Below are 57671 nucleotides of genomic sequence, written 5' to 3' on the forward strand. Positions count from 1 at the left end.
ATGCACATCTACATTTGTTATGATTTTCTTTTCGTATAACTTATAATCAAGAACTTCAACTGCTTCTTTTATAATTTCTGCAACATTTAATTTTTCAAGAGGCATTTCATTTTCATCTAGATCTTCAAGGCTGGATAACTTAAGTATTTCTTCTACCATTGTATCCATCCTTATGGCTTCTCTTTTTATTGTCGTGCTGTATTCAATTATCTTATCTTTATCATTTATAAGCCCGGAAGAAATAAGCTCTGCAAATCCTCTTATTGAAGTAATGGGAGTTTTAAGCTCATGAGAGGCATTTGCAAAAAATTCTTTTTTATATATATCAACGGCACTTCCAAAAGGTTTTATGGAGTCGTTCGCAAACTTCCTCGCTGCAACCCAAGATATAATAAAAGAAATTACTATAGCTAAAATAAATATAATAATTTTTGTAGCCAAATTACTGTAAATTGTACCCATAGAAACCATGACTCTCAAAATGTTACCATTCTTTAACACAATAGCCCCATACATAACTTTTTTATCAAGAGTTGAAGAACTTCTTATGGAATAACCTTCTCCTTCTTTAAGTGCCTGTTTAACTTCTTCTCTATTTTTATGATTTTCGGTAAGTTCTTTGTGTGTTGAATCAGCCAAAACAGTGCCATTAGGAGAAATAATTGTTACTCTGTAATTATCGGTTGAAATTGCTTCTAAATATTCTGCGTCTTTTTCATAATCAGTACTAAATTCGTAGGTTTCTTTAACGGTATGAAGGAAAGATTCTATTGTAGTATGATAGCCATTATCTTGATTTTTGGATAATACGAAAAAGAAGGACAAACTAAGTATTAAAGTACAAATAAGACCTACAAGAAAACTTCTTACAAATACGAATTTTCTCATTATCCTAATTTATAACCTATTCCTCTAACGGTTTTTATATACTTATACTTATCGTCTTCGCTTCCGATTTTATTTCTTAAAGTTTTCATATGCATATCAAGAGTACGACTTTCACCTTCAAAATCATATCCCCATACTTCGTTCAAAAGTTCTTCTCTGGTTACTACCCTTCCTTCGTTTTCAAACATATAAAGAAGTATTTTATATTCTTTCTTCGTAAGAACCACTTCTTCTCCGGAATGTGTAACCAAATAATTTTCTTTATCTATGGTTATGTCTTTATAACTCAATATATTATTTTCCTCTTTATAACTTCTTCTAAGCACGCTTTTAATTCTTGAAGAAAGCTCTAAAACAGAGAAAGGTTTAGTAACATAATCGTCGGCACCAAGCTCTAAAGCATTTACTTTGTCTATTTCACTGCTTTTTGCACTTAGAATAATTATGGGAATTTCTTTATATTTTTTACTGTTTTTAAGTAGTTTTAATGCATCTATGCCGCTCATTCCTGGAAGCATAATATCAAGAAGCATTAATTTAGGTTTTTCCTCTTTTAATGCAACCATCATGTCTTCACAATTTTCGTATACTTTTACGTAAAAATTAAATGCTTCCAATGAACATTTCAATAATTCGCTTATATTGTTATCATCCTCAACTACATAAATATAATTTCCCATAATTTTCACTATCCTTTATTACAATAATTTTTTGTTTTTATGTTCTCCCGTCAAATAGAAGATTACCCATTCACAAATATTTGTCGCATGGTCTCCTATTCTTTCAAGATACTTAATAAGCATTAACGTATCCATTGCAAGTCCCGGAGAGATTTCATCATTTTTAAGCCCTTTTATTATATCATCTCTGACTTCATAAAACAACTCGTCAACTTCGGCATCCGTTTTAATGGTAGTTTTTGCAAGTTCCAAATTGTCGTTGACAAAAGCAGAAATGCTCGAAGCAACCATTTCCAAATCTATGTTTGACATTTGTATAATCTTTTCATCTACAATTTTAAATTTTTCTTGATTTTTTTCTCTTTCGTCAGGTATGCAGATTGATGCTATATCAGCAGCATGGTCACCTATTCTTTCCATATCGGTAATCATCTTCATAGCCGTTGATATAAGTCTTAAATCGGAAGCAACGGGCTGTTGTCTTAAAATTAATTTAAGGCATCTTGCTTCGATTTTTCTTTCCATTTCATTTATTGCTTTATCATTTTCAATAATATCTCTTGCAATATCTTCATCATCACTTTCAATTGCTTCAAATGAAGACTTTATTGCCTTTTCAATCATAGAACCCATTTCAATAAGCTCATTATGTAATAAACCAAGTTCTTCATCAAATCTTCTTCTTGCACTCATTTATATATTTCTCCTTCCTGTTTGATAAGTTATAGTTAAGTATCAACCAAATCTTCCTGTTATGTATTCTTCTGTTTTTGGATGCTTTGGATTAGCAAACAAAGAAGAAGTTTTATTGTATTCAATTAATTCTCCAAGCAAGAAAAATGCTGTTTTATCAGAAATTCTTGCAGCCTGTTGCATATTATGAGTTACAATTACAACAGTATATTTCTTTTTAAGGTCAAATACCAATTCCTCTATCTTCATTGTAGAAATAGGGTCTAAAGCTGAAGTCGGTTCATCCATAAGAAGAATTTCAGGTTCAACTGCCAATGCTCTGGCAATACAAAGTCTTTGTTGTTGACCACCTGATAAACCAAAAGCAGATTTTTTAAGTCTGTCTTTTACTTCATCAAATAAAGCAGCACCTCTTAAACTTCTTTCTACAATTTCATCAAGTTCGCTTTTATTTTTTATTCCGTGAACTCTCGGACCATAAGCAATGTTATCATATATGCTCATTGGGAATGGGTTTGGTTTTTGGAATACCATACCTACTTTTTTTCTAAGCAATGTTACATCAATATCATTATCATATATATTTTCATTATCAATTAATATTTCCCCGGTAATTTTTACTCCATCTACCAAATCATTCATTCTATTTAAACTTTTTAAATATGTAGACTTACCGCATCCACTTGGACCTATTAATGATACTACTTCATTTTCTAAAATATCCATGTTTATATTTTTTAAAGCATGGTTTTCTGAATAATAAAGATTCATATCTTTAGTAATAATCTTTTTTCTCTTTTCCATTTTTCCTCCTACTTAGCCTCCAATTTCTTTGAAAGCAATCTCGCTGATACATTTATTATTAAAACAATAACTATAAGTATACTTGCAAGGGCAAAACATACTGATAAGTTTTCTCCACGTGATGCATATAAATAAAGTTGAACGGTAAGTGTTGCACCGCTTTTAAATATATGACTTATTACTCCGTCTGTTAACATATATCCCATACCTGATGTAAATATCAAAGCTGCACTTTCTCCTACGACTTTACCTATACTTAAAATTACAGCTGTTACGATACCAGGCATTGAACATGGAAGTAAAATAGTTCTTATTAAATGAATTTTTCTTGCTCCCATACCAAGAGCACCTTCTCTGTACATATCAGGCACACTGCTTAAAGCTTCTTGTGTAGTTCTTATTAAAGTAGGAAGAACCATAATCGCAAGAGTTAAAGCTCCTGATAAAATTGAAACACCAAAACCACAGAATATAGAAAAGAACATATATCCAAACAAACCGTAAATAATTGAAGGTATACCCGCAAGAGTTTGTGTTGTGAATTCAACAAGTCTTACGATTTTGCTGTCTTTCTTTGCATATTCATTAAGGTATATTGCACTTCCGATTCCTATTGGAACAGATACGATAAGTGTAAGTACTATCATATAAAGAGTATTTACAATCATTGGAAGAACCCCGACTGTTCCTTTAAGTTCGCTCGGAGATGTTGTAAGCATTTCCCAGTTTATGCTGCCTACGCCTTTAAATAAAACATATAGAACCAAAGACAAGGCAAGTAATGCTGTAAATCCTGCACATAAAATAACTAAGAGTCTTAGTATAGTATCACTAATTCTTAACTTTTTATTTTTCATATTACCCTCCTGTCCTTAATCGTATTTTTTATCTGCTTTATTTAAAATCATATTTAAAACAAAGTTTATTATCATAATGAAAATGAACAATACAAGACCTATTGCAAATAATGCATCTCTATGAGTTCCAACGGCATATGACATTTCAGATACGATACCGCTTGTCATCAGTCTAACTGAACCGAATAATTTTGGTAAGTTAACGCTGTTTCCCGTTACCATGATTACTGCCATTGTTTCCCCGATCGCTCTACCAATACCTAGAACAACCCCTGTTGTAATACCGCTTCTTGCAGCAGGAATTAATATTTTAAAAATTGTTTGCATTTTTGTTGCGCCAAGACCTAAAGAAGCTTCTTTATATTCATTTGGAAGAGCTCTTAAACTATCTTCACTTATTGTTACAATTGTAGGAAGTATCATTATCGCAAGTACAAGCATACCTGTAAACAAACATGCTCCGTATGATAAATTAAATACATTAGCAATAAAAGGTACAACCAATATTAATCCTACAAACCCGTAAATTACAGAAGGTATACCAGCAAGAATTTCAATAAATGGTCTTATAATATTAGCAACTTTTTTGTTTGCTACTTCACTTAAGAATACTGCTGTTAATACTCCCACGGGAACTCCTATTATTATTGCACCAAGAGTAGCACATATACTTGAAAGTATCATCGGTAAAATACCAAAGCTTGGGTTACTTCCTGTTGGATTCCATTCTGTCCCAAACAAGAAATGAAAAAGCCCTACATCTTTTATTGCAGGGAATCCTGAAATAATCATGTATAAACTTATTACTACTACACTAATAATAGAAACTACTGCGCAAACAAAAAATATTTTTTCAAATATACTTGATATTTTATCTTGTTTATATGTATTTTTTAGTTTCATTTATTTTCCTCTTCAATAAGCATTAATGCACCATATGGTGCATTAATGTTTTAATTATTTAATTTATGTAATTTATTATTTTACTTTTACAAAGTGGCTGCTTTCAACGATAGCTTGACCTTCTTCACTTAACATATATTCAACATATGCTTTTACTTCTTCAGAAGCATCTGTTTTTGTTACTACGATGAATGGTCTTTGAACCTTGTAGCTTCCGTCTGATACTGTTGCTTCTGTTGGAGCAACACCGTCAACTTTTACAGCTTTAACTTCATCATCAACATATCCTAAAGACATATATCCGATAGCGCCTTTTGTTGAAGCAACTGTTGATTTAACTTGACCTGTTTCGTTAAGTTCAGCTTTGTATTTACATTTTTCTTCAACACCAAGAATGCTTTCAAAACCATCTCTTGTACCACTACCAGCTTCTCTACCAACAACTACGATTTCTTCGTCAGCTCCGCCAACTTCTTTCCAGTTTGTGATTTTTCCTGTGTAAATATCAGCAATTTGAGCAGATGTTAAATCTTCAACACCATTTTCAGGATTTACTACGATTGCAATACCATCGATTGCTACTTGAGTAATTTGTAAATCATCTGATTTTTCTTCATCTTTAACATCTCTACTTAACATACCAACTTGAGCGCTTCCATCAACAACACTTGTTACACCTGCTGATGAACCTCCGCCTTGAACTGAGATTGTTACTCCGTTTTTAGCAAGGTAATCTTCACCCCATGCTTTTGCTACGCTTTCCATTGATGTAGAACCTGCCATTGTTATTGATCCAGTTCCTTCAGAGTTTGAACCGCATCCGGCAAATCCCATTAAGCATAATGCTGCTAAACCTACAGCTAATAATTTCTTTTTCATATTCTTCATTTCCTCTCTTTATTTAATATGGTGCTATGATATACCAATATTTAAACTTTGGAAATCATACTTAAGTAAAAGGAATGTAAAATAAAAGTAAAGCTGTAAATTTTTTATATATAAAAAAACACTTAAACTCTATATAAAGTTTAAGTGTTTTTTACTAATCAGGTATGACTTCATTTAAACAATTAAAGGCATTTAACGTTCTTGGAAAGCCTATATATGGCAGACACTGGGTTATAACCGCAATAAGTATTTCTTTTGTATTTCCTACATTAATATTTCCTTGAATATGAGATTTAACTTGACTTTCACATCCTCCAAGAGATATTAAACAACTTAAAGTAATTATTTCTCTTTGTTTCAAATCCAGGCATTTTCTTGTATAAAAGTCTCCAAAGCACATCGCAGATAAATAATTTTGTATATGTTTTTGATTTTTTGGTGCATTTTCATGTAACTGATCGATAACTTCTCCAAAAATTTCTTTTTGAACTTCCAACCCTTTTTCAAATCTATTATCTTCACTTGTTGTACTTTGGCTTTTTACAGAATACTCAATATTGTTTTCTTTAAAAACTTCTTTCATAACCTTCATAGCTTCATTAGTTTTGATAAATCCAACATAAGGAGAACATTGCAATATTGTTTCATTTATTTCTACACTGCTTATATTTAAATTTAGGGCATATTCAATATGTTCTTTAAGAGATGAAAATAAACCGCTTGCGGTTAAAACGCTTATTGTAATAAGCTCCCTAAATTTCTTATCTATTAAATCACTACTTTCAAATACTTCACCATAAATAAAATAATTCATTATTTGATTAAATTCTGAATCTAATATATTTTCAACATTTCCGTTTGAAACAAGGTTTCTTAAATTTTCTTTTGCTAAATTAATTCTGTCATCTTTCATTTTTATTCACCTCTGAGTTCCTTTTCTTTTTTAAGACATTTTTCATATCTTTCAATTTTTTTATTTAATCTTTCAAGAGTTTCCTGCATTGAATTAATTCTTTCAATTAACTTTTCTCTTTCTTCAAATAATATATCTTTTCTTGCTCTCGCAGTTTTGTCACCTTCTTCAAATAATTTTACATACTCTATTAAACTTTCAATTGAAAGCCCTGCTCCTCTCATACATTTAATAAATTCTACCCATCCAATATCTTTTTCAGTATAATCTCTTATCCCTGAAGAATTTCTTTTTACCGGCGGAATAAGTCCAATACGCTCATAATATCTAAGTGTATCTTGAGATAAATTCATTTTTTTACTAACTTCGGCTATTTTCATTTTTCTTACCTCTATATTTTAAATATATAATTTATAGCTATTTTTATTTTCTATATATAATTTACACCTTGGAGTTAACTCTAAGTCAATACTTTTATAAAAAAAGAACTGACAAAGCAGTTCTTTTTATTTTTTAATTATAGATTTATAAGTTTTAATCTTATTGTTTTCTTTTAAATCAGCCATAAACATATTAAATGGCTCATCTATTTCTGTTCTTAAAATATCATATTTATGTTCTTTTTTAATTTCTTCATCTAACTTAGAAGCAGCTTCTGCCTTTCTGTCGGCATCAAGTGCAACTAGAATTTGATCCATAGAATCTTCAAACTTAGGTTCTACGATATTTTTATCATAAACATAAACTACATGATAACCATATTCTGTTTTAACAGGTCCTATAACTTCACCTTTTTCAGCATCAAATACAGCTTCAGAAAACTCTTCAACCATATCTGAATACTTAAAAGCGCCAAGATCAGATGCCTGTTCAACACTTTCATCATTTTGATATTTGCTCATTAAATCATCAAAATTTGCCCCTTCTTTTTTTGCTTGTTCATAAATTTCTTTTGCCAAATCTTTATCTTGTGTCAAAATATGTTTTGCGCTTACTGTTGAAGTATCATATTGTTTTGTATTTTTTTCAAATTCTTTCTTTGCATCATCTTCTGTAGGTTTTTCATATGAAACTTCATCATGAAGTTTATTTTTGTAAGCATCGGCAGTTGCTACCCATGTAGCAGCTTCATCATATTGTTTTTTAGTTATTCCATATGCATTATATACAGATTCCATTGTTTCTGAACCATACATTGAATCATATGTTGAATTTTGTTTCTTTATATTATTTATTGTTTCATCTGTAACTTCAAGTTTCTTTGCTGTTCCTTCGGCATAAAAAGCAGCTTTTTCTTTTATTGTTTCTTCTGTGTCTTCTTTTATTTCTTCAGGAGTTTTCGATTCCGTAGTTGAAGAATCCCCGCTTGAATAATAAGAATTCATATAGCTGTTATATTCTTCTTCTATTGTTTTTTGAATATATATATAATAATAAACATATGCTGGAACTTCGATATCATCTACAGTCATATATGTTGAAGTCGCATAACCTTTACCCTGAACTTCATTTCTGAATTTATCCATGAAACCATTAGTATAAGTCATTGCTTCTGAATATGTCGTTGCAGCTTCTTTAAAGCTTTTTTCATCTTTAAAACCATATTTTTGTAAAACTTCCAAATAATCATCACCTGACATATACTGACTTTCTTCAATTCCGGCAAGTAAATTGTCTACTCCGTCTTCAACTTCTTTTTCATTAACTTTATAATCGTATTTATCAGCTACTGTTTTAAGAAGTTCTCTTTCAACCATATCATTAACAATATCTTCTTTCATAGTTTTAAAAGAGTCTTCATCTTCAGTTATATCTTGTCCTGTTGTAGCATAATAATATACAGCTGTAAAATTAACAATTTCATCCATTTGTGATTTTAAAATTTCCGTATCATTAACTTTTGCAACAGCACTTGAAGCAAGTTTTTCTTCATTTACTGTACATCCGCATACAGATAATACAAAAAGTAGTGATACAGCAATACCAACAACTTTATTTATAATAATTTTCATAACATTTCCTTTCTGTTACATAAACTTTTATATTAATAATGATTAATCTTATAAATTATACACAATATATCATAGATTATCAATTATTTTATCTATAAGCTTCATGATATTTACATGAACATTTCTGGTCTTTTTATAAGGGAAACATATTCTAATAAATTTTGTATTCTTTATAAATTTACCCTTAAACATTTCATATAGTTTATTCACTATATCTATATTAATTTCAATGTCTTTATCAAAATCAAAATATATTTCTCTATTTTGTTCATTTACGTTAATGCTTAATACATCTTTCATAGATGCCTTATTTCTAAGAAGGGATATATTAATTAGGTTCATTGTTGCAGACGGAATATCTCCATATACATCTATTAAATGATCTATAAGGTCTTCTTTGTCAGATTCTGTTTCAACACCCGCTATTTCTTTATAAGTAAGGATTCTTTGCATTTCATCTTCAATATAATTCTTTCCTATATAAGCATCTACTTTCATGTTTATACTTGTTTCTACTTCTTTTTTTAGCTTTTCTCCTTTGCTTTCTTTTAAAGCCTCTGAAAGCATTTTTGTATAAAGTTCATATCCAACCGAAGAAAAATGCCCGCTTTGATTTGCTCCTAAAAGATTACCTGCACCTCTTATCTGCAAATCTCTTATGGCAATTTGAAATCCCGAACCAAATTTTGTAAATTCATTTATTGCTTTAAGTCTTTTTACGGCAGTTTCGTTTAAAGCTCTGTTTTTTTCATAGGTTATATAGCAATAAGCATTTTTATTGCTTCTTCCAACTCTTCCTCTAAGCTGGTATAACTGAGAAAGTCCAAGATTATTACCGTCTTTTATTATCATGGTATTTGCATTTAATATGTTAAGCCCATTTTCAACTATCGCCGTACATACAAGCACATCAAATTCCTTATTTAAAAAGCTAAACATTGTTTTTTCAAGCTCTCTTTCAGGCATCTGCCCATTTGCAAATTCAACTTTTAACCCCGGAATTAATTTTCTTAAATATGAACATGTATTTTCTGCATTTTTTACTGAATTGTAAACAAAAAATACTTGTCCATCTCTTCTAAGCTCTCTGTTTATAGCTTCCTTAATTATATAATCATCGTACTCAAGTACATATGTTTCTGTTTCTTCTCTTTCTTTTGGAGGTTTTTCTATTGTGGATAAATCCCTTATACCTATTAAAGACATATTTAAAGTCCTTGGAATAGGTGTTGCCGATAAAGTAAGAGTATCTACATTTTCTTTTAAAAGTTTAAGCTTATCCTTATGCGCAACTCCAAACCTCTGTTCTTCGTCTACAACAAGAAGTCCTAAATCTTTAAACTGAATACTATCGGAAAGCAGTTTATGCGTTCCTATTACAATATCCACTTTTCCTCTTTTTAATTTATCTATTATCTTATCTTGCTCTTTTTTCGTCTTGAATCTGGATAGCATTTCTATACTTACGGGAAAATCTTTAAACCTTTCAACGAAAGTATCGTAATGCTGCATAGCAAGAATTGTCGTTGGTACCAAAACTGCACATTGCTTTGAATCCATACAGGCTTTAAATACAGCTCGCATGGCAACTTCTGTTTTCCCAAAACCTACATCCCCACATACAAGCCTGTCCATAGGATAAGGTTTTTCCATGTCTTCCTTTACTTCTCTTACACATCTTTCCTGATCCTCAGTAAGCTCATATCCAAAACTATCTTCAAATTCTTTTTGCCAAGGAGTATCGGAAGAGAAAGCATATCCTTTTATTTCTCTTCTTTTTGCATAAAGGGTTATATATTCTTTGGCAAGCTCTTTTACAGCCTTTTTTGTTCTGGCTTTTGTATTTTCCCAAACCTGAGAACCTAACTTGTTAAGCTTTGGAGGTGCATCATCACTTCCTATATATTTACTTACAAGATGCATCTTATTTGCAATTACATAAAGTTTGTCACTTCCCGCAAACTCTATCTCCAAATAGTCGTTATATAATCCTCCGGCTTCCATGTTTACCATACCAAGATATCTACCTATACCATATGTTTCATGAACTACATAGTCCCCTTTTGATATCTCGCTGAAAAATGCTTTCTCTTTCTTTTTATCAGATTTTTTTACTGTTTTTTTTGTTTCTTTCTTCTTTAAAATATCATTATAAGAAAGAATAAACATTTTTTCACTTAATATATTTACACCGTACTTTATATTTTCCTTTACAAAAGCAATTCTTCCTTTTGCAATATTTTCGCTGTAAGTTAATTTGTAATTATCCAAAAACTCGCTTAAGTTCTTTTTTTCTTTTTCATTTCTATATGTTATTAAAACTTTATAATCATCTTTTAGAAAAGAAACTATACTGTCTATTAAAAAATGAATATTTTTTACATAATTGATATTGTCTGCGGATTTTATTTCTATTATATCTTTGCAGAAAAGATTATTTGAGGTCATAGACAAATCAAAATAAATCATGGAATTATTCCTTATAAATATTTCCTCTACATGTGAAAAAGTAAAATGATTGTTTACCTGATTATTAAGAATTTTTCCATGTTCATAAAGGTCTTTTAATTCTTCTTTGTTTTTTTTGTAAAAAGAATTGTAGCTTTTCTTTAATAGACTATAATCATCAAAAATAATTATAGGATCTGTAAATAAATCTAAAACAGACTTTAATTCTTTTAATGCATAGAAAACATATTTGGTTGTAGAATTTGTATTATCTTTTATTTTTTCATAAAGTTCTCTGTAATTTTTGTCTATTTCTTCGTCCGTATTCTTTGCAATATTTTTTTCTAATTTTCCTCTTGCTTTTTTATTAAGTTCCTTTAATTTCTCAAAATTTAAAATACTTGTTTTTGCGGGAACTAAAGTAAAACTTTCAAGCATATCAATACTTTTACCTGTTACAGTATCAAATGTTCTTATTGAATCTATTTCATCATCAAAAAACTCTATTCTTACAGGTTTTTCTTCCCCCATAACGAATACATCGACAATCCCGCCTTTTACGCTGTATACACCTTGCCCACTTACTTCATATTCTCTTTCATAGCCGAAGTACTCAAGAGTTTTTATAAAATCATCTATATCCCATATATCTTCTACTTTTTTTGTAATAATATCTTCTTTAGTAAAAAATACACCCTTTTCACATATTGCATTTATAGATGTTACAATAATCTTTTTCTCATCCATTAATGCATTTTTTATTACACTTACTCTTTTATTTGTAAGCTCCATTGAATGTGCATCTATAAACTCATGAGTTATAGGCTTTTGTGGATAATATAAAATATCGTCTTCACCTTTAATATCTATAAGTTCTTTATATACTTCCTTTGCCGCCAAATCATCTTTTAAAATATATATTATAGGATTGTTTTCTTTTTCATAAGTATACAAACTAAGCATATTTTTTAAATTCGCACTTACGCCATGAACAAATATGCTTCCTTTTTTATCATCAAATTTTATTCTTTCACCTAATTTTGTTTCGTTAAATATCCTACCAAACATAAATACCCTCTTAATGTTTTATTAAACGCATAAATTATATATTATTATAACATAATTAAAAAATTGCATTTTAAAATATATCATATTTCCAAATAATAAACATATCAAATTAATTGTATTTTTTAAATATTTTTATTCTTTTTTAACTTACTTCTCATACATATTAAAAAAAACTTTATATCATTATTATTTATAAAACCAAAGCATTATAGTATTATAATACAAAGGATGGTAAAAAAATGAGAAAATTTAACACAAAAGAAATATATGATAATATTGACTACCTAAATTTGTTTTCTAAACAGTATCAAAACCCTTCTCATGTAAGAGCAAGAATAATAGAGCTAAACTCTTCTCTTAATCTTCCAAAGGGAACGGAACACTTCATTACCGATATACACGGAGAAAACGAAGCATTTGAACATGTACTTAGGAACTGTTCAGGAAGTATAAAAAGAAAAGTTAAAGAAACCATAGGAAGTATAGCCAGCGAAGATGAAATAAGAACAATTACAACTCTTATTTATTACCCGCATAAAAAATTAAAACTTCTTCACGAAGAAAACAAGACCCATAAAATCTGGTATAAACAAACTTTAAAATATCTTATTGAAATTCTTTCTACCGTATCGGCAAAAGCAACAAAAGAACAAATAAGAAATGTTTTAGATAAAAATTATGTAAATATCATAGAAGAACTTTTGTATGTAAACAATAAAGACGAAAAGAGAACATTATACTTTGAAAATATTTTAGACACAATAATAGATACAAAAGCAAGCGATGACTTCATAATAAAAATATGCAGAGCCATAAGAAAAATAAACCTTGACCATCTTCATATTATAGGAGATATATATGACAGAGGTAAAGGTGCACATAAGGCGATGGATATTATAACAAATCACCACAGCGTTGATATTCAGTGGGGCAACCATGATATAGTATGGATGGGTGCAAATTACGGAGATGAAGCCTGCATAGCAAACGTAATAAGAATATGTTTAAGATACGGAAACATCGAAACCTTAAGGGATGGTTATGGAATAGGCATTTTAATGTTATCTCTATTCGCTCAAGAAACTTATAAAAACTCAACAAAAGAAGATTTAAAAAACTTTCTTCCAAGGCTAAGCGATGAAAATCCCGATATAGATGAAATAATTCTTGCAAAAATGCAAAAGGCAATAGCCGTTATACAATTCAAACTCGAAAGCCAAGTAATAAAAAATCACCCTGAATATAATATGGATAACAGGGATTTACTTTCAAAATGTGATTTTGAAAAAGGAACAATCCTAATAGACGAAAAGGAATATGAACTTAACACAAAAGATTTTCCTACAATAGATAAAAATAACCCTGCAAAACTTACGGAAGAAGAAGAAAAAATAATAAAATCTTTAAAACAAAGTTTTATATCAAGTGAAAAACTAAGTGAACATGTAGATACTTTATTTACAAAGGGAAGCATTTATCTTGTTTATAATAATAATCTTCTTTTCCACGGATGCATACCTCTAAACGAAGACGGAACTTTTAAAGAAGTAAAAGTTTGTGAAGAATATTATAAAGGAAAAGAACTGTTAGATAAAATGGAACTTCATTTAAGAAGTATTGCAAATAGCGAGCAAAGCGACAAATCATACTTCTGGTATTTATGGTGCTCTCCAAACTCTCCTCTTTTTGGGAAAAGCAAAATGGCAACCTTTGAAAGGTATTTTATAGATGATAAGGAAACTCACAAAGAAAAATATCTTGCATATTTTACAAAAGCAGCAAATAAAGAAGTTGCAAGAGAAATACTTGCAGAGTTTTCCCTTAATGATGAAAATGCAAAAATAATAAACGGTCATGTTCCTATTAAATTAAAAGATGGTCAAAGCCCTATAAAAGCAGACGGGAAACTTCTTTTAATTGATGGAGGATACTCAAAAGCATATAGAAGCGTAACGGGTATTGCAGGTTTTACATTAACTTACAATTCATACGGAATGAATTTAATAGCCCATCACCCTTTTGAAAATATTGATTATGCGGTAAAAAATGAAATAGATATAAAAAGTGAACAAAGGTTTTTATATGACAACAATAAAAGAATTCTTGTAAAAGATACGGATAAAGCAAAGGAAATAAACAAAGAAATATATTATCTTGAAATGCTTCTAAGTGCATATTTAAAGGGTATAATAAAATCACAATAAAACAGTTGTTTTTACAACTGTTTTATTTATTATGAGCAAAATCATTGTTATAAAAATATTTTACTACTCCAAGAGCTATATAATTAGAAAGCTGCTTTTGATATTCTTCATCATTAAGAAGCTTTTCTTCGTTTGCTTCACTCATAAATCCACATTCTATAAGTACACTTGGTATATTATCGTTTTTTAATATATATAAATCATCATGAGGCTCTATATTTCTTTCTTTTGAATATTTTGATGTATTATCCAATTGTTCTTTTATTCTTTTTGCAAGAAGTTCACTTTTTTCATGGTCTTTTAAGTATAAAACTCCCGCACCTCTGCTGTTATCAGTATGAGAGTTCATATGTATGCTTATTAATATATCGCAGTTTGATTCTTTTATTATTTCTCTTCTTATTTTCATATCATCTTTTTTTCTCCAAACAAGACTTCCGTCTTCATAAAGCCCGTTTTCACTATCTCTGGTTAAAACAACATTTGCTCCCATACTCATAAGAATATCTTTTAATTTTAAAGTTACGTCAAGATTAAGGTCATCTTCATTTTTTATATTTCCCACTTTCCCCGGGTCTTTTCCCCCATGCCCTGCATCTATACAAATGGTTTTACCTTCCAATATATAAAGTGAATTATCAACATAAGAAGCCGTAACAAGAAGGTAGCAGCATATTCCAAACATAAAAGCTATTAATATAACAGCAAAAAGAGCAATATATACATATTTTTTCATAAACTTCCTCCTTAGTCATATATATTTATTCTTTATTTTTAATATGAATACATAAATAATTTTTGTTCAAAATAATTTTTTAGTTTAATAAAAAAATTCTTTTAATTTTATAATAAAAATATTTTATTTTGTTGACAGCAAAAAAAGGCTATGATATACTAAATAAGCATGTATCCGCACTGAAAAAGGTAAAAAGAAGTTGATTTTCACACCTTAGACGGCGAGACAGGATAGTGGAGGTAGAAAGATATGTATGCAATTATTAAAACTGGCGGTAAACAATACCGTGTTCAAAAAGGTGACGTTATAAACGTTGAAAAAATTGTTCCAAAAAGAAAAAATCAAAAGAAAGTAACTTTTGATGAAGTATTAATGGTAAATGAAGATTCAAATATTCTTGTTGGAACTCCTGTAGTAGAAGGCTACAAAGTAGAAGGAAAAATCCTTGAACAAGGAAAAAGCGAAAAAGTTATTGTATATAAATACAAAGCTAAAAAAGACTACAGAAGAAAACAAGGACATCGTCAACCATACACAAAAGTTGAAATTACAGGTTTAGTAAAAGCTGAAGAAAAAGCTGAATAATGATTAATATCGACATTAATATTAAATCGAATTTTATAAAACAAATTGAACTTAAGGGACATGCAGGAAGCGGTGAAAAAGGTTATGACTTGATTTGTTGCAGTGTATCAACCTTGTTAATAGCTTTAATAAACGGATTAAGCGAATATATAAAAGCTGATATTGATGTTAAAGTTAAAGAAGGTTATTCTCTTGTTAAAATAAATGAAACAAATCAAGAAAAGAAAATAAAAACTGATGTTTTGACAAAGACATTTTTACTATCTGTAGAAAGTCTTAGCGAAGAAAACCCTGAGTTTGTAAAAGTAAATATCATGGAGGAATAAAATGATTAAATTTAATTTAGATAACTTACAACTATTCGCTCACAAAAAAGGGATGGGTAGTACAAAGAATGGTAGAGATAGTGAATCAAAAAGACTTGGAACAAAAAAAGGCGACGGCCAATATGTATTAGCAGGTAACATTTTAGTAAGACAAAGAGGAACTAGAATTTATCCTGGAGTAAACGTTGGAATCGGCGGAGACGATACATTATTTGCTAAAGCTGACGGAGTTGTTAAATTCGAAAGAAAAGGCAAAACAAGAAAACAAGTTAGTGTTTATCCAAAAGCTCAATAGAATAATTTAATTAATAAACTCCATACTAAAAGGTGTGGAGTTTAATTTTTTTATAGAGGAATAAATTATGTTTGTAGATAAAGTAAAAATTAATGTTAAAAGCGGAAAAGGCGGAGACGGTGCTGTAGCTTTCAGAAGAGAAAAATACGTTCCAAACGGCGGTCCTTCAGGCGGAGACGGAGGAAAAGGCGGAGACGTTATTTTTGTTGCTAATAATGCCTTAAATACACTTGAAGCATTTAGATACAAAAGAAAGTTCGCAGCTCAAGCAGGTGAAAACGGAAGCAGAAGCAACATGAGCGGTAAAGACGGCAGCGACATTAGAATTGAAGTTCCCGTAGGTACAGTTATTTTTGACAGTGAAACCGGTCAGCTTATTTGTGATATGGTAGAAAACCACCAAGAAGTTACGGTTTTAAAAGGAGGCAGAGGAGGAAGAGGTAATCAGCATTTTGCAACTTCAACCAGACAATCTCCTAAATTTGCAAAACCGGGAGACGAAGCAGAAGAAAAAGAGCTTATATTAGAGCTTAAAACAATTGCCGATGTTGGTTTAATAGGTTTCCCTAATGTAGGAAAATCTACAATACTTTCAATGGTAACAAATGCAACTCCCAAAATTGCAAATTATCACTTTACAACTCTTTCACCAAATCTTGGAATAGTAAAATATAAAAACAGCGAAGAATTCGTTCTTGCTGATATTCCGGGACTTATCGAAGGAGCAAGTGATGGACAAGGACTTGGTCACCAATTCTTAAGACACGTTGAAAGAACAAGACTTCTTGTTCATGTTCTTGACGCATCATCAATAGAAGGAAGAGACCCTAAAAAAGATTTTGATATAATTAACAACGAACTTTCCCTATACTCTGAGAAATTAAAGGAAAGACCTCAAATTGTAGTTCTTAACAAAACAGATTTAATTAATCCTGACGAAAAAGAAGAAAAAATAAATGAACTTACAAAATACTTTGAAGATAAAGGATATAAGGTATTTAATTCCAGTGCGGCAATGAATGACGGTCTTGATAAAATAATGGATTGTATAGTTGAATTACTGCCTGAAACACCAAAAACACCTTTATTCTTTACAACCGAAGAAAAAGTAATCTACGCACCAAAAGCAGAAAAAGAATACGAAATTGAAGTTGAAGATAACGTATATTATGTTGAAGGAAAAATGATGAGACGTCTTATAAAATCCGTAAACCTTGAAGATTATGAATCAAGTATGTATTTCCAAAGAGTTCTTAAAAACAAAGGAATCTTTGAAGAAATGGAAAAAATGGGTATTAAAGACGGCGATATAGTAAACATAGAAGGTTTTGAATTTGAATATTATAAATAGGAAGTAAAAAATGAACAGCAAAGAAAGAAGTTATTTAAGAAAAGAAGCCAGTAAAATGCAGCCTATAATTCACATAGGCAAAGACGGAATGAGCGACAATATAGTAACTCAAGTAAAAGACGCATTAAAAGCCAGAGAACTTATAAAGGGAAAAATCCAACAAAATTCACTTGAAGATGTAAGAGAAGTAGCTAATTATTTAGCAGATAAAACAAACAGTCAAGTTGTTACAACAATAGGAAATACTTTTATACTTTATAAAAGAAATCCTGACAAAAATAAATATGAGGTATTATAATTAATGAAAGTCGGGTTTTTAGGAGGAAGCTTTAACCCGATACATAACGGGCATATAAAGCTCGCTCTATCGGCAAAGAAAGAATTTTCTCTTGATAAAGTATTATTTATACCAACAAACATCAATCCAATAAAAGAAAATAAAAGCAAAGTTTCAACAATGCAAAGACTTAAAATGGTTGAACTTGCAATAGAAGAATACCCTTTTTTTGAAATAGATACTTATGAAATAGACAAAAAAGGGGTAAGTTACACAATTGATACGGTATCTTATTTAAAAGATAAATACAATGACTTATTTTTTATAGGCGGAGCTGATTTAGTGTTTGAAATACACAAATGGAAAGATTATGAAACTCTTTTAAAAGAAGTAAATTTCATAATAGCCAACAGACCACCTTATAAAAAAGAAGAGCTTAAAGAAAAAACAGATCTTTTAAATAAAGAATACAATGCAAAAATAACCCTTTTAGAAAACTTTAACCTTATAGATTTATCTTCCAGTGAAATAAGAAAGAATATTTTAAAAAATAACTCTTTAAAAATTCCTAAAAAAGTGGCACAATATATAATAGAGAATAATTTATATTATAACGATTAGAGGAAGAGTAACATGAAAGAATACACAAACATCAAACACGAATTAAAGAAAATGCTAAAAGAAGACAGATATATTCACACCCTTGCAACACAAAGAGAAGCAGTAAAACTTGCTAAAAACTATGGATATGATACAGAAAAGGCTTCCCTTGCGGCTCTTCTTCATGACTGTGCGAAAAATATGGATCCTGATGCAATGATTGATATCTTAAAAAAACAATATTTTAAAATAGATGAAATCGAAAGAGTAAATACCGCATTGTTACATGGAAAAGCAGGAAGAATAGTTGCAAAATTCAAGTTTAACATAACGGATGAAGATGTATTAAGTGCCATAGAATATCATACAACGGGAAAAGAAAACATGACTATGCTTCAAAAAATAGTTTTTCTTGCCGATGTTATAGAAGAAACAAGAACATATGAAGGCGTTGAAGAAGTAAGAGAAATGGCATATCAAAATATTGACAAAGCCATTGTAATGAGCCTTAACAGAACAATTCTTTCAATTCTAAAAAGCGGGAAATTACTTCATCCAAATACAGTAAATGCAAGAAATTATCTTGTAATGGAAAAAGAAATAAAAAATAAATAAAATTACCTTTTTTAAAGGTAATTTTTTTATTTCTACATAAAGTATAGTGTATAATATACATAAATAAAAACAGAGGGTAAAAAATGAACAAAGAAGTAATAAATGAATTTGTGTATGATGAAAATGCAATAAACGAAGTAATGGCTTTTTGGTGTAAAAAAGAATTTAAGAAACTTTATATTTCATCTTTTATTTTACTTATTATAGGCACAGCATATTTTATTGCCTTTAAAAATTCACTTGGCGTTGTTGCAGTACTACTATCTATAGTAAGTTTTCTTTCAGGTAAATTTGCCATGAGAAAAAATATTAAAGCAGAAAAAGAAAGGGCTTTACTTTTAAATAAAGAAGAGTACCCTATATTTAACATCACCATAAACGATAAAATAACTATGAAATCTGACAAAACAGAAAGATCTGTTCCATTTGAAAGCGTTAAAGGCTTTGATGAAACAGATAACTTTATTGTTGTATTTTTACAAGGTAAAATGACAATACCTTTAAAAAAGGATAGCTTTATAAAGGGAAGTGCAGATGAATGCATTGAAATTCTAAATTCAAATATAATAAAAAAATAAAGCCGTAAAAGGCTTTATTTTTTTAACTCAACCATAATGTCAGTCAATAGATCTATGTTTTCTTTTTTAAATACTATATCTTTATTTGTGTGTATTTTATCAAGATAATATCCAAGTATTTTATTCTTCTTAAGCCCTGCAATACCAATAGCATTTTTAAACACCATTTGATCTGAAGGATAAAATGTATTTTTGCTGTTTTCTAAAAGTATTTCTTTATTATATTTATGCTTTACTCTTTCTATGATATTCTGCATTTTTTTATAAATATCACTATGCATAGTCAATTCCTTTGTAACAAAAAGCATATTATCTCCATCACTTACACAATCAAAATTTATAATAACTTTATTATCTATAATATCTTTATGTTTATTTTTAAATTTGAATGCACCTACGAGTCCTATTTCTTCGTTATCGAAAAACACAAAAGCAGACTTATTTATTTCTTCACTGCTAAGTTTATCCATTATATTAAGTAAAGTTACAACTCCTGAAGTATTGTCATTTACAGTATGTTTGTTTTTAAAACCGAACATCATTAAATATAAATCTAATATAATAATTAAAATATAACCTATATTCCCGATAATCTCACTTTTAGTAAATAATATTAAAGTAAATTTTACCGCTAAAGCAGGCAATACAAGAAAAAATCCTAAAAGGATTGAATAAATAGCATATATAAATAGATTCTTCGGAGTAATAAAATTAGGGAAAATCATTCTTGCACACGTATCATAATGAGCGGTAAATACTGTATCCGCTTCATTTATATCACCCACTACAATATTTCTTGTCTTAAAGAAATCATTATATTCTTCAATATCATATTTAATATTGTTATTATTAAAATATTCAGTTAATAATTCTATAAATCTGCTTTTATCTTTATATGATTTTCTTACTTGATATTTATCCAGTATAGTTTTTATTAAACTGTTCATAATTGCCTCTTTAATTTAATATTTATTTTAATATACCATAATTTTCAAATAAAATATATAAATTAATTAAGGAGGATAAATGGAATTTTTTAACGAATATGTACCTTACAGTAAAGATATACTTAACAAAAATGAAAAAGAGAAAGAAAATGTATCCCTTAAGCCTAATGAAAAAACCATAGAAGATGTGAGCATGGTTGCAATAATGGCTATAACATCAATGACAAATATGGTGCAAATGGTATCAAAAGCGATTATTGATAAAATAAATGAATAAAATCTTATTGAAATTTAAAAATAAATGATATAATAAATAAGCTATTTTATACTTAAGGAGAAAGAAATGTACTTAATAGTGGGACTTGGCAATATAGGAAACGAATATAATCTTACAAGACACAATATAGGATTTGAAACAATAGATTATTTAAGTGAAGAATACGATATAAAAATAAACAAAACAAAATTCAAGGCAGATTTTGGCAAAGGTAAAATTGCAGGAGAAGATGTATTTTTGGTAAAACCGAGAACTTATATGAATTTAAGCGGTGAAAGCGTAAAACTGTTTAAAGATTATTTTAAAATTCCTGAAGAAAATATTTTTATAATTTATGATGATATAGAACTTCCAAAAGGAAAACTTAGAATAAGAAAAAACGGCGGAGCAGGAACCCATAACGGAATGAAATCAATAATAAAAGAAATTGCTACAAAAAACTTCCCAAGATTTCGCCTTGGAGTTGGAAGCCCTGAACATGGTGATCTTGTAAATTATGTTCTTGGAAGATTTAGCGAAGAAGAACTTCCTATAATAAGAGAACTTGTAAAAACTACGTCAAAAGCAATCTATACTGCCCTTGACAAAGATCTTGACAAAGCAATGAATATGTATAACAAAAAGTAAAAGAGGAATATATCTTCTTTTACTTTTTTTATAAATTATTAAATTTATATAAATAAAATGACATGATTATATTTAATCCTATCTTTTGTGATATAATGTTTATATAAATCGGCTTAATTCAATTTTAAAATTTACACAGAGGTAATTTAAAAATGAAAGAACAATTATTTTCAATTAATTCATCTGATGAGAAACTTCAACTTTCATGTTATATAAAAGCACCAGAAGAAAATGCAAAAGCAGTTATTCAAATTGCTCATGGTATGGCAGAACATAAAGAAAGATATTATCCTTTTATGGAATATCTTGCAAATAACGGTATTGCATGCATAATAAATGACCACAGAGGACACGGTGAAAGTGTTGAAACAAAAGAGGATCTGGGGTATTTTTATGATGAAACAGGTGAAATGATAGTCGAAGATATGTATGCCGTAACAAAAAAAATGAAAGAAGAATATCCGAACATCCCATATTTTATTTTTGCTCACAGTATGGGTACTTTGGCTGCAAGAAATTATATACAAAAATACGATGATGAAATTGACGGGCTTATTTTATGCGGAGCTCCTTTTGAAAATAAAGCCGCAGGTCTTGGAATAAAGATAGTTGATTATCTTGAAAAATTAAAAGGAAAACATCATAGAAGCAACTTACTAAATATGGTTGTTTTTGGCTCATTTAACGATAAATTTGAAGAAAATATAAAAAACAAATGGTTAAACAGCGATGTTAAAGAAGTTCAAAAATACAATAAGGACCCTCTTTGCGGATATGTTTTTACATTAAACGGATTTAGAAATTTGTTTAAATTAATCGAAAATGCCTTTAAAAAAGAAAAATATGAAGTAAAAAACAAAAATCTGCCAATTTTATTTATTGCAGGCGAAGACGACCCAGTTATAGGTGAGGAAGATGATTTCCATAACAGCATGGATTTTTTAAAGGAAGCAGGATATAAAGATATAAAACATATTTTATATTTTGGTATGCGTCATGAAATTTTAAACGAAAAAAACAAACAGGAAGTGTACAAAGATATTTTAGAATTTATTGAAAAAAATATGGTAAAATAAATTTACAAATATATTAAATCATGATATTATATGAACTGTTAGTGCTACTATGGCTCAGGAGGTAGAGCACTTCCTTGGTAAGGAAGAGGTCACGGGTTCAAGTCCCGTTAGTAGCTCCACCTTTAAAATTTAAGTGCATTAAAATGCACTTTTTTTATTTCTCTTTTATTATGTCTATGTCATATATATTATCAAATAAAATTCTATCATTTGTTATATATAAACATCTTGAAACAGTATCTATTTTACTTACCTTTCCCGTTTTTTCGATATATTCTCCTTTAAAATAATATATAATCTTAACAATATCATTTCTTTTTAACTGTCTTAATTTGTAATCAAGCACTTCTTCATATTCTCTTGAAAATTCCTTTTTTTCCACTTTAACTTTTTCTTTTATTCTAAGTGCCTCATCATATCCTTTTAATGCTTTAAAAGGCATAAACTGCTTTGCTCTATCTTCTCTTTTCATCTTTATTCTATTTTGACTCTCCACTTCTATGCCCTCCGATTTGCATATTTCTCTCCCTTGCCGTAGCACCTTCTTTTAAGCTCATTCCTTTTAAAAGAGAGTTTTTTCCATATTTATCTTTTATATTTATAATTGTTTTTTGAAGAACTTCTTCCTTTTTATTTTCTTCTATATTATCAAACAAATTATACTGATAAATATCATTATTGGTAACATTGTTAAATGTTATATAAAACCTATGAATTAACGCATCTTTTAAGACAATTTCATCATATAACTTTGATACATAAGAACTTATTGTTTTTGAAGAGTTGGTTAAAGTGGGTATGGTTATTGTTCCATGTGAATATTTTTTAAAGTATTTTTTGTTATATCTAACATGAAGAGTAATACAGCTGCAAACAAGATTTTTTCTTGTAAGGTCAAGACATAAAGAATCCACCATTTCCATTACTATAATTTTTCCTGTTTTAACATCGCAGTCTTTTCCAAGGACTTGTCCGTTTCCTACTGATGTAGCTTTAGGTTTATATTTCTTTATATCTTGCATTGTAACGCTTTCTCTTCCCCATGCATGATCAATCAAAAGCTCTGCATCTATACCAAATATTTTATAAAGCATATTTTCATCTGTCTTAGCCAAATCTTTCATGGTTTTAACCCCTATTTTTTCAAGTCTGTTTGCAATACCTCTTCCAACTCTCCAAAAATCCGTTATTGGCCTATGCTCCCATAACATTCTTCTATACATTTTTTCGTTTAAAACGCCTATGTTATCATCTGTTCTTTTAGCCATAATATCAAGAGCTACTTTAGCTAAATATAAATTACTTCCAATCCCGCAGGCAGAACTTATACCGGTAGTATCATAAATATCTTTCATAATTTCTTTTGCAAGCTCTTTTGCATTCATTTTATACATATATAAATAATCACTTACATCCATAAAAACTTCATCAATACTATAAACATGTATATCATCTTTTGAAATATACTTTAAATATATTCCGTAAATATCCGCAGAAACGTCTATATACAATTTCATTTGCGGAGGAGCTATTATATAATTTATGTGTTTTGGTATTTCAAATAATCTGCATCTTCCGGGAACGCCCAGCTTTTTCATTGCCGGAGATACCGCAAGACAAATTGTTTTTTGACTTCTCTTAGGGTCTGCAACCACTAAATTTGTAGTCATTGGATCAAGCCCCCGCTGTCTGCATTCCACCGATGCATAGAAGGATTTTAAATCTATGCACATATATATTCTGTTACTTTTCATAACATCACCTATCAAACATTTATTTGAAACATATGTTCTAATAAATTATATTACTTTTTTATATTTTATTCAATACGAAAATTTTTCCATTAATTATATTTTTTTATTTAAAAAGAATTTAATTTGTGATAATATTTGCTATACAAAATATATAAGGAGAAAACAATGAAAACTATTATCGTTATATTACTTATTGCTCTTTTATTATTTATAAGTTTTAAATTTCTTACTACAAAAGAAGAACCTACATCAAACTATAATAAAATTACTGTAGATGAAGCAAAAGAAATGATGGAAAAAGAAGATGTAATCATAATTGACGTAAGAACAGAAGATGAATATAATACATCTCATATTAAAAACGCTGTATTAATTCCAAACGAAACCATAGGAAATGAAAAATTAAAAGAGGTTAGTAACTTAAATCAAAAAATAATCGTATACTGTAGAAGTGCTGCAAGAAGTAAAAAAGCCGCAATGAAACTTATAAACATAGGATACAAAAACGTATATGATATGGGCGGAATTATGAACTGGACATATGAAACAGTGACAGAATAAATAAAAAGAGGAATAATTATGGAAACAGGAAACACAACGACTATTGTTAAAAAAACCGTAAAGTCAGGTATTTCATTCGGAAGTGCCCTTGCAATGGTTATAAGTTATACAACTTGGCATTCTATATTCTGGGCGATAATACATGGACTTTTAGGATGGATATATGTAATTTATTTTATAATAGTGCATTAAAAAAACACCACTTAAGCGGTGTTTTATCTTGCAAGTGAAATAAGTTTTTTTGCCGTATTTACATCTGTAATAAGGGAATCAATATAATTACACCTTATTGCCGTATATATACTGTCGGCTTTTTCAACTCCTCCGGCAACGGCAACAACTTCTTTTATCTTTTTTATTTCATTCAAGTCTAATGACATTAAATGATCATGCCATTTGCAATCTATTTTTTCTCCTCTTTTATTGTATATGTTATAGGATATATCCCCTACAATTGCTTCGTCTAATTCTTGAAGACTTTTATATTGTTTATACATATAATTTTCAACCCAAGTACGATATCTATCTTGCCCCCCTATTCCCACAACTGCCAAATCTGCATTTTTTGCTTTATCAAAAACTTCTTTTATAAAGTTTTGACTTATTAACATTTTCTTAGCTTCATGAGAATCTACAACAAGAGGAGCATGTAGCTCCATATAATTACCGCCGCTTCTATGGGCAAGCATTTCGCATATTGCACTTGCCTGCATATATCTGTACTTATCTCCAAGTCCACCGGATATTGGAACAAAAGTTACATCATCAAAAGGAAGAGAACACACAAAACCTGATGCTATCTGATAACAGGTTCTGCCCCCTGCCATTGCTATAACTTTATTGTTACTCATTTTTCTTGCCAGATATTTGCTTGCGGCAGAACTTAATCTATCAATAAGCAAGTCTTTATATTCAACATTTACACAAATTACATCTTTTAAAAACAATGCTTCTTTAAGCTCATTTTCAAGTTCTCTGTAAGGATGAACGCCTTCATCATGAATAACAACTTCAACTATACCAAGAAGTCTGGCTTTTGTTATCATTTTTGAAATAGAAGAACGGCTTATGTTATACTTTCTTGCGATTTGTGCCTGAGTTAGATTTTTATCGTAATATAGATGAGCAATTTCGATTAGTAAACGATTTTCATCATAATTTTCCATATTTTATCCTCATTAAAATTCTATGATATCCCCTTGTTTTATATCGGGAACTACGCAAGGAGAAACAAGTATGCTTCCCGGCATTAAATCTAAATCGGGACTAAAATTAATAGTCATATGCCCTAAATTATATAAATTTTCATTTGCTGCATCACCGCCGATTTTTTCAACGGTATATTCATTTCCACCAATAAGTATTTTACCGCCTACTTTAATCATTTCAGCATTGGGATTGTCAATATACTCATGTACTATACAAATATCTTTTAACTCATCAGGACAGTCTTTACCGAATATTACAAGTAAAGGATATCCTTCAAAATATGCCTCTTTTCCTATGCTTACTACTTTTGTCTTTACCATTTTAATACCTACTTTCTTTGTTGTCTTTGCATAATAAATATTTGCTATATTATAATAACATAAATTAAAATAAATTATAAATATAGACTAACAGTCAAATATAGACATTGCTCGTTTTACGTCTTCTTCCATTTTATCCGTTGCATAAAGACTCATTTTATCAAATGCCATATTATTCGGATTTTTCTTTATATACTCATGTATCCCCTCTCCACCGGCACAGTTCATATATGTATAATAATTAATTTTGCTTATACCATTTTTGATTGATTTTATATAATCTTCTTCACTTACTCCTGAACCTCCATGCATAACAAGAGGAATTCCTATTTTTTCTTTTATTGTTTTTACTCTTTCAATATCAAGTTTAGGTTTTGTTAAATATACGCCATGAGTAGTTCCAAAAGATATTGCAAGAAAGTCTACTCCTGTTCTTTGAACAAATTCATATGCGCTTTCCGGATTTGTATATATACCTTCATCATCTTTACCGCCGCCTTCATCAGATGAAGCAAAACTTCCAACATGACCAAGCTCTGCTTCTACAGATACCCCTGCTGCATGAGCAATTTCAGTAATATATTTTGTTTCTTCTATATTTGTTTCAAAATCCTTTGCTGATGCATCGTACATAATAGAGCTTACACCCATTCTTATTGCCATAATACATTTTTCAAAAGTACTGCCATGGTCTAAGTGAACACTAACAGGAACACTTGCTCTTTTTGCATAGTACATATATATAGGTAACATCTCTTCCATTTCCATTATCGGATCATGCGACTGAGCATGCTGTAAAATAATCGGACAGTTTAAGCTTTCCCCTGCTTTTATTGTAGCTCTTATTGCTTCAAGAGAAGGGCAGTTAAATGCGCCTACAGCTTTTTTGTTTTTTTGTGCATTTACTAATAATTCTTTTGTGTTTACTAACATATTTTATCTCCTATTCATTAAGTGAAATATTATAATAGTCTAATAATACTTTTTCTGCATCTTTATTCCAGCATCCATCATATTTTTTACACTCTTCATATAACCTTTTAAATAATTCATTATCTTCGCCAAGTTTTTCAAAATCATCTATTGCTGTAAGTGGCATATCAATTTGAGTATATATCATCTTTTTACCCCCTGGAATATCAGGAACATTTTGAGTTGCATAAATTGCACTGTCAAGTCCACCAATATGAGTTACCATGATAGTAGGGCTTAATCTTCCTTCTTCCATTAAAGATAAAGCATCAAGAACATCTTGGTTTGTGCTTCCTGTAAAACCGGTAATATGTGTGTAGTTATAATGAACATTATACATATTTATATTTGCACTTAATGTTTTATCAATAGGACCTGCAAAGAAATTTAAACACCCATCTTTACCAAGTATACTATCAGCTTGTTCTATTAACGGAGTAATAGGTGCATATACAAATACGTCGTCATAACCTTCATTATCACTTAGTTCCATTAATTTTCTTGTAGAATCTTCATATGCATTTGAATTTACAAATACTATTTTTGTATCTTTTTGAGCTTTTTTAGATAAAAGTTTTTCTGCTCTTTTTAGTCTGTCTTCTGACACATCAACTGCAACAACAAGACTTGGAGCATTCTCAAGCTGAAGTGCATAATCTATACATTCTAGTCCCATAGGGCCGCAAGCACCTAAAATTGCTATCTTTCCATTTTTCTTAACGCCCATTGCATGAATATGGTTTTCATCATTTGTATGATACATTCTGTTATATCCGGCAATTATACAAGAAACAGGTTCTGATAAAGAAGCTTCAAAGAAAGAATCTCCGTTAAAAGGAATTAAACAATCATTTTCCATTACTTCATTTGGAATAATACTATATGTACTATCTCCGCCGTAATACTGATAATAATACCCTACTGTTTTTACTTTTCCATCTACACTAACTGCAGGTTGTACTGTAAACTTTTGACCTTTTTTATATTTATCTTTCCACTTATCTCCTACTTCTATTATTATACCGGATAACTCATGACCTATTACTGCAGGATTTTCTTTTAAATTATCAGGAGTTCTTTTATGTTTTTCTCCTTGTTTTGATAATTTATAAGTAGACATACATACGCTATCTGTAATAATCTTTGCTAATATTTCATCATCTTTCATTTTTGGTAGTTCATACTCTTCAAGTCTTAAATCATTTTCTCCATATAGCCTTATTGCCTTTGTTTTCATTATATACCTTCTTTCTGCTTATCATTAAAGCTAAATCTTGTAAACATAATAATGTTACAAGTAACACAAGTCAATTATTTGTTCCCATAAAGAACAAATGTTACACATATGTTCCTTGAACAAATATATATCTCGTCAATTTTGTGGAATATGTTCCACTTATGCATATCGCATTGACATTTTTTCTCCCCAAAATTAATATCAAATCAAGAATAAAGGAAAGGCGGTATAAAAAATGTGGGTTATGGTTATGGTACTGTTTCTTCTTGTTATATTTGTCCAAACCATATTTTCTTACTTGCAGCTTAGAAATATTTATACAAAAATAGCACAGCTAAAGAGTAAGTATAAAGATGAATATTATTTGGTTACAGGTACAAGCAAAAGAAAACTGTCATTTGGAAAAGGATTTTTGATAGTTACCGTTATTGATAATAATGATAATATTATCGAATTTTTAGAAATGAGTGGCTATACGGTTTTTTCAAGACTAAAAAACAAAGAAGACTATACAAATCTTTCTATTGACTCTCTACATGAAAAAGTATCTAACAAAAAATTGAAATTAGCTTTGGAAAATGCAAAAGAATTATTACAAAACAAAAAACTGGAATGCTTAGAACAATAATAAAACGGAGGTAAAAACATGGAACTAGTAGTAAAAATTGCAGAAGGTTTTAACGGCATGATAAGTAAAGGGGGAGAAAATTTAGTTGGATTAATAACAAGCATACTTCCCAACTTAATCATTTTATTAACATTAATTAATGCCATTATCGCATTAATAGGTGAAGAAAGGGTTATGAACTTTGCAAAGAAAATAACCAAATACAGAATATTAAGATATACTTTATTACCTTTTATGGCTTTATTCTTTTTAACAAATCCTATGTGTTATACAATGGCTCGTTTCGTTGAAGAAAAAGACAAAGCAGCTTGTATAGACGGTATGTTTACATTTGCACATCCTATGCTTGGACTTTTCCCACATGCAAACCCAGGAGAATTGTTCGTATGGTCAGGTATAGCAGCCGGCATAACTACCCTTGGTGCATCAATCACACCTTTAGCAGTTAGAGCAATCCTCGTTGCTTTTATCGTTGCTTTTATCAGAGGGAACTTAACAGAATTTATCACAGTAAAACTACTTAAGAAAGGAAAGGCACAATAAGATGAAAAAATTAACGGTTACAAAAGGAAAAGGCGGTTGGGGCGGTCCTCTAACAGTATATGAAACAGATACAAAAAAAGTTGTTGCATCAATAACAGGGGGAGGAATTCATCCTCTAGCAGCAAAAATAGCCGAACTTTTAGATGTTCCAGCAGTAGACGGATTCAACAATAAAGTAGAACCTGAAACAATCATTATAGCAGTTGTTGACTGTGGCGGTACTTTAAGATGTGGTGTTTATCCCAAAATGGGTGTACCTACAATAGATATTCATCCAATTTCACCATCAGGGCCTTTAGCAAGTTATATGAATGAAAACAATTTTGTATCAGGCGTAAAAGAAGACAACCTATCTCTTATGGAAGATGATAAAGAAATTGAATTTGAAAAAAGCGAAGAAAGCGAAACAACAGCTGTAAACGAAACAATAGAAGCTGAAAATGCTGATGAAGGAAATAAATTCTTAAATATAATAGCATCTGTAGGTAAAGTAATAGGTAAATTCGTTAATGTATTCTATCAAGCAGGTAGAGATTCAATAGATATCATAATAAAAAATATTCTACCTTTCATGGCATTTGTAAGTGTACTTGTTGGTATAATCCTATTCTCAGGTCTTGGTGATATTATAGCAAATGCAATAAAACCTTTGGCAGGAACTTTACCGGGATTACTTATCTTATCAGTAATATGTGCCCTACCATTCTTATCTCCTATTCTTGGTCCTGGAGCCGTAATCGCTCAAGTTGTCGGTGTACTTCTTGGGGTTGAAATCGGAAAAGGAACAATACCTATTTCTTATTCATTACCTGCACTTTTTGCAATAAATTCTCAAGTTGGTTGCGACTTCGTTCCGGTTGCTTTAACAATGGCAGAAGCAGAAGATGAAACAGTTAAAGCAGGCGTACCGGCTATGCTTTTCTCCAGACTTGTAACAGGTCCAATAGCCGTAGTAATTGCTTACTTATTTAGTATCGGAATGTATTAATATAAAAAACACTTCTTAAATGAAGTGTTTTTTTATTTTCTCTTGACTTGGAGTTAAGTCCATATAGTAAAGTAAAATAAAAAGGAGGTAATCATGAAGAAATTCATCTTTATATTTATTATTTTACTTATATTTATATGTTTAATTTTTATAAATTATAAAAATGATAAATCTTCTGACAAAAAAGAAAACAAGATAATGAGTGGAACAACAGATATAGCAAAAAACACATCAAATACCGAAAATATTCAGTCATTAAGCATAAATATCGACGGTAAAGATTATGTTTTAAATTTAGAAAACAATCAAACGACAAAGGAACTTATAAAAATTCTTCCATTAAATATTACAATGCAGGATTTTAACCAAAATGAAAAGTATTATAATTTATCATCCTCTCTTCCTACGAATGAATATAATGTAGGAAAAATAAAAAAAGGTGATGTTATGCTCTACGGCGCAGATACACTGGTTATATTTTATAAGGATTTTGACACTTCATATCAATATACCAAAATCGGAGTAATAGAAAATCTGGATGAAGACAATTTTACAAATAAAAATGAAGTTCAAGTACATATTAAAGTAAAGGAGTAAAAGTATGAAAAAAAAGAATATTTTAATTATTTCTTCCACAATGAGAAAAGGGGGAAATTCAGAAATATTAGCTGAAAATTTTAAAAAGGGAGCAGAAGAAAAAGGACATATTGTCGAAATTGTATATTTAAGAAATTACAATATAAACTTTTGCAGAGGATGTCTATACTGTCAAAAGGAACATAAATGCGTTATAAATGACGATGCTAAATTACTTTTAGATAAATTTAAAAATGCCGATGCAATTGTGTTTGCAACACCTGTTTATTATTACACAATGTGTGGACAGTTAAAAAATTTCCTAGATAGAATGAACCCAGTATTTGCAATGAAATATAATTTCAAAGAAATATATCTACTTGCCTCATGTGCCGATGAAGAAGAAAGTGCAATAAATATAATATTAAAAGAAATTGAAGGCTGGATATCATGTTTTGAAGGTGTAAAACTTATGGGACATTTATGTGCAACAAACGTAACAAACGTAAAAGATATTTTAAGTAATGAAAATATAATAAATAAAGCAATTACAATGGGAAAAAATGCATAAAAAAATACCGACTATTCGGTACTTATAAAAATGGTGGGGGAGAATGGATTCGAACCATTGTAGGCTGAGCCAACGGATTTACAGTCCGCCCCCTTTAGCCACTCGGGCACTCCCCCGTGAATATGCTATAATATTTTAATATATTATACCCCATTTGTCAATAGATTATAATTATATTAATAAAATAACAAAACTATTATCAATAATTTTCATGTTTACCAAAAAAAAGAGCAGGTTGTCCTGCTCTTTTTTTATTCTTCCCATGGTTTTAAAATTACTTTTATAGCTTCCCCTGTTCTTGTCATTTCAATGCCATGTTTTATTTCTTTTAAAGGAATTGCGTGTGTTATAAATTTTCCTGCATCAATTTTTCCTTCTACTATTAAATCAAGAGCCGCTTTAAATGAAACAGGGTCAAAACTATAACCTCCGCAAAGCTGAAGTTCTTTATAATGAATTAAGTTACTGTCAAAATTTACACGGCAGTTATCATGTGGAAGTCCGCCAAATAATAAAAGTTTTCCTCTTGGACGGAGATAATGAGTGGCCTCTTCCTGCGCAGAACCTACAGGACAGGCTGTAATTGCAACATCTACCCCATCTCCGTTTGTTTCTCTCATAACGACTTCTTCCAAGCTTTCTTTTGTTGGGTTTACGAACACATCTATATAATCAAATCTCTTTGCTTTATCAAGTCTAGGCTGGTTTACTTCTGATAATATAACTTTTTTAGCTCCTCTTAATTTTGCCATTGCACTATGTAAATTTCCAAGAGGTCCTGCCCCTATTACAAGAACCGTATCCCCTTTTGTTACATTGATAAAATCATGTGTAGAATATACGCTTGCCAATGTTTCCGATAACGGAGCAAGGTCTAAATTAAAGTCATCAGGTAAAATATGTAAAAATTCAGGAGTTGAACCAACTGCAGGTACTGCCATATACTGAGCATAACCGCCATAAAAATTCATTCCAGGCACTATTAAATTTTTACATTGATTCTTAATATTTTTATCCGATGTACAATAACTGCACTTTCCACAAGTTATACCCGGATTTAACATAACTTTTTGACCTTCTTTGTAATATTCACTGTCACTTTTTTCAATAATACCTGCAACCTCATGCCCTATTACAAAAGGAGGTTTTACCTTTTTATGTCCCGAAGTAAAAGTTCTTATATCAGAACCGCAAAGTCCAACTGATATAACTTTTATAAGTACACCATTTTCAGGACACTCGGGTGTTTCAATATCCCCATAATAAAAATCATTCGGTCCGTTAAAAATTAATGCTTTCATATTCTATTCTCCTTAATCTTTTCTTAATTACAGTTTAATGGAGAATGAAATATATTACAATACTGAAAAAATTTGCAAAGGGAATTTTTATTTTATTAAAATTTATAAATGTTTAATAAGTAATTAAAAAGACTTGTACATAATGTACAAGTCTTTTTATTATTCTTCTTCTGGTTCTTGTAGAGCATCAAAGCCTTCTTCACCTGTTCTGATTTTAACAACATTGTCAAGTCCGTAAACAAAGATTTTACCATCTCCGATATTACCTGTATATAAAGCTTTTTTCGCTTCTTCGATTACTGTTCTTACAGGAACTGCCGCAACTACGATTTCTACCTTTAATTTAGGAAGTAAAATAGATTCTACTTCACTACCACGATAGAAATGTTTTCTTCCTTTTTGAACACCACATCCAAGAACGTTTGTTACTGTCATACCCGTAACTCCGATTTTTTGCATTGAGGCTTTTAAAGCTCCAAATTTATCTTTATTAATCACTATAGTAACTTTACTTATACCGCTGTCAAGTCTTGTAACTTTAATATCATCTTCAACCGGAGTTGTTTGAGTAGTAGGTACAACTTCTTTTATTTCTTCTTTAGCTGTTGTAGGTTGTGTTTCAATTCCAAGGACTTCACTTTCATCATCCAATGAATAATAGAAATCTCCTGCAGGAGCAAAGTCTGCATATGCACTTACAAGTCCGTGTTCCGTTATGTCAAGACCTAAGATTTCTTCCTCTTCACTAGCTCTTAAACCAACTGTTTTATCAATTATTTTAAATACAATAAACATTGCGATAAATACATAAACGGCTACACTCGCAACACCTAAAAGTTGAGTTAGGAACATATGAATTCCACCACCATAGAACAAACCGCCGTCAACTGCAAATAAACCTGTTAAAAGTGTTCCTGTCGCACCACAGCATCCATGAACTGCGATTGCACCAACAGGGTCATCAATTTTTAATTTATGATCAATAAATTCAACTGCAAATAAAACAAGCACACCTGCGATTGCACCAATAAAGAAAGCACCTGTAGTAGAAACCATATCACAACCTGCCGTAATAGCAACAAGTCCTGCTAAAGCTCCGTTTAGAGTCATTGAAACATCAGGTTTACCGTATCTAACCCAAGTAACAATTAAACTCATTAATGCAGCAGCTGCTGCTGCCATGTTTGTTGTTACGAAAATTGTTGACGCAGAAACCATATCTGCATCTGTTGACATTGCAACTGTTGAACAACCGTTAAATCCAAACCAACCCATCCATAAGATGAATACACCAAGAGCGCCTAAAGCAATGTTATGTCCGGGAATAGCTTTACTCTTTCCATTTTTATCATACTTACCAAGTCTTGCTCCTAAAATCTTTGCACCTACCAAAGCAGATATTCCTCCTACCATATGCACCGCAGTTGAACCGGCAAAATCATGGAATCCTAGTTGGCTTAACCAACCACCACCCCAAATCCAGTGACCTGAAATTGGATAAATAACTGCACTGATTACAGCCGAGTAAATTAAATATGCAATAAACTTTGTTCTTTCTGCCATTGCACCGGATACAATTGTAGCAGCCGTTGCGCAAAATACAGTTTGGAAAATAATAAAGGCCATTGTAGGGAAAGTACTATCATAGTTTCCTCTAATAAAGAAATCCACTTTACCTATAATTCCACCAATATCATCACCCATCATTATGCCAAAACCAAGTACCCAGAAAATAATGGTACCAAGAACAAAATCCATTAAGTTTTTCATAATAATGTTACCTGCATTTTTTGCTCTGGTAAAACCTCCCTCTACTATTGCAAACCCCGCTTGCATCCAAAATACTAATATTGCTCCAAGTAATACCCAAATAGTATCAAGAGCAGAAAATGTTGTTCCTATTTTTCTTTTCCTCCTAAAATATATAAAATAAAAAGGCGTGTATGTAAATATAAAGATTACATACACGCCTTTGTGCCTTGATTTATTTAATTTATATTCTTATTGAACACTAAATAAGATGTCACCATATGCAGGATATGGCCAGTATTTTTTGTCAACAATTGTTTCGAGTTCGTCTGCATATTTTCTTACTTCTTCCATATTATCAAATACTTTTTCCTTAAATGCCATTGCTCTTTGTTCTGCATCTTCAACTTTATCGGCTTCATTTAAACCTTCTTCTAATACGTTAATTGAATTATATAGTTTAGCATTTAAATCACTTATTCTTACAACTGTTTTTTCTTCAACATCACTGTTTGCTAAAGGACAAACTGCCTTTTTAACTTGTAATGTTTCTGCAACTTCTTTTACATAAGCTATACAAGCAGGAAGGATTGAACCTTTTGCCATTTCAAGGGTAGCTTTTGCTTCAATTGAAAGTACATTTGCATATTCTTCAAGTAAAACTTCTGTTCTGCTTTCAAGTTCATCTTTAGAAAGAACTTTATGTTTTTCAAATAATTTTACATTGTTTTCCTTTCTGTAATAAGGAATTGCTTCTGCACTTGTTTTTAAATTTAAAAGATTTCTCTTAGCAGCTTCTTCAACCCATTCATCAGAATATCCGTCTCCGTTGAAAATAATTCTTTGATGAGCAGTAAATGTTTCTTTAATTAAAGCTTTGATTGCTTCTTCTGAATTATCTTTTTCTAATTTATCTGCAAATTCACTAAATGCATCTGCAACAATTGTATTTAAAATCATGTTAGGACAAGCAACAGAGTCTTTTGAGCCAACCATTCTAAATTCAAATTTGTTACCTGTAAATGCGAAAGGTGATGTTCTGTTTCTGTCTGTTGTATCTTTTGTTAAATCAGGAATTACAGTAGCACCTAATGAGAATTTTGTTTTTCCTTCGCTCTTATAATCATTATCTGAAATAATTGCATCAACTACACCTTTTAAGTCATCTCCAAGGAATATAGAGATAATTGCAGGGGGAGCTTCGTTTGCACCAAGTCTATGGTCATTACCTGCACTTGCTACAGAAATTCTAAGTAAATCTTGATGTTCGTCAACTGCTTTTACAACTGCTGCAAGAACTAATAAGAACTGCATGTTTTGTTTAGGGTCGTTTCCCGGAGATAATAAATTTTCTCCTTCTTTTGTTGTGATAGACCAGTTATTATGTTTACCGCTTCCGTTTATGCCTTCAAATGGTTTTTCATGAAGAAGACATACAAGCCCGTGTTTTCTTGCAATTTTTTTCATCATTTCCATCATAACTTGGTTTTGGTCTGTTGCTGCATTTGTTGATGAATATACAGGTGCAAGCTCATGTTGCGCAGGGGCAACTTCGTTATGTCTTGTCTTTGCGGTAATACCAAATTCCCAAAGGCTTTTATCCAAATCTTCCATATATTCTAAAATTTGTGCTTTTATTGAACCAAAGTAATGGTCATCAAGTTCTTGACCTTTTGGAGAAGGTGAACCGAATAATGTTCTTCCTGTATAGATAAGGTCAGGTCTTTTCTTATACATTTCTTCTGAAATAATAAAGTATTCTTGTTCTGCCCCAACTGATGTATTAGCACCGCTGCATTCTTTTCCAAGAAGTTTTAATAATCTTTTTGTTTGATTACTGATTGCTTCAATAGATTTAAGTAGTGGAGCTTTTTTATCAAGAACTTCACCATTGTAAGAACAGAAAATTGCAGGAATGCATAAAGTATTATCTTTAATAAAAGCATAACTTGTAGGATCCCAAACAGTATATCCTCTTGCTTCGTTTGTTGCTCTAAGTCCGCCTGATGGGAAAGATGAAGCATCAGGTTCTGCTTGTAGTAAATCTTTACCTGACAAACGTAAAACAACATTATCTCCGTCAGGTTCGATAAATGCATCATGTTTTTCAGCTGTTAAACTTGTCATTGGTTGGAACCAATGAGTATAATGTGTACAACCATTTTCAAGTGCCCATTCTTTCATTGCGTGTGCAACCTCATTCGCAATGCTTATATCAAGTCTTTTTCCCTGTTCTATTGTTTCTTTTAATTTTTTATATGTATCCTTCGGTAATTTTTCTTGCATAGTTTTGTCATTAAAAACCTTGCTGCCAAATAATTCGGGTATTCCGCTCATAATTTTTACATCCTTTCATGTTTAATTTTGTATCTACCTTAATAAGTTTTGCATATAAAATAATTATACAATTTTTTCTTTTAGGTTTCTACTATAAATTTAATAATTATTTCATCTAACAAGAGCCTTATTAAAAACAAAAAGGCACCGTAAGCATTTTGCTTACAGCGCCTTTGCTGTGTATGAATGGATTTTACTACGAGGATTTATTTTTGTCAAGTTATTTTTTTTAATTTTTTAAATTTTTAGAAAATTCAAAAAAAATACAAATTTCTCTTGCATTTTTATAATTTTATGTTTATACTTATAACACTAACTAAATATTAAGGACAACGGCGTCCAATAAGTACTTTATTTTTATGTGCTTATTGGGCGCTTTATTTTTTGGGGGTGTAAAAATGATATTTGACGAAAGATACAAAGAAGGAAATGTAAGAATACCTTCAGGATGTGCCATAAGCGGTATTTTTCACAAAGACGGGAAAAGAACCGACGGAAGAGACATAATAACATCAATTGAAGTAATGCACGAAAGAAGCAACGGGCTTGGCGGAGGTTTTGCTGCTTACGGAATATATCCGGAATATAAAAATTATTATGCTTTTCATGTTTTTTATGATGACAATATTGTAAGAAAAGAATGTGAAGCTTTTTTAGATACTCATTTTGATATTATCGAACAAGGAATCATTCCAACCAGAAAAATCGATAAAATCACAAACGAACCTTTAATATATAGATATTTTGTATTACCAAAAGAATCTAAACTAAAATCTTCTCAATTAGACGAAAAAGAATTTGTAGTTGAATGCGTTATGAATATAAATACAAATATGCAAGGCTGCTATGTATTCTCATGCGGCAAAAACATGGGTTCTTTTAAAGCAGTAGGTTATCCGGAAGATGTAGGCGAATTTTATAAACTAGATGAATACAAAGCGTATTCATGGACAGCACACGGCAGATACCCTACCAACACTCCCGGCTGGTGGGGTGGTGCCCATCCTTTTAGTCTTCTTGACTACTCAATAGTTCATAACGGTGAAATATCTTCTTATGATGCAAACAGAAGATATATTGAAATGTTTGGATATAAATGTAATCTTCTAACAGATACAGAAGTAATTACATATATGATGGATTATTTGCTTAGAAAAAATAAACTTACATTAAAAGAAGCAGCTGAAGTTGTTGCTGCTCCTTTCTGGGAAACAATAAAAACAAAAGACGAAAAAGAAAAAGAAAGACTTTCATATTTAAGAACTATGTTTTCAAGTCTACTTATTACAGGTCCTTTCTCTATTATCTTAGGCTTTAACGGAGGACTTATGGCTCTTAACGACAGATTAAAACTTCGTTCAATGGTTGTTGCCGAAAAAGGAGAAAGTGTATATATGGCAAGTGAAGAAAGTGCAATAAAAATAATACAAAAACAAGTAGATAAAATTTACTCACCTGCCGGTGGTGAACCTGTAATAGTTACATTAAACAAGGGGGTAGAATAAGATGGGAATTAATTTTATACATCCACAGTTTGAAGTGGTAAGAAATCAAGACAGATGTATACAGTGCAGAGTATGCGAAAGACAATGTGCAAATGAAGTACATTTTTATGACGAAGACAGCAAACTTATGTTAAGTGACGAAACAAACTGCGTTGCATGTCATAGATGTGTATCTCTATGCCCTACAAAAGCTTTAAAAATCGTTGAAAGCGATCATACTTTTAAACCTCATGCAAGTTGGAAAGCTGAACATATAGAAAACATTTACCGTCAAGCTGACAGCGGTGGAGTGCTTCTTGCATCAATGGGAAACCCTAAAGAATACCCTATTTACTTTGATAAGATGCTTATAAACGCATCTCAAGTAACAAACCCATCTATTGACCCCCTAAGAGAACCAATGGAAACAAAGGTAAGTTTAGGAAAGAAAAATGTAAAAATTGAAAGAGATGATAAAGGAAATATTATTCCAAACACTCCTCCTCAAATCAAACTAAACGTTCCTATAATGTTCTCTGCAATGTCTTATGGTTCAATAAGTTACAATGCTCATGAAAGTTTAGCAAGAGCAGCAAGTGAACTTGGAATAATGTATAACACCGGTGAAGGTGGTCTTCACGAAGATTTTTATAAATATGGAAAAAATACAATAGTTCAAGTTGCATCAGGTAGATTTGGTGTACATAAAGATTATCTTGATACATCAGCGGCTATTGAAATAAAAATGGGACAAGGTGCTAAACCTGGTATTGGAGGACATTTACCGGGAGAAAAAATCGGACCTGATATTTCAAAAACAAGAATGATTCCTGAAGGAAGCGACGCAATAAGCCCCGCTCCTCATCATGATATTTACTCAATTGAAGATTTAAGACAGCTTGTTCTTTCTTTAAAAGAAGCAACCGGATATAAAAAACCAGTTATCGTAAAAATTGCCGCAGTTCATAATGTTGCTGCAATAGCAAGCGGTATCGCAAGAAGCGGTGCAGATATAATTGCAATTGATGGTTTTAGAGGAGGAACGGGAGCAGCGCCTACAAGAATCAGGGATAACGTAGGTATTCCGATTGAACTTGCCCTTGCAAGTGTTGATTCAAGACTTAGAAGTGAAGGAATAAGAAATAATGTTTCTCTTGTTGTTGGAGGAAGTATAAGAAGCAGTGCAGATGTAGTAAAAGCAATTGCCCTTGGTGCCGACTGTGTTTATATCGCAACTTCAGCATTAATGGCTCTTGGCTGCCACTTATGCAGAAACTGCCACAGCGGAAAATGCAACTGGGGTATTGCAACTCAAAGACCAGACCTTGTAAAAAGATTAAATCCTGATATTGGATATAAAAGAGTAGTAAACCTTGTAACCGCTTGGGAACATGAAATAAAAGAAATGATGGGCGGTATGGGAATAAACTCAATAGAAGCCCTAAAAGGAAACAGATTAATGTTAAGAGGTGTAGGTCTTAACGAAAAAGAACTTGAAATACTTGGAATAAAACATGCAGGAGAATAAAATATGAAAAGAATTTACGTCAACGAAAAGTGGTGCCTTGGATGTCACCTATGTGAATATAACTGTGCGTTTGCAAACAGTAAAGAAGACAATATGATAAAAGCTCTTAAAGGAAAGAAAATCTATCCTAATATAAGAGTTGAAGATAAAGATCAAATTCACTTTGCTGTATCTTGCAGACACTGCGAAGAACCAATATGCGTAAAAAGCTGTATAAGTGGTGCTTTATCAATAAAAGACGGACTTATCAGTGTAGATAAAGAAAAATGTATTGGATGTTTGACTTGTGTTTTAGTTTGTCCTTACGGTGCAATTCATCCCGATGAAGAAAACAGTGTTGTAAACAAATGTGAATTTTGTACAAACAATTCTTTTGGAGAACCAAACTGTGTTAAAGGATGTCCAAATAATGCCATTGTTTTCGAGGAAAGGGGTTAATTATGAGTAAATATGTAATTATTGGCGGTTCTATTGCCGCCATTGGAACAATAGAAGGAATAAGAAGTGTTGATAAAACAGGTGATATAACTTTAGTTACGGATGAAAATCATTTTATCTATTCAAGACCTTTGATATCTTATCTTGTTGAAGGAAAGACAACTTTGGAAAAAATGAGATATAGAGAAGATGATTTTTATATAAAAAACAATGTGGAAGTGATAAAAGGGGTTAAGGCGGAAAAAATCGATTATGAAAATAAATGTATCGTCCTTAATAATAAAAGAAACATCCCTTTCAAAAAACTAATGATTGCAACCGGCTCTTCCCCTTTTACACCTCACATTGAAGGAGAAGAAAAGGTAGAAAACAAATTTACTTTTATGTCTTTGGATGATGCGTTAAATCTTAAAAAAGCAATTACAAAAGATAGTAAAGTATTAATTTTAGGTGCAGGACTTATCGGTCTTAAATGTGCGGAAGCAATTAACAATAAAGTTAAAAATGTTACCGTTGTTGACCTTGCCGATAGAATTTTACCAAGTATTCTTGATGAAAAAGGATGCAAACTGGTCCAAAAACATATTGAAAACCAAGGTGTTAAATTTATCCTTGGTAACAGTATTGATAAAATTGATGAAAAACAAGCTACCCTAAAAGATGGTTCAAAGCTTGATTATGATATATTCGTAGTTGCGGTAGGTGTAAGACCAAACGTAAACTTAGCAAAGGAAATAGGATGTGAAGTAAACAGAGGTATTATAACCGATGAACATGGGTTGACGACAATTAAAGATGTTTATGCTGCAGGAGACTGTACTGAAAGTTATGATATTACAAGAGATCAAAATATCATCCTTGCACTTCTTCCAAATGCTTACTTTAAAGGCGAAACAGCAGGAGTAAACATGGCAGGAGGAGAAAAATCCTATAAAAATGCAATGCCGATGAATTCTCTTGGATTATTTGGTCTTCATATGGTAACAGCAGGAAACTACGACGGTGAAGAATATATAGTAGAAAATGAAAATGAATATAAGAAACTTGTATATAAAAATAATCTTCTTAAAGGTTTCATTATCATAGGAGATGTAGATAAAGCCGGAATATATACTTATTTAATAAGAGAAAAAATTAATCTAAATGACATAGATTTTGATTTAGTTAAAGATAATCCGGGACTTATGGCATTTTCAAGAGATTACAGAGACTCTAAGCTTGGAGGTAAAAAGTTATGAGATTTGGGGCAAAAGGACTTGAACACAGACAAATAAACGAACAGATTAAAGCTTGTGCTTTAAAAGATTTAGACATAACTATTGATGATGTAATGGGACAAAGATTTATAGGTGCAGGTATGTCTAAAGTTAATCTTACAATAAACGGAGTACCTGGAAATGCAGTAGGCGCATATCTTGACGGTGCACAAATCACCATAAATGAAAATGCACAAGATGCGACAGGTGATACAATGAATGACGGTGAAATTGTAATCCACGGTTCAAGCGGAGATGCAACGGGATATGCAATGCGTGGTGGCACAATATATGTTGAGGGTGATGTAGGATACAGAGCAGGTATCCATATGAAAGCCTATAAAGATAAAAAACCTGCAATAATCGTTGGAGGCAAAACCGGCTCATTCCTTGGAGAATATCAAGCAGGAGGAAATATCGTTGTATTAGGATTGGGATATGAAGATAAAGAAATTCCAATGGGTAATTTCTGTGCAACGGGAATGCATGGGGGTAAAATTTATCTTAGAACAAATAACCCACCTGTATTTGAAGGTGATAAACTTATCGTTAAAGAAGCAGAAAAAGAAGATTTAGAGGAAATAAAAGATAATATAAAAAAATATTGTAATTATTTTAATAAAGATTATGATAATATTATAGAAAGTAAATTTTATATTATAATTCCAAACACAAAAAGTCCATACAAACAATTATATACTAATCATTAGGAGGGTATATGAATAATATTACAAAGGAAGTCATCAATTTCGTTAAAGAAAATGACATTAAATTTATAAGACTTGCATTTTGTGATGTATTCGGCATTCAAAAAAATATAGCTATAATGTCAGATGAACTGCAAAATGCTTTTGAAAACGGAATAGCCTTTGACGGATTTGCCATAGACGGATTTTCAAACGAAAAAAACAATACTTTACTTTTATTTCCGGATCCGACTACTTTATCAATTCTTCCTTGGAGACCATCGGAAGGAAGGGTTGCAAGATTCTTTTGTGATGTAAAGTATCCAAATGGAGAAAATTTTGAAAATGACTCAAGAAGAATTCTTACAAAAGCAGTTAACAAAGCAAAGGAAATGGGATATACAATAAAAGTAGGTACTGAATGCGAATTTTATATTTTCAAAACAGACGACGAAGGACAGCCTACTTTAATGCCTTATGATGAAGCAGGATATTTTGATATCTCCCCTGTTGACAAGGGAGAAAATATCAGAAGAGAAATTTGCCTTACTCTTGAAGAAATGGGAATAACTCCTATAAGTTCTCATCATGAAAGAGGCCCCGGACAAAACAGAATAATATTTAGAAACTCCGAAGCCTTGCTTGCTGCAGATGATTTTGTTACATTCAAATGGATTGTAAAAGCAATTGCAAATAAAAACGGCGGATATGCTACTTTCATGCCTAAACCTCTAAAAGAATTATCAGGCAGCGGGCTTCATCTTAATCTTCTTGTATTTAAAGACAATGAAAATATTTTATCAAAAGGACTTGAAGATTCTAAAGATGCAAAATATTTTATTGCAGGAATCATGAACAGAATAAAAGAAATAACCGCAATTTTAAATCCAACAAGAAACTCATATAAAAGATTTGGGGAATTTTATGCGCCAAAATCAATTACTTGGTCAAAGAAGAACCCTAATACTCTTATTAAAATAACAGACTATATTGAAAAAAGAAGCAAGATTACATTAAGAAGTCTTGACCCTACGGCTAATCCTTACTTGGCTTTTGCTCTTGTAATCAATGCAGGATTAGAGGGTATTAAGAAAAAAGAAGAATTAAACGAAAATGCTAATTTGAAATATTTTACCCAAGATACAAAAATAGAAAATTTTGATAATCTTGCAGATAATTTTAGTTTAGCACTTGGCGTTTTTGAAAACAGTATATTCGTAAAAGAATGTCTTGGAGAAAATCTTGTATATAACTTTGTCAATAAAAGAAAAAAAGATTTACAAATAGACGAAGACATTCAAGAACTTAAATATTTTTTAACTGAGTAAAAAAAGTATATATCATTGGGAGGTGATTATTTGGATAAAGTATTGATAGTTTCATATAGCGAAAAAGCAAAAGATACTTTATGTCAACTATTAAAAGAATATCATAATGTTCAAATAATCACGACATCCTCTGCTTCAAAGGCAAGAAGATATGTAACAAACAACGAAGTAGCTGTTGCAATTATAAATACTCCTTTAAAAGAAGAAACAGGAACTCAACTTAGCCTGGATTTTGCAAGGCTCAATATAGGAACAATTTTAATGGTAAAAAGCGAAATTGTTGAACAAATAAGCGCTGATGTTGAATTTGCAGGGGTTTTTGTACTTCAAAAACCAATTATTAAACCTATGTTTTATCAAGCTTTTAAAATGCAAATGGCACTTAAGAACAGACTCTTAAATCTAAAAAAAGAAAATGAAAAGCTAAGAAACAAAATAGAAGAAATTAAAATTGTAGACAGAGCAAAACTTATTTTAATGGAAAATGAAAAGCTTAATGAAGAACAGGCACATAAATATATAGAAAAACAGGCAATGAATGAAAGAGTAAGCAGATACTTGGTAGCTAAAGATATTTTAATAAAATATAATATAATGTAGTTATCTATCATTTTTACTTTAATATATAATTTTACCCAAAAGAAGAGTCATATATATGACTCTTCTTTTTATTACCCAGGAAATAATCATATTTCTTTAACACTTGAAGTTTTATTGCTACTGTTCTATACTATAAAACATAACATGTTTTGAGGTAAGAATATGAATAAAGAAAAAAATAATTCAAAATACCTTTTTTGTGAATCGAAACTGGTATATTTGCTTTTGATGTGCAGTGCAGGAATGATGGGAGCATATACTTTTAATCTAAGAGGCGGTGTGTTTTGTAATGCACAAACAGCAAACTTTGTAATGATGGCAATCGCATTTGGAAAAGGAAACATATCACACGGTTTTTATTTTTTAATTCCAATAACTGCTTACTTTCTCGGAGCTTTCATATCAGAATCTCTCCCCTCTCCAATAAAAAAACTGGGATTTTTACGATGGGATACGTATCTTATCGCTTTTGAAATAATTGTTCTTTTTATCATGGGGCTTATTCCTCTTACACTTCCAAATCAAATAGTACAGGTATCCATTAATTTTATTGCTTCAATGCAGTATAATACATTCAGACAAGCTGAAGGCATTCCAATGTCCACAACTTTTTGCACTAATCATTTAAGACAAATAGGAATAGCGATGTCAAGAATCATAAGGAAAAAAGACTATACATTGTTAAATAAATGCTTAACTCATTTATGTATGTTATTCTTCTTTGTAATAGGTGGATTTATATTAACATTTGCTTGTAGTTTTCTTGTTGAAAAATCAATATGGCTTGCTATTATTCCTCTTTTAATAACTTTAGCTATATTTATATACGGGGATACATATAAAGAACATGATCTACTTTATAGAAAACCTGCGGGACATTAAAAAAGAACGGTAGTACCGTTCTTTTTATGCTTTTGCTATTTGTTCAAGGGTTATATTTACTGCTTTTTCCAAATCATCATCAAGAGAAAATAATCCTCTGTTTCCTACTATATAAATATCAACTCCCGCATCTTTATATTCTCTAAAATGATCTTTATTTACTACTCCATCAACTTCAATCAAAAAGTTTAATTTCTTTTCTTCTCTAATTTTAACAAGTTCTTTTATTGTATCAAGACTTCCAGAAATAAACTCTCCTCCGGCAAACCCAGGTTCTTCGCTCATTACAGTAACTTTATCTACCTTTTCAATATATTTTTCCAAATCACTTGCTTTTGCTTCGGGGCTTAACACTACCCCAAAATCTTTATTTCTATCATGAAGAAATTTTGCTGTTCTAAATGCTTCGTTTATAAGTTTCTCGCTGTGAATACTTACACAGTCTGCCCCGCTTTCAACCATTTCTTCTAAATAATAAAATGGATCTATTAACATTACATGTGCATCTAACTTTTTATCTGTAATAGTTCGTATAGCCTTCATAAAAGGGGGTGTAAAAGAAAAATTCTTGAAGTATACTCCGTCTATTATGTCAACATGATATGAATATACATATTTATTTAGTATTTTTATTTGCTTTTCGATATTAAGTAAATCCATACACATAAGAGATGGGCTGATTTTATATTCCATTTGCTTTCTTCCTTTTTTTATTTTATTATACAAAAAAACCGACTATTTTGTCGATTTTATTTTAAAATTATTTCTTTTATTTCTTCTACGGCTTTTTCAAGATTATCATTTACTACAACATAATCGTATTTATCTTTATATGATATCTCTTTTTTTGCCGTGCCTATTCTAAGTTTAAGCTGTTCTTCACTTTCAGTGTTTCTTCCTGTAAGTCTGTTTATAAGCTCTTCTTCGCTTGGAGGCATTATAAAGATTAACTTTGCTTCACTATTTTGTTCTTTTATCTGCATTGCTCCTTGAACATCAATTTCAAGTATTACATGATATCCTTCATCGAGCATTTCATCAACTTTTGCTTTTAAAGTACCGTAGTAATTATTAAATACATTGGCATATTCGTAAAAAGCATTTTCCTTTATCTTTTTTTCAAATTCTTCTTTTGTAAGAAAGAAATAATTTACTCCGTCAACTTCACCTGTTCTTTTATCTCTTGTTGTTGCTGAAATTGATATCTTTATTTTATCTTCTTTTTCAAGAAGTGAACATATTGTACTTTTGCCACTTCCTGAAGGACCTGATATTACAAATAAGTTTCCTCTCATTTTCTTCTCCTACTATTCTATATTTTGAACTTGTTCTCTTATTTTTTCTAACTCGCTTTTTATTTCAACAACTGCAGTACTTATTTCAAAGCTGTTTGATTTTGATGCAATTGTGTTTGCTTCTCTGTTAATTTCCTGTAAAAGAAAATCAAGCTTTCTTCCAATAGGTTCTTTTTTTTCTATTATTGAAAGGAAAGATTTTAAATGGTTTGAAAGTCTTACAAGTTCTTCTGTTATGTTTACTCTTTCTGCATAAAGTGCAATTTCAGTTGCTATCCTATCAGAATCAATAACGCCTATTTTATATTTTTCTATATGGTCATTTAATTCTTTTGCATAATTTTCTGGGATTTCGTGAGCAAGTTTTGATATTGTTTCTTTTTGTTCATCGATAATATTAATTCTTTTTACGAAATCTTTCTTTAATGCTTCACCTTCTGCACTTCTGCTTTCAACAAGTGTATCTACTGCTTCTTTTATGGCACTTTCAAAGTATTTCCATTGTTCCTCAAGGTCAATTTCTGCTTCTTCTGCTTTTATTACATCAGGATATCTTGCAATGTTTATGATTGATATATCATCATTTACCCCAGGGAAATCATTTTTTATTTGATTTAATATTTGATAATATTCCCCTGCAAGCTCTTTATCATAATGAAGAGATACATCTTCACTTCCAAATTTTTCAGTCTTTATAAATACATCTATTCTTCCTCTGTTTACTTTTTCACTTATAAGGTTTCTGATTTTTTCTTCAAAGGCTGAATATCTTCTTGGAAGTCTTATATTAAAATCTCTGTAACGATGATTGATTGTTTTTATTTCAACATCAATTACAAGTTTTTCACTTCTATATTCACCTCTTCCAAAGCCCGTCATGCTTTTCATATTTTTATTCTCCTTCTTTTAATATATCGTCTATTCTGTCAAATACTTCATATACTTGTTCTTGTTCAAAAATGTTATTTATGCTGTTTCGTATTTTGGCACTGTTTTTTATTCCTTTTATATACCAATATAAATATTTTCTAAATTCCACAACACTTTTCTTTGCAGTTGAATATTTCATGTGAATTTCAAAATGTTTTCTTGCAGCATTTATTTTATCTTGATTATTATATACGCTAACTTCCTTACCTTCAATAAGTTCGTTAAACTGAGAAAAAATAAACGGATCATAATTTGCCCCTCTTCCTATCATTACGGCATCTGTTTTTGTATAATCCATTTTTTCCTTTGCTTTAAGATAGTTATCCAAATCACCGTTTACTACTATAGGAACATCTGCATTCTCTTTTGCTTTTTTAATTTCATCATAATCAACTTCTCCGGTGAATACCTGCTCCCTTGTTCTTCCGTGTACGGTAATCATATCTGCTCCGCCGTCTTCTACAGCTTTTATAATATCAAGTATATATTTTTCATTAAAGCCAAGTCTTACTTTTACGCTTAAGGGTTTAGTTGAGTTTTTCTTAACAGCCTCAGTAACCTCTCTTGCTTTTACAAGATCTTTTAAAAGCGCAGAACCGTCCCCGTTATTTACTATTTTCTTCATAGGACAGCCCATATTTATATCTATAAAGTCAAACTCTGTATCATTCAAGTGTTCATCTGTTATCTTACCCATAATTTCAGGGTCGCTTCCGAATATTTGAATTCCACAGGCACAATCCCTATGCTCGATTTCATTTGTTTCCATTAAAGGAAATGTGTTTTTACTTCCGTAAAATATTCCTTTAGCGCTTACCATTTCGCTTACAAATATTCTACAGCCCATTTCCTTCATAAAAATACGATAAGGCAGGTTTGTTACACCTGCCATTGGAGCTAATATTCCTTTGTTTTGTTTAAAAAGTTTGCTAAAATAATTATTTTTTGTTTTTGTCATATATAATCTTTAATCCTTTTAATGTAAGTAATGGGTCAAAATCGTCTATAACATTTGTTTCAGGATAAATTATTTTTCCATATCCTCCACATGCTACGACTTTTATTCCCTCTTCGTTTAATTCTTCTTTCATTTTTCTTATAACATATTCAACTTGTCCGATATATCCGTATACAAGACCTGCCTGCATACTTGTTATAGTATTGCTTGCAAGTATACTATCTGGTTTTTTTATTTCTATCTTAGGAAGTTTTGCAGCTTGTTTCCAAAGTGCATCGGCTGATATTTGAATACCAGGAGATGTTACCGCATAAGAAAATACTCCATCTTTATTTACATAATCATATCTTGTTGCAGTTCCAAAGTTTACCACTATAACAGGACATTTATATATATTATAAGCTGCCGCTGCATCTACGATTCTGTCTGCACCTACTTCTTTTGGGTTATCTGTTCTTACGTTAATACCTGTTTTAATTCCGCTACCAACAATCATAGGAGTAACACATAAATATTTTTTTATTGCATTAACTAAATGATAATTTACATCAGGAACAACACTTGAAATAATTGCTCCTTGAAAATCTTTTATATTAATACCAAAATGAGAAAAGAATGTTATTATAAGAGTCCCTATTTCATCACTTGTTCTATCTTGTTTTGTAATATATCTAAACTCATGTATTAACTTATCATTTTTAAAAATACCAAGTTGTGTAGTGGTATTGCCTACATCAATAACTAAAATCATTTTTCTCTCCTATTTTTCTACTTTTATATTTGGATTTTTCTTTATATATACCATCATTATTGCAACAGTAAATATTCCCATTACAAATGCTTCCAACAACATGGAAGATGTAATAATACCAATCAAAAGAACTTTGAAACTAGTTCCTACTGCTTTGGCAATTTCTGTACCATAAATTAAATATAACATTGGCATAACAAGTGCTGTATTTATTATTGCCCCAAAGGCACCAGAAAAGAAAAAGCTTAAAGCTTTTGACTTTGTTAACATTTTTACAATCTTATATATAAAATACGGAACAATACCTATAAAAATTCTAGGAAGAACTGATACAAGAGGATTTATAAAATATGGGTCAAGTATTCCTGCAGGAGCGATAATTGCTCTTGAAAGAGTAACAAGACCAGCAAGCGCCCCCATAAATGCACCAGCTTTTATTCCATAAATAAGAGATGTAAGAACAGTAGGAATAAAACAAAGTATTGCAACAGATGCCATACCTGCAGGAATCATTCCTGCAGTATAAGTAAAAAATATTGTTATTCCAAACATTATGCTCATAAATGTAAACTGTTTAGTATCTTTAAATAAACTACCCATTATATTATCCTTCTTCCTTTTTATAATTACATATAAATGTTATATATTCTTTTTTATATTTGCCGCAATAGTATTTTTCTTCATAAGATAAATTTTTAAAACAGCAAAAGTTGCAATACCCATTATAATGGCTTCTATTACTGAAGAAGAAGTAATAATGCCAAGTAAAACAGCTTTAAAAGCTTTTCCCGTAACCGCTATTATATCTTTTGCATAAACAAGATAAAGCATAGTCATTGCAAAAGCTGTATTTGTAACAGCACCCATCATTCCTGATATAAAGGCTACTATATCTTTTTGTTTTATTATTTTATCCAGAAGTCTGTATACATAATAAGGTATAATTCCTATAAACATTCTTGGGAAAACTGACACAAGAGGATTTATAAAATAAGGAGAAAGTAATCCTGATGGCATTATGATATTTTTTGACATAGCAACAATTCCAGCTAAAATCCCCATAAATGCACCCGTCTTAGGACCATATATAAGTGAAGTTAAAACTGTTGGGAAAAATGCAAGAACTGCCATCGAAGCCATCCCCGTAGGAATCATTCCGACCGTATAAGTGAAAAAAATAGTTAAAGCAAGCATTATGCTTAAAAATGTAAAAGATTTTGTGTCTTTAAATAATTTATTATTCATATTTACCTCCGTTCTCACTCCTTCTTTTAGGTTATTACCAAGGATGCAAGACGTTTTAACAAAATCATTATATCACCGCATATACCTTTGTCAAGAAAAAAATATATATGATACATTTGAAGGATTATTTGAAAATTATATTTTTGGTAGTATAATATAAAAAAATATTATAAGCAGGTGATAAAGTGCAGAATTTAAAATCATATATAACGGAAAAGCATAGAATAAAGTTTTCAAACGTTGATAATTTTAACAGACTAAAACCTATGGAAGCTGCAAGGTGGTTTCAAGATATATTTTTAAAACAAGATGAAACACTTGGCATAGACAGAACAAGTGACCTTACTTGGATACTTTTAAATTATGATATGAACATATACCACTTTGGTAAAATAGGCGATTATATAACTGTTGAAACATATCCTTATTCATTTAATAAATTCTATGGTAACAGAATATTTTTGTTAAAAGATGAAAATGGAAAAATTCTAATAGAAGCAAAAACAAGATGGCTGTTCGTTGAAAAAGATACTTTTAAAATAAGAAAAGTAACAAAAGAAATAGCAAATGTTTATGATATTGAAGATATAGAAAAAGGAAGAGGTTTTGATGTTGATAAAATTGATGACGAACTATTTAATAATGTAGAATATAAACCTCTTCAAATAAGACACTGCGATTTAGATACTAACAATCACGTAAACAATTCTTTATATTTTTCATATTTCTTAGACTATGTAGATGAAGATGTTTTAAGTAATTATCTACCTTATAAAATCCAAGTTACATATAAAAAACAAATTACTATAAATGACGAACCGATTGTCTATTCAAAAGATACTGTTGAAGAAGGTCAAAAATATACAAACATAAAAATATGCAGTAAAGAAAATGAAATTTATACATTAATAAAAATACTTTGGAAGAAAAAAGATGAATATTAATATAATATGTGTAGGTAAATTAAAAGAAAAATATTGGGTTATGGCTGAGAATGAATATTCAAAAAGACTTTCAAGATTTGTAAAGTTAAATTTAATTCAACTTCCGGATGAGAAGCTAACCGGTAATGACTCTCTCGATAATATTGCAAAAGAAAAAGAAGGCGAAAAAATTATTTCAAAAATTCCTAAAAACTCTTTTGTTATTGCAATGGATATTAAAGGAAAACAATTATCATCAGAAGAATTTTCAAAGCAAATAGAAAATTTATCAATAACAGGTAAAAGCAACATAACCTTTATTATCGGCGGTAGCCTTGGAATAAGCGACAGCGTACTTAAAAAGGCAGATAAAAAAATCTCCTTTTCCAAAATGACTTTCCCCCATCAGCTATTTAGAATAATGTTACTTGAACAAATATATAGAAGTTTTAAAATAATAAACAATGAAACCTATCACAAATAAACTAAGGAAGACAATAAAATGACAGAAAAGAAACAAATGTCCGAAACCTATAGGCTGGGAATGATTTTGGCAATTGTTGGAGGTTTCCTAGATGCATATACTTATATTTCAAGAGGAGGTGTTTTTGCAAACGCCCAAACAGGAAATATAGTTTTGCTTGGAATAAATGTATCAAAAGGAAATCTTCAAATGGTTGGATTCTATTTCCTTCCTATATTCGCGTTTTTTATCGGAATACTTGCAGCAGAAATGATAAAGAAAAGACATAAATACAACGACAACATACATTGGAGACAAATAATTATTTTAATTGAAATTATAACTCTTTTAATTGTAGGATTTATTCCTTCCGGAAATTTAGACACTTTATGTAACATATTAATATCCTTTGTATGCTCTTTGCAGGTAGAGGGCTTTAGAAAAGTAAACGGCAATGCATATGCAACAACAATGTGCACAGGAAATTTAAGAAGTGCAACAGAAAATTTATACAAATACAAACAAACCAAAAACAAACAGTTATTAAGAAATAGCATTCAATATTATGGAATAATATGTTTCTTTATTTTAGGTGCTATTATTGGAAGTCTTTTAACAAAGATATTTTTCACAAAAGCAGTATTATTTTCAGTAATAGGACTTATTATAGTATTTACTCTAATGTTTATTGAAGAAGTTGAAAAACGTTACTAATACAAATTACATATATCCTTATTTATTCTTAAATATTGTATATATTAATTATTTGTATTAAAATATATATATAATAGACGTTTAGGAGGGATTTATATGTCAAACCAGGTTATTGAAAATATTCTTTCAAGAAGAAGCGTAAGAAGTTATAAGGATACACAAATAAGTGACAAAGCACTTAAGCTTATTTTAAAATCAGGTGAATATGCACCTTCTGGAATGGGCAAACAATCTCCTGTTATCGTGGCCGTACAAAACAAAGATACTTTAACAAAACTTGCAAAAATGAATGCAGAGATTATGGGAAGTGATTCAAATCCTTATTATGATGCTCCAACAGTAATAATAGTTTTAGCTGACAAAAATGCAAGAACGCATGTTCAAGACGGTACTTGTGCACTTGAAAATATGATGCTTGCTGCTCATTCTTTGGGACTTTCAACTTGCTGGATAAACAGAGAATACGAAATGTTTAATACAGATGAAGGAAAAGCTCTTTTAAAAGAATGGAATTTAAGTGATGATTTAGTTGGGATAGGAGCTTTATCTCTTGGTTACTCAAAGGGCGAAATAAAAGAAGCAAAACCAAGAAAAGAAAATTACAGTATAATAATCAAATAAAAAAGAGATACAATATTGTATCTCTTTTTTTTATTATACCTTAATATATTTTGTAATATTACATAACAGTGCTTTATTACTATTTCAAAATACTTATAACATTTAAAGTAATAATTTTCCCCTTAAAAAATAATATATTAATTACTTTAAATATTATTTAATCACTAAATATGTATCATTGTTTAATTTGAAAACAAATACATAATAAAAATGTTCTTGAAGAAAAAAATAATGTGTTAAAATTTTCTTTGAGGTGTTATTATGAACAGTTTGATTTTCAGTTTAAACGCGACAATACCTATTTTCCTTATTATGATTGTGGGTATGTTTTTAAAAAAGATAAATATAATAAATGAAGAATTTAATAAGGGCTTAAATAAAATAGTATTTTCTATTGCTCTTCCAATACTTTTATTTGAAGATGTAAGCAGTGTTGATTTTATTGAACTTTGGGATACAAAATTTGTTTTATTCTGCTTTATAGCTACTTTTATTTCAATTTTGATATCCTATGTTATATCTTTATTCTTAAAAAACAAAAATATACAGGGAGAATTTATTCAAGGTTCATACAGAAGCTCTGCATCAATTATCGGAATAGCATTCGTACAAAACATTTACGGAAACATAGGAGCCTCCCCTTTAATGATTATAGGCGCAGTTCCTCTCTATAACATTGCCGCTGTTATAATACTTTCAATATTCAAACCAAATAAAGAAAAACTTGATGGAAAAGTTATAAAGTCTACCTTTATAGATATACTAAAAAATCCTATAATTTTAGGTATTGTATTTGGAATCTTATGGTCTTTATCAGGACTTTCAAAGACCGTAATAATGGATACTACATTAGAAAACTTGGCAAACCTTGCAACTCCGCTTGGTCTTATATCCATAGGTGCAAGTTTTAATTTTAAAAAGGCAGTTGGAGAAATAAAACCTACAATCATATGTGCTGTTCTTAAGTTAATAGTATTTTGTGCTTTATTTTTACCCCTCGGCGTTTATATGGGATACAGAAATGATTATCTTGTTACAATACTTGTTATGCTTGGAAGTGCTACAACAGTCAGCTCATTTATTATGGCAAAGAATATGGGGCATGAAGGCATTTTATCATCTTCAACCGTTATGATAACAACACTATTAAGCTCGTTCACTTTGACTATGTGGCTTTTTATATTAAAAACACTAAACTTAATATAAAAATGTTTCACGTGAAACATTTCTTTAATAATATTATAAATAAAGGTTTCCCTTGAAAATACATAGTTAATAATATATACTATATATAAGTTGTTGTAAAAATAATTATAAAATAAAAAAGGAGAAACTAATGAAAAAACAAAGCAAAAAAATTATATCTGTTTTTGCGATTATTGCTATCATATGTTCTTTATTTTCAAATGTATTCGCAGCAACAGATGCAGTAACACTCCAAATTGGAGACAGCAAAAAAAATTATGATACTGTGGCAGAAGCGGTGGCAGCTGTTCCAAAGGACAATACTAATGCAGTTATTACATTTAACGACAATTTTACAGGTTCCGGTGTAAAAGTAAATGAAAATCAAAACATAACATTCGATTTAAATAATTTTACATGGGATATTACAGACACTGTAGGTTCAACAGGTACTGAAACAAATGGTCTTCAATTATTAAAAGGCTCAACAGTTAAAATTCAAAACGGTGCTATAACATCACAAACAGCAAAACTATTAATTCAAAATTATTGCGACTTAACTATTGATAATGTTAAATTATCAGGAACTGACAATTTAACACAATATATCGTTTCAAATAACAATGGTTCAACTACAATAACAGGCGGAAGCGAAATAACTGCAGCAGCAGGAGGAATGGCATTTGATTCTGACAAATGGGGCGGTTATGACGGTGGAAACGTAATTCTTGAAAGCGGAACAATAAACGGTAATATTAATGCTACAAACGGCGGTAAAATGGCTCTAAACGGAGGAACAATAAACGGTGAAGTTTTAGCATCAAATTATACAAGTGCAGGATATGATTCTCAATCACCTGTAATTACAATTAATGGTACTGATATTAACGGTAACGTATCTAGTACAGAAGAAGGTAAAGTTATCATTCAAAAAGGAACTATAAATGGTACTGTTGATTCAACAGGAACAAATAAAATTGAAATAACAGGTGGAACTTTCCTTAAGGAACTTGGTGATAATGTTAATGTAAACAGCGAATATAGTGCGAAAATTGGTAATAAAACTGTAGTTGGAGAAGAAGATTTTAATGAAGCAATTAAAAATTTAAAATCAGGCGATGAAATTGAACTTCTAGCTATTCCTGAAAACACAAAACTTTCTATACCAGAAAATGTTACAGTAATTAATAATTCAGGAAATAACGTTATTATAAATGAAGAAGATCTAAATACTGGTGGTAATATCACAATACCTTCAACAGATAAAGATGATTCTTCTTCAGAAAGTACAGGTTCTACATCAACAGATAATAACAAAAATGATAATGCAGAAACTGTTTCACCACAAACAAGTGACAATTCAAATATGACATTATTTGTAATTACATTTATGATTTCAATTATTGGTATTACAACTGCAATTACATTAAAGAAAAAACAACAACACTAAAATAAAAAGGATATCAATCGATATCCTTTTATTTTTTGTTCTTTACACTTTTATTAAATTTATTTCTTTGAATTGTAATTATTCTTCCGCATCCCATGCATTCAAGCTTGACATCAAGCCCTATTCTTATTATTTTCCATTCATTTACACCGCATGGATGACCTTTTTTCATAACCACAATATCATCCGCATAATATTTTTCTTCCATAATAACCTCTTAAAACAATATATATCCTATATAAAAATAACTTGCAAACATCGAATCTCTCAGTGCAACATTAAGAGATGAATCTTTTAAGAATATCGCTATGACAAATATAATACTTATTAGTATTAAGTTTATTATAAGCCCTTTAACAATTCCAAACAATGCTCCACCGAGTTTATTAAATGTTCTTATAACAGGAAGTTTTGTTGCAAGATTTAAAATTTCAACTATCAAAGATAACACTACGTAAGCCAAAATTAAAATACCTACAAAAGATATAAATGAAACAATTGATGCGGTAAGCGCATCTACTGCCATATTACCTCCCGAGCTTACAGTGTTTGAACCACTATTCCATAGATTTTCAAAAAAATGAATTATCGATGATGGAATATCTCCTATGTTCAAACCCGCAAACCAATCTGTTACATTAGCACTTCCCTGCTCTACACTATTTGACACACTTTCCGGAATAACATTATTTACTCTTAAAAAAGTATGAATTGTATCTTCTATTCTTGTATTATTAATAAGCCAAATGCTTAATGTTCCTGCAAAAACTTTTGCTACAATAAAACTGCATATAATTGTTATTATGGAAAATATACTTTTAACAAGCCCTCTAAATGTCCCCCATATCATACATACCAATATAATACCGACAATTAAAATATCTATCCATGTAAGCATAATCTATTTTGTTAAATAGCAAAGATTATTCATTTTCTTTATTTTGTTTTGCTCTTTGCTCTTTTAAATTCTCCTTTAAAATATTATTTACAATTTCCTCTGCCAATCTGTCTTCTTTTTCTTCAATTTCAGGAGTAATTTTTTCTGTTAATACATTTACGTTTGTTTCTTCTTCAACAACTTCGTTTTTTTCTTTTAATTCTTCAGCGCTTTTATTTTCGTTTTCTGTATTGACATATTCTTTTTCTGTATCTAAAGAGTCTTTAGCTTCTTCTTCATTATCATCTTCTTCAATAGATAATTCTTTATTTTTCTTTTGTTCTTTCTTTAATTGTTTCTTTTCTTTTCTGCTTAACTTTTTTTCTTTAACTTTTGGTGTTTTTTCTTTTTTGCTTGCCTTAGCACTTTTTTTATTATTCATCATTCTTTTACCGCCATTAATTACAAAACCGAAAAATTCACCGATAAAGTAACAAACAGTAATAATGACATAATTTGCCGCAAATAATAAATAACCATGACCTCTAAAAATACTCATTAAAAGAGTAACTGGTTTATTATAGAATATTAATGGACCGCCAAGGAAGAAAAACTCTGTCCAACCTTGAGACTGAGTAGGCACAAGTTTACTTACTCCATAAG

Annotated in this window: 65 protein-coding genes and 2 tRNA genes (1 of these 67 running past the window's edge); 34 read left to right on the top strand and 33 right to left on the bottom strand. The window is 30.4% G+C overall.

Going from position 1 to position 57671, the window contains the following annotated elements; all coding sequences use genetic code 11:
• The 11 genes from M6G78_RS03370 to mfd form a co-directional block, all read right to left on the bottom strand.
• Positions 1–888: HAMP domain-containing sensor histidine kinase (locus tag M6G78_RS03370; RefSeq protein ID WP_253229604.1), on the bottom strand; the 888-nt coding region annotated here is incomplete at its 3' end.
• Entirely contained in the window at positions 888–1568 is a 681-nt protein-coding gene (locus M6G78_RS03375) for a winged helix-turn-helix domain-containing protein (RefSeq protein WP_138267949.1), read from the bottom strand. The genes M6G78_RS03370 and M6G78_RS03375, both read right to left, overlap by 1 nt.
• 18 nt (positions 1569–1586) lie before the next feature.
• A complete protein-coding gene (phoU, locus tag M6G78_RS03380; protein ID WP_138267948.1) occupies positions 1587–2261 on the bottom strand; it encodes a phosphate signaling complex protein PhoU in 675 nt (224 codons plus the stop codon).
• Between the two features lie 42 nt (positions 2262–2303).
• A complete protein-coding gene (gene pstB, locus M6G78_RS03385; protein WP_138267947.1) occupies positions 2304–3065 on the bottom strand; it encodes a phosphate ABC transporter ATP-binding protein PstB in 762 nt (253 codons plus the stop codon).
• 8 nt (positions 3066–3073) lie between these two features.
• Entirely contained in the window at positions 3074–3922 is an 849-nt protein-coding gene (pstA, locus tag M6G78_RS03390; protein ID WP_138267946.1) for a phosphate ABC transporter permease PstA, read from the bottom strand.
• 15 nt (positions 3923–3937) lie between these two features.
• A complete protein-coding gene (pstC, locus tag M6G78_RS03395; RefSeq protein ID WP_138267945.1) occupies positions 3938–4825 on the bottom strand; it encodes a phosphate ABC transporter permease subunit PstC in 888 nt (295 codons plus the stop codon).
• Between the two features lie 75 nt (positions 4826–4900).
• Positions 4901–5704 carry a phosphate ABC transporter substrate-binding protein gene (locus tag M6G78_RS03400; RefSeq protein ID WP_253229605.1) on the bottom strand — a complete coding sequence of 268 codons (804 nt, stop codon included), beginning with the start codon at positions 5702–5704 and terminating at the stop codon, positions 4901–4903.
• 163 nt (positions 5705–5867) lie between these two features.
• Positions 5868–6626 carry a carboxymuconolactone decarboxylase family protein gene (locus M6G78_RS03405; protein ID WP_253229606.1) on the bottom strand — a complete coding sequence of 253 codons (759 nt, stop codon included), beginning with the start codon at positions 6624–6626 and terminating at the stop codon, positions 5868–5870.
• 2 nt (positions 6627–6628) lie between these two features.
• Positions 6629–7006, bottom strand: coding sequence for a MerR family transcriptional regulator (locus M6G78_RS03410; RefSeq protein WP_138267942.1), 378 nt, complete (start codon positions 7004–7006; stop codon positions 6629–6631).
• Between the two features lie 126 nt (positions 7007–7132).
• Entirely contained in the window at positions 7133–8638 is a 1506-nt protein-coding gene (locus M6G78_RS03415) for a peptidylprolyl isomerase (RefSeq protein WP_253229607.1), read from the bottom strand.
• Positions 8639–8707: 69 nt separating this feature from the next.
• Positions 8708–12154 carry a transcription-repair coupling factor gene (gene mfd, locus M6G78_RS03420; protein ID WP_253229608.1) on the bottom strand — a complete coding sequence of 1149 codons (3447 nt, stop codon included), beginning with the start codon at positions 12152–12154 and terminating at the stop codon, positions 8708–8710.
• A gap of 239 nt (positions 12155–12393) precedes the next feature.
• Between mfd and M6G78_RS03425 the strand changes: the two genes are divergently transcribed.
• Positions 12394–14358 (top strand): fructose-1,6-bisphosphatase, encoded by a 1965-nt coding sequence (locus tag M6G78_RS03425; protein ID WP_253229609.1) that lies wholly within the window; start codon positions 12394–12396, stop codon positions 14356–14358.
• 22 nt (positions 14359–14380) lie between these two features.
• Here M6G78_RS03425 and M6G78_RS03430 read toward each other — a convergent pair whose 3' ends face one another.
• The gene (locus M6G78_RS03430; protein WP_253229610.1) at positions 14381–15094 is read right to left on the bottom strand and encodes an N-acetylmuramoyl-L-alanine amidase; all 714 of its coding nucleotides are present in this window, start codon (positions 15092–15094) and stop codon (positions 14381–14383) included.
• 249 nt (positions 15095–15343) lie between these two features.
• Here M6G78_RS03430 and rplU point away from each other — a divergent pair, with 249 nt between their 5' ends.
• From rplU to M6G78_RS03470, 8 genes are all read left to right on the top strand, one after another.
• A complete protein-coding gene (gene rplU / locus M6G78_RS03435) occupies positions 15344–15679 on the top strand; it encodes a 50S ribosomal protein L21 (RefSeq protein WP_138267937.1) in 336 nt (111 codons plus the stop codon).
• Positions 15679–16005, top strand: a complete 327-nt coding sequence (locus M6G78_RS03440; RefSeq protein WP_253229611.1) for a ribosomal-processing cysteine protease Prp — start codon at positions 15679–15681, stop codon at positions 16003–16005. The genes rplU and M6G78_RS03440 overlap by 1 nt, the downstream gene beginning before the upstream one ends.
• Position 16006: 1 nt before the next feature.
• Complete coding sequence (gene rpmA / locus M6G78_RS03445; protein ID WP_138267935.1) at positions 16007–16300, top strand: 50S ribosomal protein L27; 294 nt, start codon at positions 16007–16009, stop codon at positions 16298–16300.
• A 67-nt stretch (positions 16301–16367) separates the two neighbouring features.
• Positions 16368–17651, top strand: coding sequence for a GTPase ObgE (gene obgE, locus M6G78_RS03450; protein ID WP_138267934.1), 1284 nt, complete (start codon positions 16368–16370; stop codon positions 17649–17651).
• 10 nt (positions 17652–17661) lie between these two features.
• Positions 17662–17949, top strand: a complete 288-nt coding sequence (gene yhbY, locus M6G78_RS03455) for a ribosome assembly RNA-binding protein YhbY (RefSeq protein WP_138267933.1) — start codon at positions 17662–17664, stop codon at positions 17947–17949.
• A gap of 3 nt (positions 17950–17952) precedes the next feature.
• Positions 17953–18549 (top strand): nicotinate (nicotinamide) nucleotide adenylyltransferase, encoded by a 597-nt coding sequence (nadD, locus tag M6G78_RS03460; RefSeq protein WP_253229612.1) that lies wholly within the window; start codon positions 17953–17955, stop codon positions 18547–18549.
• A 12-nt stretch (positions 18550–18561) separates the two neighbouring features.
• Positions 18562–19143 carry a bis(5'-nucleosyl)-tetraphosphatase (symmetrical) YqeK gene (gene yqeK, locus M6G78_RS03465; RefSeq protein ID WP_138267931.1) on the top strand — a complete coding sequence of 194 codons (582 nt, stop codon included), beginning with the start codon at positions 18562–18564 and terminating at the stop codon, positions 19141–19143.
• Between the two features lie 83 nt (positions 19144–19226).
• Positions 19227–19721: a YcxB family protein gene (locus M6G78_RS03470; RefSeq protein ID WP_138267930.1), complete on the top strand. Its 495-nt coding sequence runs from the start codon at positions 19227–19229 to the stop codon at positions 19719–19721.
• Positions 19722–19735: 14 nt separating this feature from the next.
• Here the strand turns inward: M6G78_RS03470 and M6G78_RS03475 are convergent, their stop codons facing one another.
• Entirely contained in the window at positions 19736–20668 is a 933-nt protein-coding gene (locus tag M6G78_RS03475; protein WP_253229613.1) for a M28 family peptidase, read from the bottom strand.
• 79 nt (positions 20669–20747) lie between these two features.
• On the opposite strand from M6G78_RS03475, the gene M6G78_RS03480 reads away from it, so the two are divergent.
• The 4 genes from M6G78_RS03480 (at position 20748) to M6G78_RS03495 (ending at position 22767) form a co-directional block, all read left to right on the top strand.
• Complete coding sequence (locus tag M6G78_RS03480) at positions 20748–20945, top strand: hypothetical protein (RefSeq protein ID WP_253229614.1); 198 nt, start codon at positions 20748–20750, stop codon at positions 20943–20945.
• A gap of 66 nt (positions 20946–21011) precedes the next feature.
• Positions 21012–21572, top strand: coding sequence for an aminoacyl-tRNA hydrolase (gene pth, locus M6G78_RS03485; RefSeq protein ID WP_138267927.1), 561 nt, complete (start codon positions 21012–21014; stop codon positions 21570–21572).
• Between the two features lie 152 nt (positions 21573–21724).
• The gene (locus M6G78_RS03490) at positions 21725–22648 is read left to right on the top strand and encodes an alpha/beta fold hydrolase (protein WP_253229615.1); all 924 of its coding nucleotides are present in this window, start codon (positions 21725–21727) and stop codon (positions 22646–22648) included.
• 43 nt (positions 22649–22691) lie between these two features.
• Positions 22692–22767, top strand: a tRNA-Thr gene (locus M6G78_RS03495).
• A 35-nt stretch (positions 22768–22802) separates the two neighbouring features.
• On the opposite strand, the gene M6G78_RS03500 is transcribed toward M6G78_RS03495, so the two are convergent.
• On the bottom strand, positions 22803–23144 hold the full coding sequence (locus M6G78_RS03500) for a YolD-like family protein (RefSeq protein ID WP_243112186.1): 342 nt from the start codon (positions 23142–23144) through the stop codon (positions 22803–22805).
• Entirely contained in the window at positions 23128–24402 is a 1275-nt protein-coding gene (locus M6G78_RS03505) for a DNA repair protein (RefSeq protein ID WP_253229616.1), read from the bottom strand. Before M6G78_RS03505 ends, M6G78_RS03500 begins: the two co-directional genes overlap by 17 nt.
• 165 nt (positions 24403–24567) lie before the next feature.
• Between M6G78_RS03505 and M6G78_RS03510 the strand changes: the two genes are divergently transcribed.
• Positions 24568–24963, top strand: a complete 396-nt coding sequence (locus M6G78_RS03510; RefSeq protein WP_253229617.1) for a rhodanese-like domain-containing protein — start codon at positions 24568–24570, stop codon at positions 24961–24963.
• A gap of 18 nt (positions 24964–24981) precedes the next feature.
• Entirely contained in the window at positions 24982–25155 is a 174-nt protein-coding gene (locus tag M6G78_RS03515) for a hypothetical protein (protein WP_171020540.1), read from the top strand.
• Between the two features lie 23 nt (positions 25156–25178).
• Here the strand turns inward: M6G78_RS03515 and M6G78_RS03520 are convergent, their stop codons facing one another.
• The 4 genes from M6G78_RS03520 to M6G78_RS03535 form a co-directional block, all read right to left on the bottom strand.
• Positions 25179–26129, bottom strand: a complete 951-nt coding sequence (locus M6G78_RS03520) for a sugar-binding transcriptional regulator (RefSeq protein ID WP_253229618.1) — start codon at positions 26127–26129, stop codon at positions 25179–25181.
• A gap of 12 nt (positions 26130–26141) precedes the next feature.
• On the bottom strand, positions 26142–26492 hold the full coding sequence (locus M6G78_RS03525) for a PTS glucitol/sorbitol transporter subunit IIA (RefSeq protein WP_138267922.1): 351 nt from the start codon (positions 26490–26492) through the stop codon (positions 26142–26144).
• Positions 26493–26579: 87 nt separating this feature from the next.
• The gene (locus tag M6G78_RS03530) at positions 26580–27425 is read right to left on the bottom strand and encodes a class II fructose-bisphosphate aldolase (RefSeq protein WP_253229619.1); all 846 of its coding nucleotides are present in this window, start codon (positions 27423–27425) and stop codon (positions 26580–26582) included.
• Between the two features lie 10 nt (positions 27426–27435).
• The gene (locus M6G78_RS03535; protein WP_253229620.1) at positions 27436–28701 is read right to left on the bottom strand and encodes a zinc-binding dehydrogenase; all 1266 of its coding nucleotides are present in this window, start codon (positions 28699–28701) and stop codon (positions 27436–27438) included.
• Positions 28702–28936: 235 nt separating this feature from the next.
• Between M6G78_RS03535 and M6G78_RS03540 the strand changes: the two genes are divergently transcribed.
• The 5 genes from M6G78_RS03540 to M6G78_RS03560 all read left to right on the top strand — a co-directional run bounded on the left by M6G78_RS03540 (position 28937) and on the right by M6G78_RS03560 (position 32007).
• Entirely contained in the window at positions 28937–29329 is a 393-nt protein-coding gene (locus tag M6G78_RS03540) for a transcriptional regulator GutM (RefSeq protein WP_253229621.1), read from the top strand.
• Positions 29330–29347: 18 nt separating this feature from the next.
• Positions 29348–29872, top strand: coding sequence for a PTS glucitol/sorbitol transporter subunit IIC (locus tag M6G78_RS03545; RefSeq protein ID WP_138267918.1), 525 nt, complete (start codon positions 29348–29350; stop codon positions 29870–29872).
• A 1-nt stretch (position 29873) separates the two neighbouring features.
• A complete protein-coding gene (locus M6G78_RS03550; protein WP_138267917.1) occupies positions 29874–30860 on the top strand; it encodes a PTS glucitol/sorbitol transporter subunit IIB in 987 nt (328 codons plus the stop codon).
• A gap of 93 nt (positions 30861–30953) precedes the next feature.
• Positions 30954–31457 (top strand): cyclophilin-like fold protein, encoded by a 504-nt coding sequence (locus M6G78_RS03555; RefSeq protein WP_253229622.1) that lies wholly within the window; start codon positions 30954–30956, stop codon positions 31455–31457.
• Between the two features lie 4 nt (positions 31458–31461).
• Positions 31462–32007 (top strand): flavodoxin family protein, encoded by a 546-nt coding sequence (locus M6G78_RS03560; protein WP_253229623.1) that lies wholly within the window; start codon positions 31462–31464, stop codon positions 32005–32007.
• 31 nt (positions 32008–32038) lie between these two features.
• Here M6G78_RS03560 and M6G78_RS03565 read toward each other — a convergent pair.
• The 4 genes from M6G78_RS03565 to M6G78_RS03580 form a co-directional block, all read right to left on the bottom strand.
• Positions 32039–32123 (bottom strand) — tRNA-Tyr (locus M6G78_RS03565).
• 135 nt (positions 32124–32258) lie between these two features.
• Complete coding sequence (locus tag M6G78_RS03570) at positions 32259–33308, bottom strand: alcohol dehydrogenase catalytic domain-containing protein (RefSeq protein ID WP_253229624.1); 1050 nt, start codon at positions 33306–33308, stop codon at positions 32259–32261.
• Between the two features lie 159 nt (positions 33309–33467).
• Positions 33468–35210: an ammonium transporter gene (locus M6G78_RS03575; protein ID WP_138268038.1), complete on the bottom strand. Its 1743-nt coding sequence runs from the start codon at positions 35208–35210 to the stop codon at positions 33468–33470.
• Between the two features lie 99 nt (positions 35211–35309).
• Positions 35310–37394, bottom strand: coding sequence for a glutamine synthetase III (locus M6G78_RS03580; RefSeq protein WP_253229625.1), 2085 nt, complete (start codon positions 37392–37394; stop codon positions 35310–35312).
• 398 nt (positions 37395–37792) lie between these two features.
• Here M6G78_RS03580 and M6G78_RS03585 point away from each other — a divergent pair, with 398 nt between their 5' ends.
• The 8 genes from M6G78_RS03585 (at position 37793) to M6G78_RS03620 (ending at position 45596) form a co-directional block, all read left to right on the top strand.
• A complete protein-coding gene (locus M6G78_RS03585; RefSeq protein ID WP_138267912.1) occupies positions 37793–38899 on the top strand; it encodes a glutamine amidotransferase family protein in 1107 nt (368 codons plus the stop codon).
• Between the two features lies 1 nt (position 38900).
• The gene (locus tag M6G78_RS03590) at positions 38901–40406 is read left to right on the top strand and encodes a glutamate synthase-related protein (RefSeq protein ID WP_253229626.1); all 1506 of its coding nucleotides are present in this window, start codon (positions 38901–38903) and stop codon (positions 40404–40406) included.
• A 3-nt stretch (positions 40407–40409) separates the two neighbouring features.
• Entirely contained in the window at positions 40410–40844 is a 435-nt protein-coding gene (locus tag M6G78_RS03595) for a 4Fe-4S dicluster domain-containing protein (RefSeq protein ID WP_138267910.1), read from the top strand.
• Positions 40845–40846: 2 nt separating this feature from the next.
• A complete protein-coding gene (locus M6G78_RS03600) occupies positions 40847–42082 on the top strand; it encodes an NAD(P)/FAD-dependent oxidoreductase (RefSeq protein ID WP_253229627.1) in 1236 nt (411 codons plus the stop codon).
• On the top strand, positions 42079–42810 hold the full coding sequence (locus tag M6G78_RS03605) for a glutamate synthase (protein WP_253229628.1): 732 nt from the start codon (positions 42079–42081) through the stop codon (positions 42808–42810). Before M6G78_RS03600 ends, M6G78_RS03605 begins: the two co-directional genes overlap by 4 nt.
• Positions 42811–42818: 8 nt before the next feature.
• The gene (locus M6G78_RS03610; RefSeq protein WP_138267907.1) at positions 42819–44114 is read left to right on the top strand and encodes a glutamine synthetase family protein; all 1296 of its coding nucleotides are present in this window, start codon (positions 42819–42821) and stop codon (positions 44112–44114) included.
• A gap of 30 nt (positions 44115–44144) precedes the next feature.
• Positions 44145–44714 carry an ANTAR domain-containing response regulator gene (locus tag M6G78_RS03615; RefSeq protein ID WP_138267906.1) on the top strand — a complete coding sequence of 190 codons (570 nt, stop codon included), beginning with the start codon at positions 44145–44147 and terminating at the stop codon, positions 44712–44714.
• A 162-nt stretch (positions 44715–44876) separates the two neighbouring features.
• Positions 44877–45596 carry a YoaK family protein gene (locus M6G78_RS03620; RefSeq protein WP_253229629.1) on the top strand — a complete coding sequence of 240 codons (720 nt, stop codon included), beginning with the start codon at positions 44877–44879 and terminating at the stop codon, positions 45594–45596.
• 24 nt (positions 45597–45620) lie between these two features.
• On the opposite strand, the gene M6G78_RS03625 is transcribed toward M6G78_RS03620, so the two are convergent.
• Genes M6G78_RS03625 through M6G78_RS03655 form a run of 7 tightly spaced genes read right to left on the bottom strand, consistent with a single transcriptional unit; the run spans position 45621 to position 50775 of the window.
• A complete protein-coding gene (locus tag M6G78_RS03625) occupies positions 45621–46289 on the bottom strand; it encodes an allulose-6-phosphate 3-epimerase (protein WP_138267904.1) in 669 nt (222 codons plus the stop codon).
• A 56-nt stretch (positions 46290–46345) separates the two neighbouring features.
• Positions 46346–46891: a guanylate kinase gene (gene gmk / locus M6G78_RS03630; protein WP_138267903.1), complete on the bottom strand. Its 546-nt coding sequence runs from the start codon at positions 46889–46891 to the stop codon at positions 46346–46348.
• A 12-nt stretch (positions 46892–46903) separates the two neighbouring features.
• Positions 46904–47779, bottom strand: a complete 876-nt coding sequence (locus tag M6G78_RS03635; RefSeq protein ID WP_253229630.1) for a YicC/YloC family endoribonuclease — start codon at positions 47777–47779, stop codon at positions 46904–46906.
• 4 nt (positions 47780–47783) lie between these two features.
• Positions 47784–48779, bottom strand: a complete 996-nt coding sequence (locus M6G78_RS03640; RefSeq protein WP_253229631.1) for a tRNA-dihydrouridine synthase — start codon at positions 48777–48779, stop codon at positions 47784–47786.
• Entirely contained in the window at positions 48760–49530 is a 771-nt protein-coding gene (locus tag M6G78_RS03645) for a type III pantothenate kinase (RefSeq protein WP_138267900.1), read from the bottom strand. Before M6G78_RS03645 ends, M6G78_RS03640 begins: the two co-directional genes overlap by 20 nt.
• Before the next feature lie 9 nt (positions 49531–49539).
• Positions 49540–50130, bottom strand: coding sequence for an ECF transporter S component (locus M6G78_RS03650; protein WP_253229632.1), 591 nt, complete (start codon positions 50128–50130; stop codon positions 49540–49542).
• A gap of 39 nt (positions 50131–50169) precedes the next feature.
• Positions 50170–50775 carry an ECF transporter S component gene (locus tag M6G78_RS03655; protein ID WP_253229633.1) on the bottom strand — a complete coding sequence of 202 codons (606 nt, stop codon included), beginning with the start codon at positions 50773–50775 and terminating at the stop codon, positions 50170–50172.
• A 185-nt stretch (positions 50776–50960) separates the two neighbouring features.
• On the opposite strand from M6G78_RS03655, the gene M6G78_RS03660 reads away from it, so the two are divergent.
• From M6G78_RS03660 to M6G78_RS03685, 6 genes are all read left to right on the top strand, one after another.
• On the top strand, positions 50961–51719 hold the full coding sequence (locus M6G78_RS03660) for an acyl-ACP thioesterase domain-containing protein (protein ID WP_253229634.1): 759 nt from the start codon (positions 50961–50963) through the stop codon (positions 51717–51719).
• A complete protein-coding gene (rlmH, locus tag M6G78_RS03665) occupies positions 51709–52182 on the top strand; it encodes a 23S rRNA (pseudouridine(1915)-N(3))-methyltransferase RlmH (RefSeq protein ID WP_138267896.1) in 474 nt (157 codons plus the stop codon). Before M6G78_RS03660 ends, rlmH begins: the two co-directional genes overlap by 11 nt.
• Positions 52183–52200: 18 nt before the next feature.
• The gene (locus M6G78_RS03670; RefSeq protein WP_138267895.1) at positions 52201–52875 is read left to right on the top strand and encodes a YoaK family protein; all 675 of its coding nucleotides are present in this window, start codon (positions 52201–52203) and stop codon (positions 52873–52875) included.
• 96 nt (positions 52876–52971) lie between these two features.
• Positions 52972–53496 carry a nitroreductase gene (locus tag M6G78_RS03675; protein ID WP_253229635.1) on the top strand — a complete coding sequence of 175 codons (525 nt, stop codon included), beginning with the start codon at positions 52972–52974 and terminating at the stop codon, positions 53494–53496.
• A gap of 261 nt (positions 53497–53757) precedes the next feature.
• Entirely contained in the window at positions 53758–54702 is a 945-nt protein-coding gene (locus M6G78_RS03680) for an AEC family transporter (protein WP_253229636.1), read from the top strand.
• A 130-nt stretch (positions 54703–54832) separates the two neighbouring features.
• Positions 54833–56131 carry a hypothetical protein gene (locus M6G78_RS03685; protein ID WP_253229637.1) on the top strand — a complete coding sequence of 433 codons (1299 nt, stop codon included), beginning with the start codon at positions 54833–54835 and terminating at the stop codon, positions 56129–56131.
• A gap of 28 nt (positions 56132–56159) precedes the next feature.
• Here M6G78_RS03685 and M6G78_RS03690 read toward each other — a convergent pair whose 3' ends face one another.
• The 3 genes in view from M6G78_RS03690 to M6G78_RS03700 are tightly spaced (at most 25 nt apart) and all read right to left on the bottom strand, a layout consistent with a single transcriptional unit that may run on beyond the window.
• Complete coding sequence (locus M6G78_RS03690) at positions 56160–56339, bottom strand: DUF951 domain-containing protein (RefSeq protein WP_138267891.1); 180 nt, start codon at positions 56337–56339, stop codon at positions 56160–56162.
• Between the two features lie 9 nt (positions 56340–56348).
• Entirely contained in the window at positions 56349–57029 is a 681-nt protein-coding gene (locus M6G78_RS03695) for a CvpA family protein (RefSeq protein ID WP_138267890.1), read from the bottom strand.
• A 25-nt stretch (positions 57030–57054) separates the two neighbouring features.
• A protein-coding gene (locus M6G78_RS03700) for a hypothetical protein (protein ID WP_138267889.1) crosses the window boundary here: on the bottom strand, positions 57055–57671 show its 3' portion. It continues 265 nt past the right edge of the window; only the last 617 of its 882 coding nucleotides appear in the window; its start codon lies beyond the right edge, outside the window — the gene reads right to left on this strand; the stop codon is at positions 57055–57057.

The organism is Anaerofustis sp. NSJ-163 (genome assembly GCF_024135845.1).
Lineage (GTDB): Bacteria > Bacillota > Clostridia > Eubacteriales > Anaerofustaceae > Anaerofustis > Anaerofustis butyriciformans.

Bases quoted from the DNA above. Each gene is read 5' to 3' on its own strand.
- M6G78_RS03375 (WP_138267949.1), bottom strand. From the start codon at position 1,568: ATGGGAAATTATATTTATGTAGTTGAGGATGATAACAATATAAGCGAA.
- phoU (WP_138267948.1), bottom strand. From the start codon at position 2,261: ATGAGTGCAAGAAGAAGATTTGATGAAGAACTTGGTTTATTACATAAT.
- pstB (WP_138267947.1), bottom strand. From the start codon at position 3,065: ATGGAAAAGAGAAAAAAGATTATTACTAAAGATATGAATCTTTATTAT.
- pstA (WP_138267946.1), bottom strand. From the start codon at position 3,922: ATGAAAAATAAAAAGTTAAGAATTAGTGATACTATACTAAGACTCTTA.
- pstC (WP_138267945.1), bottom strand. From the start codon at position 4,825: ATGAAACTAAAAAATACATATAAACAAGATAAAATATCAAGTATATTT.
- M6G78_RS03400 (WP_253229605.1), bottom strand. From the start codon at position 5,704: ATGAAAAAGAAATTATTAGCTGTAGGTTTAGCAGCATTATGCTTAATG.
- M6G78_RS03405 (WP_253229606.1), bottom strand. From the start codon at position 6,626: ATGAAAGATGACAGAATTAATTTAGCAAAAGAAAATTTAAGAAACCTT.
- M6G78_RS03410 (WP_138267942.1), bottom strand. From the start codon at position 7,006: ATGAAAATAGCCGAAGTTAGTAAAAAAATGAATTTATCTCAAGATACA.
- M6G78_RS03415 (WP_253229607.1), bottom strand. From the start codon at position 8,638: ATGAAAATTATTATAAATAAAGTTGTTGGTATTGCTGTATCACTACTT.
- mfd (WP_253229608.1), bottom strand. From the start codon at position 12,154: ATGTTTGGTAGGATATTTAACGAAACAAAATTAGGTGAAAGAATAAAA.
- M6G78_RS03425 (WP_253229609.1), top strand. From the start codon at position 12,394: ATGAGAAAATTTAACACAAAAGAAATATATGATAATATTGACTACCTA.
- M6G78_RS03430 (WP_253229610.1), bottom strand. From the start codon at position 15,094: ATGAAAAAATATGTATATATTGCTCTTTTTGCTGTTATATTAATAGCT.
- rplU (WP_138267937.1), top strand. From the start codon at position 15,344: ATGTATGCAATTATTAAAACTGGCGGTAAACAATACCGTGTTCAAAAA.
- M6G78_RS03440 (WP_253229611.1), top strand. From the start codon at position 15,679: ATGATTAATATCGACATTAATATTAAATCGAATTTTATAAAACAAATT.
- rpmA (WP_138267935.1), top strand. From the start codon at position 16,007: ATGATTAAATTTAATTTAGATAACTTACAACTATTCGCTCACAAAAAA.
- obgE (WP_138267934.1), top strand. From the start codon at position 16,368: ATGTTTGTAGATAAAGTAAAAATTAATGTTAAAAGCGGAAAAGGCGGA.
- yhbY (WP_138267933.1), top strand. From the start codon at position 17,662: ATGAACAGCAAAGAAAGAAGTTATTTAAGAAAAGAAGCCAGTAAAATG.
- nadD (WP_253229612.1), top strand. From the start codon at position 17,953: ATGAAAGTCGGGTTTTTAGGAGGAAGCTTTAACCCGATACATAACGGG.
- yqeK (WP_138267931.1), top strand. From the start codon at position 18,562: ATGAAAGAATACACAAACATCAAACACGAATTAAAGAAAATGCTAAAA.
- M6G78_RS03470 (WP_138267930.1), top strand. From the start codon at position 19,227: ATGAACAAAGAAGTAATAAATGAATTTGTGTATGATGAAAATGCAATA.
- M6G78_RS03475 (WP_253229613.1), bottom strand. From the start codon at position 20,668: ATGAACAGTTTAATAAAAACTATACTGGATAAATATCAAGTAAGAAAA.
- M6G78_RS03480 (WP_253229614.1), top strand. From the start codon at position 20,748: ATGGAATTTTTTAACGAATATGTACCTTACAGTAAAGATATACTTAAC.
- pth (WP_138267927.1), top strand. From the start codon at position 21,012: ATGTACTTAATAGTGGGACTTGGCAATATAGGAAACGAATATAATCTT.
- M6G78_RS03490 (WP_253229615.1), top strand. From the start codon at position 21,725: ATGAAAGAACAATTATTTTCAATTAATTCATCTGATGAGAAACTTCAA.
- M6G78_RS03505 (WP_253229616.1), bottom strand. From the start codon at position 24,402: ATGAAAAGTAACAGAATATATATGTGCATAGATTTAAAATCCTTCTAT.
- M6G78_RS03510 (WP_253229617.1), top strand. From the start codon at position 24,568: ATGAAAACTATTATCGTTATATTACTTATTGCTCTTTTATTATTTATA.
- M6G78_RS03515 (WP_171020540.1), top strand. From the start codon at position 24,982: ATGGAAACAGGAAACACAACGACTATTGTTAAAAAAACCGTAAAGTCA.
- M6G78_RS03520 (WP_253229618.1), bottom strand. From the start codon at position 26,129: ATGGAAAATTATGATGAAAATCGTTTACTAATCGAAATTGCTCATCTA.
- M6G78_RS03525 (WP_138267922.1), bottom strand. From the start codon at position 26,492: ATGGTAAAGACAAAAGTAGTAAGCATAGGAAAAGAGGCATATTTTGAA.
- M6G78_RS03530 (WP_253229619.1), bottom strand. From the start codon at position 27,425: ATGTTAGTAAACACAAAAGAATTATTAGTAAATGCACAAAAAAACAAA.
- M6G78_RS03535 (WP_253229620.1), bottom strand. From the start codon at position 28,701: ATGAAAACAAAGGCAATAAGGCTATATGGAGAAAATGATTTAAGACTT.
- M6G78_RS03540 (WP_253229621.1), top strand. From the start codon at position 28,937: ATGTGGGTTATGGTTATGGTACTGTTTCTTCTTGTTATATTTGTCCAA.
- M6G78_RS03545 (WP_138267918.1), top strand. From the start codon at position 29,348: ATGGAACTAGTAGTAAAAATTGCAGAAGGTTTTAACGGCATGATAAGT.
- M6G78_RS03550 (WP_138267917.1), top strand. From the start codon at position 29,874: ATGAAAAAATTAACGGTTACAAAAGGAAAAGGCGGTTGGGGCGGTCCT.
- M6G78_RS03555 (WP_253229622.1), top strand. From the start codon at position 30,954: ATGAAGAAATTCATCTTTATATTTATTATTTTACTTATATTTATATGT.
- M6G78_RS03560 (WP_253229623.1), top strand. From the start codon at position 31,462: ATGAAAAAAAAGAATATTTTAATTATTTCTTCCACAATGAGAAAAGGG.
- M6G78_RS03570 (WP_253229624.1), bottom strand. From the start codon at position 33,308: ATGAAAGCATTAATTTTTAACGGACCGAATGATTTTTATTATGGGGAT.
- M6G78_RS03580 (WP_253229625.1), bottom strand. From the start codon at position 37,394: ATGAGCGGAATACCCGAATTATTTGGCAGCAAGGTTTTTAATGACAAA.
- M6G78_RS03585 (WP_138267912.1), top strand. From the start codon at position 37,793: ATGATATTTGACGAAAGATACAAAGAAGGAAATGTAAGAATACCTTCA.
- M6G78_RS03590 (WP_253229626.1), top strand. From the start codon at position 38,901: ATGGGAATTAATTTTATACATCCACAGTTTGAAGTGGTAAGAAATCAA.
- M6G78_RS03595 (WP_138267910.1), top strand. From the start codon at position 40,410: ATGAAAAGAATTTACGTCAACGAAAAGTGGTGCCTTGGATGTCACCTA.
- M6G78_RS03600 (WP_253229627.1), top strand. From the start codon at position 40,847: ATGAGTAAATATGTAATTATTGGCGGTTCTATTGCCGCCATTGGAACA.
- M6G78_RS03605 (WP_253229628.1), top strand. From the start codon at position 42,079: ATGAGATTTGGGGCAAAAGGACTTGAACACAGACAAATAAACGAACAG.
- M6G78_RS03610 (WP_138267907.1), top strand. From the start codon at position 42,819: ATGAATAATATTACAAAGGAAGTCATCAATTTCGTTAAAGAAAATGAC.
- M6G78_RS03620 (WP_253229629.1), top strand. From the start codon at position 44,877: ATGAATAAAGAAAAAAATAATTCAAAATACCTTTTTTGTGAATCGAAA.
- M6G78_RS03625 (WP_138267904.1), bottom strand. From the start codon at position 46,289: ATGGAATATAAAATCAGCCCATCTCTTATGTGTATGGATTTACTTAAT.
- gmk (WP_138267903.1), bottom strand. From the start codon at position 46,891: ATGAGAGGAAACTTATTTGTAATATCAGGTCCTTCAGGAAGTGGCAAA.
- M6G78_RS03635 (WP_253229630.1), bottom strand. From the start codon at position 47,779: ATGAAAAGCATGACGGGCTTTGGAAGAGGTGAATATAGAAGTGAAAAA.
- M6G78_RS03640 (WP_253229631.1), bottom strand. From the start codon at position 48,779: ATGACAAAAACAAAAAATAATTATTTTAGCAAACTTTTTAAACAAAAC.
- M6G78_RS03645 (WP_138267900.1), bottom strand. From the start codon at position 49,530: ATGATTTTAGTTATTGATGTAGGCAATACCACTACACAACTTGGTATT.
- M6G78_RS03650 (WP_253229632.1), bottom strand. From the start codon at position 50,130: ATGGGTAGTTTATTTAAAGATACTAAACAGTTTACATTTATGAGCATA.
- M6G78_RS03655 (WP_253229633.1), bottom strand. From the start codon at position 50,775: ATGAATAATAAATTATTTAAAGACACAAAATCTTTTACATTTTTAAGC.
- rlmH (WP_138267896.1), top strand. From the start codon at position 51,709: ATGAATATTAATATAATATGTGTAGGTAAATTAAAAGAAAAATATTGG.
- M6G78_RS03670 (WP_138267895.1), top strand. From the start codon at position 52,201: ATGACAGAAAAGAAACAAATGTCCGAAACCTATAGGCTGGGAATGATT.
- M6G78_RS03675 (WP_253229635.1), top strand. From the start codon at position 52,972: ATGTCAAACCAGGTTATTGAAAATATTCTTTCAAGAAGAAGCGTAAGA.
- M6G78_RS03680 (WP_253229636.1), top strand. From the start codon at position 53,758: ATGAACAGTTTGATTTTCAGTTTAAACGCGACAATACCTATTTTCCTT.
- M6G78_RS03685 (WP_253229637.1), top strand. From the start codon at position 54,833: ATGAAAAAACAAAGCAAAAAAATTATATCTGTTTTTGCGATTATTGCT.
- M6G78_RS03690 (WP_138267891.1), bottom strand. From the start codon at position 56,339: ATGGAAGAAAAATATTATGCGGATGATATTGTGGTTATGAAAAAAGGT.
- M6G78_RS03695 (WP_138267890.1), bottom strand. From the start codon at position 57,029: ATGCTTACATGGATAGATATTTTAATTGTCGGTATTATATTGGTATGT.